Origin of the sequence: Streptomyces sp. NPDC056503 (genome assembly GCF_042794995.1) — a bacterium.
GTDB lineage: Bacteria > Actinomycetota > Actinomycetes > Streptomycetales > Streptomycetaceae > Streptomyces.
The window spans coordinates 1-54,243 of record NZ_JBHTST010000006.1; the positions used below are offsets into that span (position 1 = coordinate 1).

The following is a 54,243-nucleotide window of genomic DNA, read 5'->3' on the forward strand; positions in this document are numbered from 1 at the left end:
GGCCCGCCGCCGCGGGTGCCCCCCAGGGCCTCGGCGCGATCGCCCGTGACGCCTGGTGTGTCCCCGACCGCCGAGGGCCCGCGATGGACTAATGAAGGTGCATGGGAACTTCGGAGGGCAGGCGCCGGCCGGTGAGCCGCCGCGCGTTCACGGCGGGGCTGGCGGGGACGGCGACGGCGGCGCTGGCGGCCACGCTGAGCGGTTGTTCGACGGGGCGGGCGGGTCCCCCGGGGGCGTCCGGAACACCGGGACCCGGCGTGGACGGGACGGAGGCGGTCGAGCGCGCCTACACCTTCCTCGACCGGCGGGTGGACGAGGCCGCCGGCGGAGCCCGGCAGGGGCTGCCGCGCAGCTACACCGGCGGCTGGATGGAGAGCCACCACTCCACCGTCGCCTTCACCTACGACGTCGCGCTCACCGTCATCGCGTACTGCGCCCGCGGCGCCGACGGCGACGTCAGGCGGGCCACCGCCCTCGCCCGCACCCTGCTCGCCCTGCAGGACGGCGACCCCGCCGGAGACGGCCGGATCCGCCAGTCGTACGCCTCCGGAAAGGTCACCGCGGCGGACGGCCTGCCCGCCGTCGCCGCCCAGGACGCGTACACCGGCGCACAGGCGTGGACCGGGCTCGCCCTCCTCCACGTCCACCGCCGTACGGACGGGGCCGAGTTCCGCGCGGGCGCGCAGCGGCTCGCCGAGTGGGTCCAGGACCACACCGCCGGCTCCCGGGGCATCCCCGGCTACACCGGCGGCGTCACCGCGGCCGGCACCGCCCTCACCTGGAAGGCCACCGAGCACAACATCGACGCCGCCGCCCTCTTCCGCGGCCTCGCCGGCGCCACCGGCGACGGCACGTGGTCCGATCGCGCGGGCGTCGCCACCGGGTTCCTCGACGCGATGTGGGACGGGGACCGCGGCGCCTTCTGGACCGGCACCGGCACCGACGGCTCCACCGTCAACCGCACGCCCGTCCCCGAGGACCCCCAGAGCTGGTCCTACCTGGCGACCGGTGACGCCCGGCACGCCGGCGCACTGGACTGGGCGCTGGAGCACCTGGCCGCCGAGGACGGCGGGTTCAGCGGCGTGTCGGTCAGCGACGCCGACACCTCCAAGGTCTGGTTCGAGGGCACCGGACACATGGCGGCGGCCCTGCGCCGCCGCGACGGCGACGGCGACCGGGACCGGGCCGACCGTCTCCTCGCCACCCTCCGCTCGGCCCAGGCGGACGCCCCGAACGCCGACGGCCACGGCATCGTCGCCGCCTCCTCCGACGGGCTCCGCACCGGCGACGGCGACACGCTCTACGCCAGTCTGCACACCGGGACCACGGCGTGGTTCGCGCTCGCCGCCCGGGGCGCCGACCCCTTCCTCACCGGCTGAGGCTCAGTCGAGCCAGAGCGCCCGGGCCGTCAGGGCCGCCGCGACCAGCAGCACGGCCAGCAGCTCCCACCAGAAGAGCCGCCGGTCCCGCCGCCGGTCGTCGGCGGTCAGCTCCGCCACGTGGCGGCGCAGCGCCTCCTCGGAGTCCTCGTCCGCCGTCATCCCGCCGTCACCTTCCCGGTCTTCTCGGTCTTGTCCCATGTGAGCTCCGCCTTACGGCGCTCCTGCACCCAGGCCGCCACCAGACAGGCCGACAGCAGCGAGCCGTACCCGACCAGCGTCAGCAGCACCGGGGCGAGGAACCGCAGCCGCGTGCCGCTCAGCAGCTTCGCGGCCCACGCCAGCGGCAGCGACAGGCCCAGCCAGGCGTAGACGGCGACCATGAGCGGCTGCGGCGAGCCGGCGTCCGTGAGCAGGCCGGCCCGCTCCAGCAGCGGCTGGAACACGCCGGGCAGGGCCGTGAACACCAGGACGCACGTGGAGACCAGGCCCGGATAGATCAGCGCCTCCCGCCAGCAGCGCCGGAAGGTGCCCGGATCGACGGCCGCCGAGAGCAGCAGGATCAGCAGGTAGCAGACGAGGTTGACCACCCACAGCCAGTGGAACAGCTGCCACGAGCGGTCCGCGTCGGTGAAGTAGAGGTAGAGCAGTGCCACCGAGCAGACCGCCATGAGGACCGGGGTCGCGAGGAGCGAGTACCAGACGAGCCCGAAGAGGACCGAGCCCAGCCGGTGTCCCTCCCGCCGCTTCCACGGCCGGAACCACAGCCGCCGGTAGCGGTGGGTCACCTGGAGGTTCCCCCGGGCCCAGCGCAGCCGCTGCTTCCACAGCCCGGTCACGTCGCCGGGCTCCTCGGCGAGCACGGTCGCGTACCCGTCGAAGACGACCCGGCGACCGGCCAGCTGTGTCTCGAAGGTGGTGACGGTGTCCTCGGCGAGGGTGGAGGTGTCGATCCGGCCACCGATCGCCTCCAGGCTCGCCCGGGTGTGCAGCTGCGCCCCGCCGGCCAGGCAGGCGACGGCGCCGAGGACGTTCTGCGCGCGCCGGGCGGCCGCCTGCGCGGTGATGTACTCGAAGGCGATGTAGCGGGTGAGGTAGGTGCCCTGCTTCCCGCTGCCCTCCTTGATGTACGCGGTGACGGCGCCGACCTCGGGGTCGGCGAGGTGCCGGGTCATCCGGAGCAGGGCGTCGCGGTCGAAGACGACGTCGGCGTCCATCACGAGCACGGCCTCCGCCCAGTCGTCGCCGAGGACGTGGGCGAGCCCGTGGTTGAGGGTGTGCGCCTTGCCCTGCCCGCCGTCCTCCCGGCGCAGGTGCGCCACCCGCCCCGGATGCCGGGCCATCAGCTCCCGCATCACCTCGGGCGTCCGGTCGGTGCTGGCGTCGTCGACGACGACGACCCGCAGCCGGTCCGGCGGATAGCGCATGCGGAGCAGTCCCTCCACGGAGGAGGCGAGGACCGGGGCCTCGTTCCAGGCCGGAATGAGGACGGCGGTCCGGGGCATGTGCGGGGGCCGGTCCTCGTACAGGTGCCGGAAGCGCTGGAGGCCGACGAGCAGGAACTGGATCACGGCGACGACCAGCGGCACCGCGCCGAGGAAGACCGCGACGGTGGCCAGGATGTGCGGGATCCGGTTCAGGACGCGCTCCGTTCCTCGGCCGTCGCGTCGGCGAGCGCCGCCGCGACCCACGGGAAGCGGCCGACGTCCTCCGCCCGGTGGGCGTCGCTGCCGGCCGCGAGCCGCACTCCGGCCCGGTGCAGCAGCCGGGCCGTGCGGACGGAGGGGCACCGCCACTTCTCGTTCAGCTCGACCGCGGCGTCCCGCTCCCGGCAGGCCCGCGCCAGGGGTTCCAGGAGCGCCGCGTCCACGCCGTCCTCGTCGAGCCCGGCCTTGGGCAGCACGCTGAACAGGTGCGCCACATGGGCGGTCCGGCCCGCCGGGACCCTCTCCACCGCCCGCGCCGTCGCGAGGACGAGCAGCCGCAGGGCCTCCTCCGGCACCAGCCCGCCGTCGTCGAGCAGGGCCCGTACGGAGTCGGGGTGGGCGGGGCCGTCGGGCAGCGGGAACCTGTGGTCGGCGAGCGCGACGTGCCCGATCCCCGCCAGGTCCTCCGGGAGGTCGATCCGGCCCTCGGTGTCGAGGATCTTCGCCTCCACCCCGCAGACCAGCTCCAGGGGAGCCGTGGCGCGCGCCGCGCGGACGGCCTCGACGTAGGCCGGGAGGTAGGTGGTGTCCGCGCGCACGTGGTCGGTGACCACGAGGGCGTCGAGCCCGGCGGCCGCGGCCGCCGCCACGACGGCGCCGAGGGGATCGTGGCCGTCGGAGAAGTCGGTGTGGGTGTGGAGATCGGCGCGCAGCGGACCGGGTCCCGCCGTCCGCCCGTCCGTCGCCGTCCCGCCGGTCACGCCGCCGCCTCCCGGTCCCCTCCGGCGTCCGGTGCGGCGGCCTCCGTGACGTCGCCCAGGGAGCCGAGTTCACGCGGCGCGAGGACGACGTCCTGCCAGTGGCGGACGACCGCCGTCTCGCGCTGGACGATCCGGTCCGGCAGCTCCACTCCGAGCAGCGAGGCGACCGCCCACTTCGGCATGTCCACCCCGGCGGCCACCGTCAGTGACATCCCGCCCGGGGGACGGGGGTTGACCTCCAGGAGGGCGGCCTTCCCGGCCCGGTCCTCGCGGACCTGGACGTTGAGCACCCCGCGCAGCCCCAGGATGCGGACGGTGTCCTCGGCGATCCCGGAGAGCTCCGGCAGGTCGAGGACCCGGCCGGCCACGACGATCCCGGAGTCCGTCTTGTCCCGGGCGCGGGGCACGGCGGCCACGACCCGCCCCCCGGCGTCGGTCAGCACGTCGACGGAGTACTCGGTCCCCGGCAGGAACTCCTGGAGCAGGTACGAGCCGTCCTGAGGCAGTCCGGCGAGCTCCCGGGCGGAGCGGACGACGACGATGCCCCGGGAGCCGGAGCCGGTGCGCGGCTTGGCGATCGCGGGGAAGCCGCCGTCCGGCTCCGCCGGGCCCGGGGAACCGACGAGCCGTGTGTCCGGCAGCCGTACCGCCCCCTGGCACGCCTCGGCGAGCCGCCACTTGTCCAGGCACGTCTCCAGCGCCCCGGCGGGGGAGAGCAGGACCCGGACCCCCGCGGCGGCGAGGGCGTCGGCCGCGTGGGCGAGCGCCACCAGCTCGGCGTCCACGGTCGGCACCAGGACGTCGATCCCGTGCCGCCGGCACAGGCGCAGCAGGGCCTCGGCGTACCCGGGGGCGGCGCCGGGCGGCACCAGCATCCGGTAGGCGCGCGGGACGAGGTAGAGGCCCGCGCCGTTGGGGTCGAGGTCCGCCGCGTACCGTTCGGCCACGCCGTCCAGGGCGCGCAGGAAGCACACGCCGGAGGGGCCGCCGGCGCCGGTGACGAGGACCCGGGGCGGCCTGCCCAGGGGCAGGGAGAGGTCGGGCACCGGCGTGCGGACGGCGTCAGGCATGGCCGGCCTGGGGGCGGCCGAGGGAGTAGCGCTCATGGACGAGCTCCAGGGGTTCGGCGTAACGGGTCTGGGAGTAGCGGCCCCAGTAGCGGGCGGTGGACCGCAGCAGGTCCTCGTCGAGGTACCAGCGGCTCGACGCCTGCGAGTGGTGGGCCGCGATGGCGGCGAGCTTGGCCCGTACGTCGTCCTCGCTCAGTTCCACGAACCGGTTCGGCCGGTAGGACACGGTGGCGGACGGCGACTGGTAGCAGGCGAGCCGGGCCACCTTGCGGCAGGCCACGAGCGTCGCGCGGTGGACCGCCCGGTGGTCCTGGTGGGTGTCGCTCTCGGAGTGCACGACGACGACGTGCGGGGAGACCTCGGCGACCGCGCGCTCGACGGCCTCCACGGTGGCGCGGTCGTCCACCATGGAACCGTCCGGGAGGTCCTCCATGAGGAGCCGGGCGCCCAGCACCTCGGCGGCGCGGTGCGCCTCCTTCCGGCGCCGCGCGGGATCGCCGCCGCCCCCGCCGCCGGACATGGTCAGCACGGTGACGTCCCAGCCGCTCCGCGTGCGCCGGTGGACGGTGCCGCCCACGCCGATCTCGACGTCGTCCGGATGGGCGCCGACCACCAGCATCCGCAGGGCGCGCTGCCCGGCGCCCTCGACGCCGAGCGGGTCGGCCCGTTCGGTCACCGCCCGGGCCACGGCCGTGGCCACTCCCTCGGGGTCGGAGCGTTCGACCAGGTCGGCGGCGCGGCCGCGCAGCGCCGCGACCGCCAGCCGGGCGCTGGGCGCGTCGTCGGTCACCACGACCGGGACGCCGGGGAGCCGGGCGCGCCACGTTTCGAGCAGCTCGGCGAGCCCGCGGTCGTCCGCGCCGAGCCCGGTGTGCCACACGGCCGCGTCCCAGAGCCGTACGGTCTCCGGCGGATCGGTTCCGGCGCGCAGGAAGTCGGCCGTCGCCTCGACGGTGTGCACCGACGTCGCCCCCCGGGCGCGCAGGGCCCGGGCGGTGCGCGCGGCGGTCTCGGCGTCCCGCTCCCCGAGGAGGACGTGCGCTCCGGTGAGGGGGAGGGCGTCGGCGGCGGGGTGGTGAGCCCCGTCGGGAGAATCGGGCATTTCGGGCATAGGGGAACAGTACAAGGGGTGTGGATCTCGCTCGACCGGGAGGACGTCCCGGCGCGAGGGCCGCGGACCCGCGACCGCGCGTCCGCCCCCACTGCGAGGCGCGGGACGTGACCCTGCTGCCGACCACCGGCCGGCGGCCCGCGCCCCCGGTCTGGATCGGCGGTTTCCGGCCGCGCCGGTCCGCCATGCGCCGCGCGGCCCGGTGGGACGGCGCTGTGCCCCTCTTCGAGACCGCCCGGCACGGCCACGTCCCGGACGCGGCCGAGGTGCGCGAGCTGGTCTCCTCCGTACGGGCGCGGCGGGCGGAGGCCGGAGCGGAGGGGCCGTTCGAGTACGTGCTCGGCGGGGCGACGCCCGCGGACCCCGCCAGGGCGCGGGACGTCGTCGGGCCGCTCCGGGACGCCGGCGCCACCTGGTGGGACGAACGCATGCTCCAGGGCGGCCCCGACCTGGACCGCCTCGCCCCCGTGCTCCGGCGGGCGGAGGCCGGACCGCCGACCCTCCGAGCGACGGCGGTCCCGCGGGGACGCGCCGGCGCGTCTCAGCGCCCGGTCAGTTCGGGCAGCAGGTCCGGGTTGACGATCCGCAGGATCGTCGCGACCCGCGCGGGGTCGGCGGCGGCCCACAGCACCCGCCGCGCCTCCCGGTACTTGGCGGCGAGCCGTTCCCGCTGCTCCGGCGCGAGGCCCGCCGCCCGGTCCGCGCGGCTGTTGTGCGCGTTGTCGGCGATCTTCACCAGGGTGGCGTCGGGGTCCAGGGCGACGCGCCGGATCTTCTCCTCGTACGGGCGGCCGGGTTCGTTGGTGACCGCCAGGACGGCGCGGACGACCCGCTCGGGGACCCCGGCGGCCCGCAGGTCCTCCGCCGTCCACCCGGTGTCCTCGACGACGTCGTGGAGCAGCCCCGCCATGGCCAGTTCGGGGTCGAGCGGCGCGAGCCCCGCGGCGACGGCCCGTACGTGTTCCACGTACGGGACGCCGATCTTGTCGACCTGACCGGCGTGCGCGCGGTCGGCCAGTGCGTCCACCTCGGTGAGCGTCATCATGCCCCCATCATCCCGGCACGCGCGCGTGGTTCCGCCACGCGCTGTTCACACGGCCCGGGAATTACCCCGCGGGACGCGTCCGTTGCCGCCGGTATGACTCTCGGCGTGACGCTCAGTTCGACCAACCGGCAGCTCCCCGTCGACGACACCGTGCGGCTCGCGCGCGACGCCCGCGAGGCCGGTCTGCACTCCGCGTGGTTCGGCCAGTCCTTCGCGTACGACTCGCCGACGCTGGCCGCGATCGTCGGGCGCGAGGTGCCCGGCCTGCACGTGGGGTCGGCCGCCCTCCCGGTCTTCGGCCGCCATCCCCTCCTCGTCTCCAGCCAGGCCCAGACGGCCCAGGCCGCCACCGGCGGCCGCTACCACCTCGGGCTGGCCCTCGGCACCAGGCACCTCACCGAGACCGGCTTCGGCCTCCCGTACGAGCGGCCCATCGGCCTGCTCAGGGAGTTCCTCACCGCCCTGCGGCCCCTCCTGGAGACCGGCGAGGCCGACTTCCACGGCGAGCTGCTGACCGCGACGACGCCGTACCCGGCGGCCGTCCCCGGCGCCCGGCCTCCCGTGCCCGTGCTGGTCGCCGCGATGGGCCCGCAGGCCCTCCGCGTCAGCGGTGCCCTGGCCGACGGCATCCTGCCGTTCCTGGCCGGGCCCCGGGCCCTCGCCGAGCACCTCGTACCCGCCGCCTCTGCCGCGGCGGAGGCGGCGGGCCGCCCCGCGCCCCGGATCGTGGCCCTCGTGCCCGGCGTGGTCACGCACGACCCGGAAGGGCTGCGGGCCCGGGCGGCCGAAGCCCTCGCCCTCTACGAGGAGGTCCCGTCCTACCGGCGCGTCATCGGACTCTCCGGCGCGGCCCGCGCCGCCGACCTGGCCGTCCTCGGGGACGAGGAGGCCGTCGCCGCCGAGGTCCGCCGCTACTTCGACGCCGGCGCCACCGAGGTCGTCTTCACCGCCACGGACCTCGGCGGCGAGGAGGCCCGCAGACGAACCTGGACGCTGCTCGGCGAACTGTCCCGGGAGCGGACCGCCGGACGCCCGACCGTGCGGGCCTCCGCCCGGAGGCCGTGACCGTCCGTATGCCCGGGCTCGTGGTCGTCCTCGACGCGTGACCACGGGCCCGGGAGGGCCGGGCGGCGCCGGACGCGCGAGGACGTGGCCGCCGCGCCGAGGCTCCTCGCGTACGACCGGGAGGGCGAGGCCCTCCCGCACCCCGCCGTCCCGCACCCCGCTGTCCCGCACCCAGCCCTTCCGCGCCCCGCGCTCGCGGAGGCCCGCGAGGTCCTCGGCGCGCACCGCGCCGCCGGGTTAGGGGAGGGGTTCGTCGCCGCCGGGCTCTGCCTCCACCGGGACGGTCGCGACGGTGTCGCCCGGCGCGGCGACCGCGTCGTGACGGGCGGCTCCGGCCGGTGCGCCAGGGGCCACGCGGTGCCGAGGACCGGCCGGGCGGTCGGGTCCCGCATCGGCGTCCGGTTCCGTCCGCGCGGCGTCGACCGCCCTCGCGTGCCCGCCCGGTCGCGAGTCGGAACAGGCCATGGTCGTCAGGCGCGCCCGTGCGTGCGTGCCGGTGGTCCAGGAGCGGCCCCGGCACTTCAGGAGAACACAACTGCCCAGCAAGACGCCAGGGTTACCGTGATCCGGACCTGTCTATTCCGGGGGTTGTGGGCCGGTTCGGGCGGGCAGGTTTGCAGCGTCGCGTGGCGGGAATTGTCGGGCGTCGGAGACAGCGGCAACATACAACGGGTTCCGAGGACTGAAGGAGGTGGAGCGACCATGCCCCTGCATGCCGTCGAAATCCCCGAGTTGTGGATGCCTCATCCCCTCAAGGTCAATCCGCACCTACCGGGCCTGCGCGCGGAGAGCGAGACCTGGGCGCGAGAGATGGGCATGCTGGACAACGGAGACGGACGGGCCGACCGCCGGCCGATCTGGACCCAGACCCAGTTCCGCGCCATGACGGTGGACCTGCTCACCGCCTGGACCCTGCCCGACGCCTCGCCCGCCGCCCTGCGGCTCAACCACCGTTTCAACATCTGGGCGCTCGCCTGGGACGACTACTTCGCCCACTCCTTCAAGCGGACGAGCGACCTCCAGGGCGCCCAGGACTTCACCGCCCGACTCCACGCCTTCCTGCGCCCGGAGGAGGGCGCGCGCCTGCCCGAGCCGGTCAACGCGGTCGAGCGGGGCATCGCCGACCTCCAGGGGCACCTCTTCCCGCCCCGACTCGCCCACTGGCGCCAGGAGTTCAGCCGGGCCCTGGCCCGCTACGTCGACGCGGGCGTCGAGGAGCTGGCCAACAGCCGCACCGGCCGCGTCCCCCACCTCATCGACTACGCCCCCTTCCGCCGCGAGAGCTTCGCCGCCCACACCGCCCCCTACTCCGTCGAACTCTCCACGGGCGCCCGAATACCCGAACGAATCCGGAACCACCGGACCGTCCGCGGGCTCGTCGCCGCGTTCATGGACGTCATGGGGCTGGCGAACGACATCGCCTCGTACGAGCGGGAGGTCCACGAGGAACACGACGTGAACAACCTCGTCGTCGTCCTCGGCACCTCCCTGGGGATCCCCCTCCGCGAGGCCGTCCCGGCCTCCGTCCACCTCGTCAACTCCCGCATGCGCGACTTCGAGCAGCTCCGCGAGGAGGACGTCCCGCCGCTGGCCCGCCGCGCCGGCCTGACCCCCGGGGAACAGGCCGAGCTGGACACCTGGATCGGCGGGGCGTGCAGCTTCCTCTCGGGCCTGCACGCCTGGTACACCGGCGCGCCCCGGTACGTCCCCACCGACCCCGCCTTCCCGGAACAGCGGCTGCCCGCCGCCTCGGGGGAGTGGTACGGAAGGGGGGCCGGCCGGCACGCGGCGACACCCCCTTCCGCCGTCGGGCTCGGTATCGACGTCGAGCCGTGACGGACTACCGCAGCCGCAGCCACCGCGACAGCCGCTCCCACCAGGTCGGCCGCGCCCCGGGCCGCGCGGCCGGCTCGGGGGCGACCGCGGGGGTCGCCCCGGGCGCCGCGGCCGGCCCGGGGATCCCGGCCGCGTGCGGCGGCGGGCCCTCCGGCAGCGGCTCCTCGTCCTGCATGCCCCGCGGGGCCCGCGGGGCGAACGAGACCGGCAGCGCCGTCAGGTGCCGCGCCCAGGTGGTGGAGCGCCAGCCGAGGTCCTCCTCCGGGATCGACAGGGCGATGTCGGGAAGCCGGGTGAGGAGGATGTCGATGCCGGTGTCGGCGATGATGCGCCCGACGTCCTGCCCGGGGCACTCGTGGCTGCCGGCGCTGAAGGAGAGGTGCGCGCGGTTGTGGTGCACGGGCGCCGCGGGATCCGGGCGGACCACCCGGTCCATGTTCCCGGCCGCCAGGCCGAGCAGCAGCATGTCGCCCGCCATGATCCGCTGCCCGCCGAGCGTGGTGTCGCCGTTGGCGTAGCGGGACGGGCACACCATCAGCGGCGGCTCGTCCCACAGGACCTGCTCGACGGCCTCGGGCAGCGTCATCTGACCACCGGCGAGCGAACCGCGGAACCGTGGGTCGGTGACCACCATCCGCAGCACGTTCGACATCAGGTTGGCGGTGGTCTCGTAGCCGGCCAGCAGGATCAGCCGCAGGTGGTGCACGACCTCCTCGTCGGTGAGCCCCGCCGGGTGCGACAGCAGCGCGGAGGCGATGTCCATCCCCGGCCGCAGGTGCTTCTCCTCGACCAGCTGTTCCAGGCTCTCGACCACGAACGCGTTGCTCGCGAGCGAGGTCTCGGTGGCCTTGAAGAGGTCACGCGCGGCCTGCACCAGCTTCGGCGCCGCCTCGTCGGACATGCCGAGCAGATGGATGAGGGTGAGCATCGGCAGGTGCTCGGTGAACCGGTCGACCAGCTCCGCCTCGCCGTCCTCGCAGAAGGTGTCGATCAGCTCGTGGGCGAAGCGGTTGATGCGGCGCCGGATCCCCCGGTGGTCGAACTGGTCGAGCGAGGCGGTGACGGCGCTGCGCAGCCGCTGGTGCTCCTCGCCGTCCGCGCAGACGCAGTCGGGACGCCAGCCGATCATGGGCATCAGCGGGGAGGTGGCGGGGTCGATCTCGCCGCTGCTCCAGCCGTGCCAGACCCGCGGGTCGCGGGAGTACTGGGTGGAACGGGTGGCCACGTCGCGGTTCTCGTTGTAGCCGAGGACCAGCCAGGCGCGGACGTCGCCGTCGAGGAGGACGGGCGCCACCGGACCGTGGACGGCGCGCAGTTCCTCGTACAGGCCCATGGGGTCGGTCTCGGCGGCGGGGCCGTAGAGCCGGGCCGCTCCGCCGGGCCCGGTGGCCGCGTGGGCCGGGCAGCCCGGCGGCGGGACGAGCCCGGGGTCCTGTGCGGCGTGCTCGTGGGCGGGGAGGGTCATACGGTCTCCTGGGCGGCGAGGGTGCACAGGTAGACCATCAGCGAGAGGAGGGCGTCCCGGCAGGACGCCCGGTCGCGGGCGTCGCAGGTGACCAGGGGGACGGACTCGCTGAGGGCCAGCGCCGTGCGCAGTTCTGGCAGCGGGTACTGGGGGGCCTCGGGGAAGGTGTTGACGGCCACGACGAAGGGGACGCGGCGGTCCTCCAGGCGCGTGATGATCTCGAAGCAGACCTCGATCCTGCGGGTGTCGACGAGGACCACGGCGCCGAGCGCGCCCTCGAAGATCCCGTTCCACAGGAACCAGAAGCGCTCCTGCCCCGGGGTGCCGAAGAGGTAGAGGATCAGCTCCTCGTTGATGCTGATGCGGCCGAAGTCCATCGCGACGGTCGTGGTGTTCTTGCCGGCCACGCCGGGGTTGTGGTCGATCCCGACGCCGGCCTGTGTCATGCGCTCCTCGGTGGTCAGCGGCGGGATCTCGCTCACCGCTCCGACCATCGTGGTCTTGCCGACGCCGAAGCCGCCGACGACGACGACCTTGACGCCCCTGGCGCCGTGCGGCAGGAGCAGGTCGGTGTCGCGCGGGCCCGCCCTGAGCGTGTCAGAGTCTCCGTAGTCCATGGATCACCGCCTCCAGAAGGCCCCGGTCGGGGAAGGCCGCGACGGGCACGGGGGCGATCGCCTCGACGCGTTGGTCGTCCACGAGCTGGGACAGCAGCACGGTGACGACGCTGAACGGAAGGCTGAGGTAGGCCGACACCTCGGCCACCGACAGCGGGTACTCGCACATGGTGAGGATGGATGCCTGTTCGGGCTGCATCGAGGGGTCCGGCGTGGACCTCGTCGCGATCAGCGTGACGAGGTCGAAGGCCTTGGCCGAGGAACCATCGCCGCCGGTGATGACGTACAGCGGGACCGGGGTGCCCTCCTCCCAGGGCTTCGGGTTCTCCGAGGTCACATCGCCTGCCGGACGTCTTCACGCGGCGGACTCGTCATGTGCCGCCCGATCCTCGTGACGAGCGTCCGCATGCGGTCGCCGAGGAGCCCCGCGTCCACCTCCGCGTCGGCGAGCACGGCGAGGTAGGCGCCGGGGCCGGCCGCCATCAGGGAGAAGTAGCCGCCGTCGGCCTCGATCCCCACCATGTGGGTCGTGCCGTTCCCGTGCGGGAACATCTGCGCGATCGCCCGGGCGAGGCTCTGGATGCCGGAACAGGCGGCCGCGATCGCGTCGGCGGTGTCGGGCGCCGTGTTGGCCTGGCCGATGCTGAGGCCGTCCGCGGAGAGGACGACCACGTGCCGTACGTGCGGAACGCCGCCCACGAGCTCGGTGAGCATCCAGTCGATGTTGGGCAGTGGCTGCATGTTATTCGACCTCATCAGACGGCTGACGGTGCGGAGTGGGGGATGCGGAACCCGAGCGCTTGTCGCCGTTGAAGGCCTCCCACATCAGCCCGGGCTGGCGGGCGGGGTTGCTGGGGGCGGGGGCGGGCTCGGGGCCGGTGCGGATGACCGGCGTGGGGACGGGCGAGTCGCGGCGGCGGCGGGGCAGACCGTTGAGGGTCGTCCCGTCGATGAACGGCGCCGCGCCCTCGTCGAAGGAGGTGGGGAGCATGGGGGTGGGCGGCGGTACGGGCAGCGGCTCGGGGGCCGGGGGCGGCACCGGGGCGTTGCGGCGCGACGGCAGGGGCCGGAGGGGCCCGGCCGCGCGCTTCCGGGCGGGCTCAGGAGTTCTCACGACGGGCTTCTCCACCGTGGTGATCAGGCGCCGGGGTACGAGGATCACGGCCCGTACGCCTCCGTAGGCGGAGGGGCGCAGGTCGACGTCGCAGCCGTACTCGCGGGCCAGTCGGCTCACCACCGGCAGACCGAGCTGCGTCACCTCGCCCAGACCGGCCAGGAACAGGCCCGAGGTCGAGTCCGTCATCACCCGGTTGATGCGATGGCGGACCTCCTCGGTGAGGCCGACGCCGCGGTCCTCGATCTCGATCGCGATGCCCGAGGGCACCTCGACGGCGCTGACCTCCACCGGGGAGTGCGGGGGCGAGAACGTCGTGGCGTTGTCGAGGAGTTCGGCGAGCAGGTGGATCAGCGGCTCGGCGCCGGGGCCGACGACCGCCGCCTCGGTGACCGACTGGAGCTTCACCCGGGGGTAGTCCACGATGCGTGACATGGCGCCGCGCAGCACGTCGTAGAGGGGGATGGGCTTCGACCACTGGCGTCCCGGGCGGGCGTCGCCGAGGACGGCGATGCTGGCCGCGAGGCGGCCGATCAGGGCGTTGCGGTGGTCGACGTCCTGCAGGCCGCGGGCGAGCACGAGGTCCGTGCCGTGGACCATCTGCATCTCCCGGAGGTCCTTGGCGAGCTGGTGCACGATCGCCTGGACGCGGCGGGCGACGGCCACGAGGGCGCGCTGCGAGGAGTCCCGGGTGTTCTCCTCGGCCTCGACGGCCAGGAGGAGGGTCTCCAGCGCTCCCTTGAGCGCCTCGGTGAAGCCGTCGTCGAGATGCTCGCCGACGCGGACCGATTTCACGATCTCGGAGGTGGAGTCGCCCTTCTGGAGACGGGCGACGGCCGCCGGGAGCAGCTCCTTGGCCATCCACGTGGTGGCCGTCCGCTGGTCGGCGAGGCGCGCGAGCAGCGCGGCCTCGCTCTCCGCGTGGGCCTGCCGCGCGGCCCGGAGCGCCCCCGTGTGCCGGGCCTCCTCGGCCGCCCGGGTCAGGCGCACGGTCAGGGCGGTGCTGCCGAGCGTGAGGGAGACCGCCGCGAAGCCGTACCAGGCCACCGGTGTCCGTATCTGCGCAGGCGCGAAGAGCAGCCCTATGGCGAACAGGGCGGCCAGCACCCCCGGCGGGACGAGCCACACCGGAGCCATCGCACCCGGCCTGGCTCTGGAAGTTGAACCTGCGCGAACCATCAACGGTTTCCCTCGACGTCCGGAAATGGGAAAGGACTGAAGTGGGGCGACGTACCGTCAGGAAAGAAGCGGACATGCGATCGATCACGCACGCGTGCTCGAATATCCCTTCGCGGCCGTGCTCCGTCGGCGCCCGCTCCCAGCGTTCATGACTCGCTGTGAGCGCGGCGCAACACATCTGCGGAGCATAGTCAGTTCGCGATTGGCGTGTGACCTCGATGGAAGGAAGGGTTCTATCAATCAAACTGGCCCTATAAAAGGGCAGGAATACGTATCGAAAATGACAACAAGTGATCAGGCTGTGCAGCTTTCGCCAGTCATTCCGAAAGGTGGCGCGGGCCGGAGTTCCCGCCGCCCGGCCCGCGCCGCGGCCGTCTCAGCGGAAGTCCTCCCGCTCGCCCTCGGCCGTCGCCGTGGTGAGCGCCGCGGCCGGATCCCGGTCCGCCGGACCCACCGGAGTCCACACGTCCCCGACGCGCCGGTACGGCCACCACCGGCCGTCCTCGCCCAGCCGCAGCTGCGCCCCGGCGCCCGTCGGCGTCCAGCGCGCCCCCGAGCGGCTCAGCTCCGGCCGCTCGCCGTCCTCCCAGGCCTCGGCCAGCCGGGCCGACGCCCGCGCCAGAGCGGCCTCGTCCGGCGTCCACGACTCCTCCAGCACGGCGACGGCCGCGGCCCCGCCCCAGCCCCACGCGCGCGTGGCCAGGTCGAGCTCCGCGCGCGAGCGCCCCGTGCCCGAGGCGAGGCGCCCCGCGATCCACGCCGGCGGCCGGCCGGCCGCGAGCCGCACCGCGTCCTCGGCGACCGTCGCACCCGAAGCGGAGACCCCCGGGGACACCGGCCGGCCGGCGAGCAGCTCCGTGAGCAGCCGGTGGGCGCGGGCCGCGGTGTCCGCGGCCAGGAACTCCAGTGCGGCGGGCTCCACTCCGGGCTCCGGATCCGTCTCCGTGTCCAGCGCCGGCGGCTCCCCGGGCGCGGCGCCCGGCACCGGCACGGCGGGCAGCGGCGGCAGGATGTCCCGCAGCGCGTACGCCTCCGCGGCCGACACGCCCCGCGGCTCGCCCCCGGTCCCGTCCCCGTCCGCGGCGTCCGCCGGACCACCGGCCGCCGCGGCGCCGCCCGCGCGGGCGGCGCTGCGGGCCTGGAGCGCGTCCACGACCGCGCGCTGCCCGCGCCCCCGCATGAGCAGCAGCGCGAAGGGGTCCTCGTCCAGTATCCGCGCCATCTGGTGGCAGAGCGCCGCGGTGTGCGGGCAGTGGTCCCACGCCTCGCAGCCGCACTCCGGTTCCAGGTCGCCGATACCCGGCAGCAGGTCGACGCCGACCCCCGCCGCGTCCTCCACCAGGTGCGGCGGCATCTCGTGGTCGAGCAGCGCGGCGATGTGCCCGGCGCTGTCGACGGCGAGGTCCAGCAGCCGGTCCCACTCCTCGTCGGTCAGCGTGCGCACCAGCACGTCGCTGCGGTACGCCGTGCCGTCCCGGTCCTGCACGACGGCGGTGATCCGCCCGGGTCGCACCGACACGGCGCCGACGGCGCCCGCCCGCGCGTCCCTGCGGCCCGCCTTCACCTGCTGGCCGTCGAGCGCCGTGTCCTCCAGCGCCTTGAGCCACGCCCGGCCCCACCACGTGCGGGTGAAGGCCCCGCCGCGCACCGGCGGCGGCGCCGCGAAGGTCAGCTCCTCGGCCCCCTGGCCCGTCCCGTACCCGCTCATCGTCCGTCCTCGTCCGCGACGTCGTCCCCGCGCAGGGAGACCAGCTCCGCCAGTTCCGCGTCGGTCAGTTCGGTCAGCTCCGCCGGAGCGTCCGACGAGCCGCCGAGCACCGCGTCGGCCAGTTCGCGCTTGCGGTCGAGCAGGGCGGCGATCCGGTCCTCGACCGTCCCCTCGGCGATGATCCGGTGCACCTGGACCGGCCGCGTCTGCCCGATCCGGTAGGCCCGGTCGGTGGCCTGCGCCTCCACCGCCGGGTTCCACCAGCGGTCGTAGTGCACCACGTGCTCGGCGCGGGTGAGGTTGAGGCCGGTCCCGGCTGCCTTCAGGGACAGCAGGAAGACCGGCACCTCCCCCTCCTGGAAGCGGGCCACCATCGCCTCCCGCTCCGCCACCGGGGTGCCGCCGTGCAGGAACTGCGTCCGCACCCCGCGCGCCGCCAGGTGCGCCTCCAGGAGCCTGGCCATCCCCACGTACTGGGTGAAGACCAGGGTGCTCGCGCCCTCGGACAGGATCGTGTCGAGCAGTTCGTCCAGGAGCTCCAGCTTCCCCGAGCGGCCGGCGATCCGCGGACGCTCCTCCTTCAGGTACTGGGCGGGGTGGTTGCAGATCTGCTTGAGCGAGGTCAGCAGCTTCACCACCAGGCCGCGCCGTGCCATGCCCTCGGCCGCCGAGATGGCCAGCAGGTTCTCGCGCACCACCGCCTCGTACAGACCGGCCTGTTCCGGCGTCAGGGAGACGGCCCGGTCGGTCTCGGTCTTCGGCGGCAGCTCCGGCGCGATCCCCGGGTCGGACTTGCGCCGGCGCAGCAGGAACGGGCGGACGAGCGCGCCGAGGCGTGCGGCGGCCGCCGGATCGCCGCCGGCCTCGACGGCGGTGGCGTACCGGCGCCGGAACGCCCCGAGCCCGCCCAGCAGGCCCGGGGTCGTCCAGTCGAGGATCGCCCACAGCTCGGAGAGGTCGTTCTCCACCGGCGTGCCGGACAGCGCCACGCGCGCGCGTGCCCCGATCGTCCGCAGCCGGCGGGCCGTCGCGGAGTAGGGGTTCTTCACGTGCTGGGCCTCGTCCGCCACCAGCAGCGCCCACGGGCGGGCGGCGAGCCGTTCGGCGTCGAGCCGCATCGTGCCGTACGTGGTGAGGACGACGTCCCCGGCCCCGAGCCCCTCCAGGTCGCGGGAGGGGCCGTGGAAGCGGCGCACCCGCGTGCCCGGCGCGAAGCGCTCGAACTCCCGCTGCCAGTTGCCCATCAGCGAGGTCGGGCAGACGACCAGGGTGGGGCCGGCGGTGGCCGGCTCGGACTGCCGGTGCAGATGGAGGGCGATGACGGTGATGGTCTTGCCGAGCCCCATGTCGTCGGCGAGACAGCCGCCGAGGCCGAGCGAGGTCATCCGGTGCAGCCAGTTCAGGCCGCGCAGCTGGTAGTCGCGCAGGGTGGCGGCGAGCCCGGCGGGCTGCGGGACCTCGCGGACCCCGCCCTCGGGGTCGGCCAGCCGCTCGCGCAGCCGTTCCAGGGCCCCGGTCGCGGCCACCTCGACCTGCCGTCCGTCGACCTCCGTGGTCCCGGTGAGCAGGGCGGCGAGGGCGTCGACGGGCGTCACCTTGCGGTCCTGCCGCTCCCGGGCGCGCAGCACCTCCGCCGGATCGACCAGCACCCACCGGTCGCGCAGCCGCACCAGCGGACGCCCGGCCTCGGCCAGCCGGTCGAGTTCGGCCCGGGTCAGCTCCTGGTCCCCCAGGGAGAAGCGCCAGTTGAAGGCGAGCAGCGCGTCGGCGGAGAGGAACCCCGGCACGCCGCCACGGGAACCGCCCCCCTCGGCGGCGGCCTCCGGACCGTCGGCTCCGTCCGGGCCCCCGGCTCCGAGCCACGCCCCGGCCCCGGCCCACGACTCGGCCCCGGTGCCGGGCCGAGGCTCCGCCCCGGCTCCGGTCCCCGCCTCCACCGGCCCGATCACCGCGTTCGCCGTCAGGCGGTCCGTCAGTTCGCGCGGCCAGTGGACGCGCATGCCGGTCGCGGCCAGCGCGCGGGAGGCCGGGCCGAGGAGTTCGACGACCTCCTCGTCGGCCAGCTCCATCGAGTCGGGGACGGCGGCCGTCAGCAGCGGCGTGAGCGGAGGCCAGGCGCGCGCGGCCCGCCGGAGTGCCAGCAGGGCGTCCATCCGGGCGCGCGGTCCGAGCGCCGCCGCCACGGGACCGGTACCCGACCAGGCGTCGGCCGCGTCCACGACCACCGTCGGATCGGCGGCGGAGTGCAGCTGGAGCACGGCGCGGAAGTCCGGCGTCCGCGCCGCGTCGACGTCGCCGCCGACGAGCTCCAGGCGGAGCGACAGCCGTACGCCCGCGTCGTGACCGGCCGCCACATCGGCGGCCCAGGCCCGCTGCTCGGGTACGGACTGCGGATCCTCGACGGCGAACGCGCGTCCTCCCGCGGCGAGTTCGGCCGCCGGTGTACGGGGGAGGGTGTCGGCGACCGCGTCCAGGAAGGCCCGCAGCAGCCCCTCCGGCTCCGGCAGCAGCCAGTCCTCGGCCTCGTCCGCTTCCTCCACCGGTCCCACCGGTCCCACCGGCACCGCGTGCGCCGTCGGCGGCATCGACGCGGCGAGGGTCCGCACCCGGTCCAGCTCCTCGGGCCCCAACGGGCCCGCCCGCCAGGCGTCGTGCCCGCCGTCCGTCACGCCGGGCAGCAGCAGCCCGCGCGCCGTGAGGTCCAGGGCGAGCAGGGCCGCGCCGCCCCAGAAGGCGGCCGCGGGGTCGCCCCCGCCCGAGAGCCGGGTGCGGGCGAGGAGCGGCAGGGCGTCCCGTACCGGGAGGAGGAGCGCGGGGACGGACACGGCCTGGAGGTCCGTGCCGTCCACGACGGTGATCTCGCCCTCGACCGCCGCCGGCGCGGCCGGGAGGGCTTCGCCGGCGGGCGACCAGAGGGCGATCCGGCCCGCGCGGGGCGGATCCGAGGGGAGGAAGACGGCGGCGGGGGAGGCGGATCGGGGGAGAGAGGGGGCGGACGCGGGACCGGAGGGTCCGAACGACGAGGTCAACACATTCCTCGCATGTGACTCATTACTCGCATGTGACTACCTGTGAGACGGAGCGGCCGACCCTACCCCAACGCCGCCGCCGAACGCGCCCATCCGGGCGTGACGCCCGACACATGTGCACCGCGCCCCACCGGAGGGTGGGGAACACCCCACCCTCCCGCCCCGGCCCGCCCCCGCCCCCGGCCGGGTGGTGACGCCATGGTTCCGCCCGTCACGGATTCGTACGGTGAAGACCGTCACCGACCACCCGTCGCCAGCCCCCGCCCCTCCGGGACGCGCATCGCGCGGCACCTCCTCGATCGCGGACCGCGGCCGCCCCACCTCACAGAAGCCGGAGCCCTCCCATGCCCCAGGCCACCGCCCTCGCCACCGCCCCGGCGCCGCCCGCCGCACGGACCCGGGGCACGGGCAGCGAGTTCTCGCCGCTCCTGCGCCTGGTGCGGAGCCAGGCACTGCTCGACCACCGCCCCGGCTGGTACGCCCGGGACATCGCCGTCACCCTCCTCGGCTTCGCCGCCGTCGCCGGCGCCCTCCTCCTCACCGGCCCCGCCTGGTGGTCCGTCCTCCTCGCCGTGCCGCTCGCCCTGTTCTCCGCCCGCGCCGCCTTCGTCGCCCATGACGCCGGCCACGCGCAGATCACCGCCGACCGCCGGGCCGGCCGCGCGATCCAGCTCGTCCACGCCAACCTCCTCCTCGGCATGAGCCGCGAGTGGTGGAACGACAAGCACAACCGCCACCACGCCCACCCCAACCACCTCGACAAGGACCCCGACGTCGCGGCCGACATCCTCGTCTTCGCCGAGCACCAGACGGCCGGCCGCACCGGCCTGCGCGGCTTCCTCACCCGCCACCAGGCCCTGCTCTTCTTCCCGCTGACCACGCTGGAGGGCCTCGCGCTCAAGCTGTACGGCGTCCAGGCCCTGCTCGCGAAGGACGGCCCGTACCGCACCCGCCGTGAACGCCTCACCGAAGCCGCCCTGCTCGTCCTCCACTTCACCGGGTACGCGGCGCTGCTCCTCACCGCCCTCACGCCCGCCCAGGCGCTGGTCTTCGCGCTCGTCCACCAGATGCTGTTCGGCCTCCACCTCGGCCTGGCCTTCGCCCCCAACCACAAGGGCATGGAGCGGCCCGACGAGCACGAGGACGGCGACAGCTGGGGCCATCTGCGCCGCCAGGTCCTGACCTCCCGCAACATCCGGGGCGGCGCCCTCACCGACTGGTTCCTCGGCGGCCTCAACTACCAGGTCGAGCACCACCTCTTCCCGTCCATGCCCCGCCCCCACCTGCGCCTCGCCCAGCCCGCCGTCCGCGCCCACTGCCGGGCCCTGGGCATCCCGTACACCGAGACCGGCTTCGTCGACTCCTACCGGCAGGCCCTCGGCCACCTCCACGAGGTGGGCGCCACCCTCCGCGAGGAGCACGCCGGCCGCCCGGAGTAGGGTCGCACGCGGATCCGATCACGACAGCGCACCCGGGGGCCCGCACATGAACGACGGCACCGTCACCACGGTCAGCAGCAACGGCACGTACTCCTTCACCAAGCCCAACCGCGACAGCATCACGCTCCTCGCCGGGCTCGGCGTGGAGGGCGACGTCCACGCCGGCGTCACGGTCAGGCACCGCTCGCGCGTCGCCCAGGACCCGACCCAGCCGAACCTCCGCCAGGTCCACCTCATCCACGGCGAGCTCTTCGACGAGGTCGCCGAGGCGGGCTTCGAGGTGGCCGCCGGCGATCTCGGCGAGAACGTCACCACCCGCGGCATCGACCTGCTGGCCCTGCCCACCGGCGCCCGCCTCCGCCTCGGCGCCGAGGCCGTCGTCGAGATCACCGGGCTGCGCAACCCCTGCGCCCAGATCGACGGCTTCAGCCACGGACTGCTCAAGCAGGTCGTGGGCCGCGACGCCGACGGCGAGCTCGTCCGCAAGGCCGGGATCATGGGCATCGTGCTGACCGGCGGCGAGGTGCGCCCCGGCGACCCGATCGGCGTCGAGCTGCCGGCCGGTCCGCACCGCCCGCTGGAGCGCGTCTGATCCTGACCCGACCCGACCGGCCGCGACCGGCGGCCGTGCTCCCTCCCGCTCCTAGGAAGGGCGTACGGCGATGGCGTCGAGCCCTTCGAGCAGCGACGGGAGCAGCGGGCCACGCGCCACCGGGAGGACCTCGCGGGGGAGCTCGTCGAGGAGGAAGAAGGCCATGTCGTCGGTGCGGGCCACCAGGGACCAGCCGGGGCCGTCGGCGCGGAGCGTCCGCGCGCCCTCGCCGGCGAAGCCGGACCGCACCCGGCCCACCGGCGGCGGCGCCTCCAGGTAGCCGCGCAGCTCGTCCATGGCCCGGCGCACCCGGTCGTACGGATCGGGCGCGCCGTCGCCCGTACCGCCTGTCGCGCCGTCGCCCGTGCCGGCTCCCGTACCGCCGCCGGCGGTCTCGGCCGGCGGGTCCGGGACCGGCTGGGGACCGACCTGCTCGCGCCACTCGTTCCAGTGGAGGGCCACCTCGTCGGCGCCGAGCCGCCGGTGCGCGGGGCCCCATCCGTCCTCGGCGGGCGGGGCCAGCGGGGCGGGGTCGCCCTCCTCGGGCTCGGGATCGTGCGGGTCGGGGATGCCGGGGGCCTGGGTGGCGACGGCGAGCGGCCAGCCGGGCAGCCCGGCGACGACCGACTCCTCGTCGGGCGAGAGGTCGTAGGCCATGCCGCAGTCCCAGGAGGCGATGGCCACCGCGACCAGCGAGACGTCGTCGATGACGACCGTCCAGCGGCCGCCGAGCCCGTCCTGGCCGAAGATCAGCCCGTACCCCTGCTCGTAGGGGTCGAGGCCCAGGGCCGCGCAGGCCGCCGGGTAGTCGTCGCCGAGCACGCTCGGGAAGCGCGCGGGCGTCAGCAGGCACGCGGTCAGCACGTACAGCGAGTCGTCGCCCGCCGCCGGTTCCGTAGCCGCCACAACACCCTCCCCAGCTCGCTCCCCATCGGATCGTCGGCGCACCTTAACCAGTGAGTAACCCGCGCGTCGAGGGTCCTCAGGGTGTGAGACTCAGCGCTCTCTGATTCCGAGCAGCGACCGGGCGACGGTCTCGGGGGTCTGGTTGCGCTCCCGGGCGAGGGTGAGCAGGGCGCGGCAGGCGAGCTCGTTGACGCCGAAGGTGAGCTGGCCGGGCGAGACCCAGGTCGCGGCCTCCTCCAGCCGCTCCTGGTCGTCCTCGGCGCAGGCGGCCACGTACACCGCCGCCGCCTCGAAGAGGTTGTGGCCCTGGCGCCCGGCGCGGGCCGGGGGCGGGGCGGCCTCGCTCCCGGACGCGCGTCGGGCGGAGGGGAGGAGCTTGCGCATGCGTTCCGCTATCCGTGTCACGGCCGGCCGCCTTTCCCCGGGCACGGCTGCCCGGCACTTCCACGGTAGACAGTGAAGTGCCGGGGCAGAAGGGGGCGTTGGGGGCGGGCCGTGCCGCTAACGGCTGGTTCGGGCCTTGGAGTCGGTGCCGGTGCCGGCGTCGGCCTCGGCGTCCGAGTCGGTGTCGGCGCCGTAGCCGGAGCCGGAGGTGTGGCCGGGCTCCGCGTCGGGGTGGCCCGCGGCGCGGGTGAAGAGCGCCGTCAGGGTGTGTCCGGTCTCCTCGAAGGAGACGGCGGTCTCGCCCCTGGCGTCCTCCTCGTCACCGCCGTACGGCTCGCCGTCGAGGAGCCAGTCGGTGAAGACGTATCCGGGCGCGGGTACGGCGGTCGCCGTCACCGTGTCGCCGTCGGAGTACGGACCCGCCTGCGAGAGGTCCACGCTGCCGTGGCCCCGCTGTTCGACCCTCAGCTCGTGGCGCCGCTCCTCGAAGAGGGCGGTGAGCTCCATGTCGTCCTGGCCGACGGAGAGGGCGAGGCTGTCGTCGTCGCCGGCGTGCGAGCCGTCGAGGCGCCAGCCCGCGAAGTCCCAGCCGGGGGCGGGCACGGCCTCGTACAGCAGGTCGGCGCCCTCCCGCTCGGCCCGCTTGGCCGGGGCCTTCGCGACCGTGCCCTGGCCGCTGGTCTTCGTGGTCACCGTGGAGGTGGGGGTGGTGCCCTTCTCGAAGACGGCGACGACGGCGTGGTCGCCGGCCGGGACGCGGAAGCCGGAGGCGCCGCCCGTGGCGGCCTTGCCGTCGAGCTTCCAGCCGCTGAAGACGTACCCCTTCGCGGCCGTGGCCGTGTAGGTGGACTGGGTGCCCTGCGGGTACGGGCCGGGCTGCGCGGCGCTGACGGTGCCGGCGCCCTGGGGGGTGACCGAGGTGGTCACGGCGCAGAGGGCGTCGGAGGTCTTGGCGGCCCGGTAGGCGGCGACGGCCCTGCCGGTGGTGCTCAGCACGTCGGCGGTGTCGGCCGAGTCCGCGGAGCCGATCGGGACGCCGAGGCGCTCGCCGCGGTAGGTCTGCCGGGGGTTGGCGAAGCGGTTGATGCGGGTGCAGACGCCCTTGGTGGCCTTGCGGCAGCTGGACTCGTACGCCATGACGGTCGACCAGTCGCCCTTGGCGGGGAAGTAGCCGGTGGCGCCGTTGTCGGGCTGGACCGGCTGGGTGACGCGGTCGTGGTCGGCGCTCATGTTGTGGCCGATCTCGTGCCCCATGGAGTAGTTGGTGACGGCGGCCCGGCCGACGACGCTGTAGCCCCAGGGCGCGGTGGCGGGGCCCGGGTCCGGCGGGGTGTAGCCGAGGCCGCCGGCGGCGCGGCCGGCGGCGAGGACGGAGACCAGGTCGGCCGCGTACTGGTCCCGCTGCGCGGCCAGGGTGTCCGCGACGCCGTCCGTGGGGAGGGCGACCGCGCTCAGGAGGTTGTTGGTGACGCCATCGAGGGAGGCCGGGACGGAGACCGGGGTGGTGCCGACCAGCCGCAGCCGGACCTTGGTGCCGCTGGCCGAGAAGGCGTCGTTGCCGAGGGCGATGCCCTGGGCGGCGAGCGCCTTGCCCTGGGCGTCGCCGCCGGCCTCGGTACGGGCGCCGGGGGTGTAGCCGACCAGCACGTCGATCAGGGCGTATCCCGCGCCGCCCTTGCAGGCGGCGGCGGCCTTGGTCGCCTTGACCGCCTTGGCCGTCGGGGTGTCCTTCGCGGGGACGGTGGCCGGCGTGCCGTCCGCCCGCGCGGCGGCGAGCGCGGCGGTGAGCCCGGCGGCCGAGGGTCCGGCGGCCGGGGGTCCGGCGACCAGGGGTCCGGTGGCCGGGGGTTCGGCGACCGGGGGTTCGGTGGGCCGGGGCTCGTCCTCGTCGGTCAGCGGGGTGCCCTGGGAGATGAGGACGCGGCCGGGGCCGGCCGACCGGATCGCGTACAGGTCGCCGCCGAGCATGAACTGCCCGCTCAGGATCTCGTTGCCGGGCGTCCTGTCGCAGCCGCCGTCCAGGGTGAGGACGACGTTCTGGTCGACCGCGCCGGCCACCCGGCCGTGCCAGACCAGGGTGGAGCCGACGGTGGCGCGGGTCGCCTCCACCGCCTGGACGACCACGTCGCCGAAGAGCGGGAAGGTCGCCTCCCGGCCGTACCCGGTGCCGCAGACGGGAGCCAGGGCGGCCGGCACGACCCGGGCGATCCGGCCACGGACGAACTCCGCGCCGAAGGCCTCCGCCGCGTCGTCGCCGGCCGGTCCGGTACGGGGCCGGCCGGCCCCCTTGTTCGTCACGCGGGCGCCGTCGTCGAGGCTGAACGCCCCCGCCGCCACGACGGCGCGCTCCGCACGCTCGTGGGCGGTCGCCCCGGACCCGTCGCCCGTGCCCGGCGGGGCGAACCCGGTGACGGTGGTGACGCCCAGAGCCATGGCTCCGAGGGCCGCACCGCCGGTCCATCTGTAGCGGGCCATCTCATCCTCCTGTTTCCCCGGGGCGGCCGCCGCGTGGGCGGCTCGCCGGGTTCACCTGCAGAAACGAGAGGGAGGTTCCTCGATCCGGCGATGTGATCACCGGATCGTACGGAGAATCACCCTGCCTGACGGGGTGTCCGGGACGGGTGTGCTCCGCATGGGCGCGGCGCTCCCGGCGCCGGCGTCAGCCCTCCCGTACCGCCAGGGCGAGATAGCGGGTGTCCTCGTCCACGTACGCGTCGAGCCGCCAGCCGGCCTCGGCCAGCACCGGGCGCAGCCGGGGCTCGGCGCGGAGGTCGTCCGGGGTGATCCGCCGGCCGTGCCGGGCCGCGAGGGCGGCGCGTCCGATGGGGTGGAAGAGCGCGAGGCGGCCCCCCGGCCGGACCGCGCGGGCGAGTTCGCGCAGGTCGGCGACGGGGTCCGCGAGATGGGAGACGAGCCCCGCGCCGAAGACCGCGTCGAGCCCGCCGTCCCGCAGGGGGAGCCGGCCGACGTCGGCGAGGAGCAGCGCGGAGGCGCCTTCCGGGCCGCTCCGCCCGGCCCGCACCACCTCGGCCAGCATCTCCGGGGTGAGGTCCGCGCCGATCACGGTGCCCGACGGGCCGACGGCGGTACGCAGCGGGGGCAGCGCGCGGCCCGTGCCGCAGCCCGCGTCGAGCACGGAGTCGCCGGGGCGCAGGCCCAGTTCGGCCACGGCGGCGGCGTAGGCGGGGCCGTCGTCGGGGAAACGGCTGTCCCAGCCGGCCGCGCGAGTGGCGAAAAATGCTCGGACATCTGTGGGGTCGTCGCTCATGCAGTCATGATCGCCCACTCGGAGGTGTGAACGTTCTGTGTGCACGTTCGAACGTCGCGCGATCGATCTGGAACTTCTCTCCGTCATATTCCAACAGCTTTCGAAATGCGCCCCTGGTGCGCCCTCTTGTGCGCACTAGCGTCCCCGAGTCATGGGACACCTGGACCACGCCACCTTCGGCTGGCTGACACCTCTGCTGTCGTACGCGATGGCCTGCATCGGCGCCGCCCTCGGGCTGCGCTGCACCGTACGGGCGCTCGACGCGACCGGCCGTTCGCGGCGGAACTGGCTGCTCACCGCCGCCTCCGCGATCGGCACCGGGATCTGGACCATGCACTTCGTGGCGATGCTCGGCTTCGGAGTCACCGGCACCGACATCCGCTACGACGTGCCGCTCACCCTCCTCAGCCTCGTCATCGCGATGGGCGTCGTCGGGGTCGGCGTGTTCGCCGTCGGCTATGGACGCGACCGGATGAGATCGCTTCTGATCGGCGGACTGACGACCGGGATCGGCGTCGCCAGCATGCACTACATGGGCATGGCCGCGCTCCGCCTCCACGGCACCGTCCACTACGACCCCGTGCTCGTCGCCCTCTCGGTGGTCATCGCGGTCGTCGCCGCCACCGCGGCCCTGTGGGCGGCGCTCAACATCCACGCCCCGATGGCGGTCGCGCTCGCCTCGCTCGTCATGGGAGCGGCCGTCAGCAGCATGCACTACACGGGCATGTTCGCGGTGGGCGTCGAGGTCGTCCCCTCCTCCGCGGACCTCCCCGGCGCGACGGTCATGCAGTTCATCTTCCCGCTCGCCGTCGGTCTCGGCTCGTACCTCTTCATCACCTCCGCCTTCGTCGCCCTCTCCCCGACGGCCGGGGAGCGGGCCGCGTACGCCTCCGCCGAACGCCTCACCGAACCGGACGAGTACGCGGTCGACGTGGCCCCACCCGGCTTTCGTGCCGGCCGCGACCCGCTGCGGACGCCTGCGCCCTGACCCGCTTCGACGACCTCCCCCCACGCACGCGCGCGTGCACCCGCCCAAGCATCCAGCCGGAAAACGCCGGAACGAGGAGCCCATGCGCACTCCCCGCAAGAACCAGGACGCCGCGGCGCCCGCGCCGCCGGCGACCGCACGCGGGCGGCGCGCGCACGCCGGGCCGCCCGCCGACGAACAGGAAACACGCGCCACCGGCCCGGGACCCGCCACCCCGCCGGGCTCAGCGGCTCCGGGGGCCGGAGAGGGGACGGGGGAGGACGGCGCCGCGCCCGCACCAGCCGTCGCCGCGTCCATGCCCGCCGCGTCCATGCCCGCCGCTTCCGCGGCGGACGGGCCCGTGCCCGGCGCTTCCGCAGCGGACGGGTCCGTGCCCGGCACGCGCGTTCCCGGTGGGTCCGTTCCCGGCGGGTCCGTGCCCGCCCCGTCGCCCCGGGGACGGGGCCTGCGCCCCCGCACCGTACGAGCGAAGATCGTCTCGCTGCTCATGGTCCCGGTCGTCTCGCTCCTCGCCCTCTGGGGATTCGCGACCGTCACCACCGCGCAGGACATGGCCCGGCTCCGTCAGCTCCAGCGCGTCGACGCCGACATCCGGCGGCCCGTGTCGGCCGCCGTCGCCGCGCTCCAGGACGAACGCCGGGCCGCCGTGCGGCAGATCGCCGCCCCCGGCGCCGGCCGGGCCGCCGAGCTCAAGGACCGGATCCGCCGCACCGACGAGGCCGTGGCCCGGCTCCGGCTCGGCGACGGCCACACCGTCGGCGACTCCGGCGACCTGCCCGCCGACGTAGGCGACCGCGTCGACACCTTCGTCGGCGAGGCGCGGGGCCTCGCCCGCCTCCGCGCCGCCGCGGCCGAAGGACGCGGCGACTGGGACCGGGTGTACGACGCGTACACGACCGCCGTCTCGGCCGGCTTCGCCGTCGGCGGCGCCCTCACCGGCATCCAGGACACCGGACAGGGCTCCCACGCGCGCGTGCTGCTCGAACTCGCCCGCGCCGGCGAGATGCTCTCCCGCGAGGACGCCCTCCTGACCTCCGCCCACCTCACCGGCCGGCTGACCGCCGCCCACCGGCTGGCCTTCGCCGGTGCGGCCGAGACCCGGCGGTCCCTCCTCGCCTCGGCCACCGCCGACCTGCCCCCCGCCGGCCGGACCGCCTGGTCACGGCTGGCCGACGGCTCCGACCACGCCCGGCTCACCGGAGCCGAGGACCGCGTCGCCCGCGCCGCCGACGGCCGCCCCGCCGTCCAGGCCGCGCCCTCCGCCGACTGGGACGCTGCCCTCGCCTCCGTACGCACCGGGCTCACCGCCGTCGAGAACGACGCGCGGGCGGCCTCCGCCGAGGACACCGACCCCTTCGCGGGCGGCATCCTCAGCCCCGCGGGCGCGGCCGTCGTCCTCGGCCTGGTCGCCGTCGCCGCCTCCCTCGTCATCTCGGTGCGCATCGGCCGCGGGCTCGTCGTCGAGCTCGTCAGCCTCCGCAACACCGCCCTCGGCATCGCCCGCCGCAAACTCCCCGCCGCCATGGGCCGGCTGCGCGCCGGGGAGGAGATCGACGTCCGGGCCGAGGCCCCGCCGGGGCCCGCGCCCCAGGACGAGATCGGCCAGGTCGGCGAAGCCCTCACCACCGTCCACCGGGCCGCCCTCTCCGCCGCGGTCGAACGCGCCGAACTGGCCAGCGGCATCTCCGGCGTCTTCGTCAACCTCGCCCGCCGCAGCCAGGTGCTCGTCCACCGCCAGCTCAACCTCCTGGACAGCATGGAGCGGCGCGCCGACGACCCCGGCGAACTCGGCGACCTCTTCCGCCTCGACCACCTCACCACCCGGATGCGGCGTCACGCCGAGAGCCTGATCATCCTCTCCGGCGCCGCCCCCGGCCGCGCCTGGCGGATGCCGGTGCCGCTGACCGACGTCGTCCGCGCCGCCGTCTCCGAGATCGAGGACTACGCGCGCGTGGAGGTGCGCCGGCTCCCCGAGACCGCCGTCGCGGGCGGCGCCGTCGCCGACCTCACCCACCTCCTCGCCGAACTCATCGAGAACGCGGCCCAGTTCTCGCCGCCCCACACCAAGGTCCGGGTCAGCGGCGAGCCCGTGGGCAACGGCTACGCCCTGGAGATCGAGGACCGGGGGCTCGGCATGGGCAAGGAGACCCTCACGGAGGCCAACGCCCGCATCGACCGCTCCGATGCCCTCGACCTCTTCGACAGCGACCGCCTCGGCCTCTTCGTCGTCAGCCGCCTCTCCGCCCGGCACGCCGTCAAGGTGCACCTGAGGCCGTCGCCGTACGGCGGCACCACCGCCGTCGTCCTGCTCCCCACCGACCTCCTCCAGGGCGACCTGGCGGCCAGCCACGGCACCGGCGCCGACCCCGTCGACGCCGGGACCTCCCGCCCGGACCCCGCTTCCCGAGGCGACGAGCGCGCCGCCCTGGAACGCGCGGAGGCCCGCCGCGCGGAGGCCCGCCGCTTCGCCCGGCCCCCGGCCGACCGCCGTGCCCCCGGGTCCGGCATGGACGCTCCGACGATCCGCACGGGCACGGGCACGGGGACAGGAGCAGGGGCAGGGGCAGGAGGGGGTACGGGTACAGGGGGTACAGGCGTCGGCGGTCCGGCCGCACCCGAGGCGGCACCGCGCACCCCCGTCACGCCGCCCTCGTCCGGCCCCGAACGGGCCCCCGTCCGGCCTCAGCCCGCGCCCAGGCCCCCACTCCAGCCCCACGCCCAGCCCCGGCCGCGTCCCACGGCCGTTCCCGCGCTCGATCCGGGTCCCGCGTCCGCGCCCGCCCCCATACCGGCCGGTGTCACCACCCTGCGCCCCCGCGGCCAGGAGGCCCTGCCGCGGCAGGCGTCGTCGGGAGCGGGGAAGGACCACGTACCGGTCCCCGGTCCCGACGAGGCGGACGGTGACGGCGGACTGCCCCGCCGGATCCGCCAGGCGAGCCTCGTCCCGCAGCTGCGCGTGGCACCGGCACCCGAGCCGGTGCCCGTCCCCGCCGTCGCCGGTGCCCCGGACCGGACGCCCGAGCAGGTACGCGACCGGATGGCCGCCTACCGCGACGGCTGGCAGCGTGGCGGAGGCCCCGCCCCGGGCGTCCGGCGCCCGCTCGGCGCCGGCGCCTCCTCGACGGGCTCCTCGACGGACTCCGCGCCGGTCGAACTCGCCGCGGACCCCCGCACGGATCCCGGCACGCGCCCGTACGGCGACATCGGGCGGGCGACCGCCACGACGCACGCGGCCCCGCATACGGCCCCGCCGGACCCGGACCCGTCGCATCCGGCCACGCACGCGGCCCCGCCGGACCCGGCCCCGTACGACCCGCGCGGCGACGGACGCGCGCGTACCGATCTCGGCCCCTACTTCGGCGCCCGCTCCAACCCGCCCCAGGACCCCCGATCCGAAGGAGACGACGCATGATCGACCACGCGAGGATCGCCCACCACCGCTCCGGTGAACTCGACTGGCTCCTCGACGATCTGGTCGCCCGGGTCCGCGAGGTCCGGCACACGGTCGTGCTCTCCGGCGACGGCCTCGCGGTCGGCGCGTCCAGCGGACTGAGCCGGGAGGACGCCGAACACCTCGCCGCCATCGCCTCCGGCTTCCACAGCCTCGCCAAGGGCGCCGGACGCCAGTTCCACACCGGGGGAGTCCGGCAGACCATGGTCGAGATGGACGACGGCTTCCTCTTCGTCGCCGCCGCCGGCGACGGCTCCTGTCTGGCGGTCCTCAGCTCCGTCCACGCCGACATCGGCCTCATCGCCTACGAGATGGCCCGGCTCGTCAAACGCGTCGGCGAGCACCTGCACACCCCGCCGCGGCTCACGGCGACCCCGCCGGCCGCCGGCTGACCGGAGACCCACCCATGACCATGGACAGGACCGGCGGGGACGTCGCAGGCCGGGACGTCACCGGCGGGGACAGCACCGGCGGCGACCCGCCCGCGCCGGGCAGCCAGTGGTACGACGCCGACGCCGGACCGCTCGTCAGGCCGTACGCGATGACGGGCGGACGGACCAGACCGGGCCCCAGCAACGTCCGCTTCGACCTCATCGCCCTGGTGGTCGTGGACGACGACCCGCCGGGCCGGGCCGAGGAGGACGTGCTCGGCCCCGAACACCGCGCCCTGCTCTCCCTCTGCCGGGCCGAGACCCAGTCGGTGGCCGAACTCGCCGCCGACGCCGACCTCCCCGTGGGCGTCGTCCGGGTCCTCCTCGGCGACCTCCTCGAATCGGGCTTCGTACGCGTCAGCCGGCCCGTACCGCCCGCGCAGCTCCCCGACGAACGCATCCTGAGAGAAGTGATCGATGGCCTACGAGCGCTCTGACAGCACCGGCGCGGACGGCGGCGACGACACCGCTCTCGCCCTGAAGATCCTCGTCGCCGGCGGCTTCGGCGTCGGCAAGACCACCCTGGTCGGGTCGGTCAGCGAGATCCGCCCCCTGCGCACCGAGGAACGGCTCAGCCGGGCCGGCGAACTCGTCGACGACACCGGGGGAGTGGACCGGAAGACCACCACCACCGTGGCCATGGACTTCGGCCGGATCACGATCCGCGCGGGCCTCTCGCTGTACCTGTTCGGCACCCCGGGACAGGACCGCTTCTGGTTCCTCTGGGACGAGCTCGCGCAGGGCGCCCTGGGGGCGGTCGTCCTCGCCGACACCCGCCGCCTGGAGGACTGCTTCCCGGCGGTCGACTACTTCGAGCACCGGAAGATCCCGTTCGTGGTGGCCGTCAACTGCTTCGAGGGCGCCCGCTCCTACGGTGCGCAGGACGTGTCCCGCGCCCTCGACCTGGACCTGGGGACACCGGTGGTCCTCTGCGACGCGCGCGACCGGGACTCGGGCAAGGAGGTCCTCGTCCGCGTCGTCGAGTACGCCGGGCGGATGCACACCGCCCGGCTCCTCGACACGGTCGGCTGACCGGGCGTCACGGTCGGCCGCGGTGACGGCGGGGCCGGCCGCAGGGGCGCCAGGGCCGACAGGACCGGCAGAACGGGCGTCCGGGAGACGTCAGTCGGAGACGCCACCCGCCGAGACCACCTTCTCGATCGCGACCCGGACCAGGAGTTCGCCCGGCACCCCGTTGCGGGCGCCGAACTCCTCGGCCCGGTCCTCCCCCATGTACCGGCCGCCGATCCGGGTGGCCCAGCGGACCAGCTCCGACGGCTCCTCGCTGAGTTCGGCCCGGCCGCTGAGGGTGACGTAGGAGAACGGCGGGGCGTCGTCGTCCACGCAGAGCGAGACCCGTCCGTCCCGGGCGAGGTTGCGGCCCTTCACCGTCTCCTTCCCGGTGTTGAAGACGAAGGAGTCGCCGTCGAGCACGAACCACACCGGCACGACGTGCGGGCTCCCGTCCGCGCGGACGGTCGCGAGCTTGCCGGTGCGGGCGCCCTCGGAGACGAAGGCCCGCCACTGTTCCTCGGTCATTCTCGTCATGGCCCCATCCTGCGGCATGCGGCGGGCGTACGTCGGCACACCGGACGGATGGGGTGCTTGCCCTGTCCACGACAGTGCGTAAGGCTTGCCGCGACACGCGGTCCGTACGGCGCACGCGGGCACGGGGCCCGGCCGGCGCGACCGCACCGAACAAGGGGGAGTGACCACATGGCGCTGGACAAGGGGCTCGACTGGCTCCTGGACGATCTGACCCGACGGGTCGGACCCATACGGCACGCGCTGGTGCTGTCGAACGACGGTCTGGTGACGGGCGCGAGCAGCGAACTCGCGCGGGAGGACGCGGAGCACCTGGCCGCGGTCTCCTCGGGCCTGCACAGCCTCGCGCGCGGCTCAGGCCGGCACTTCCGGGCAGGCCGGGCCCGGCAGACGATGGTCGAGTTCGACGAGGCGCTGCTGTTCGTCACGGCGGCCGGCGAGGGCAGTTGCCTGTGCGTGCTCAGCGACGCCGAGGCCGACGTCGGCCAGGTGGCGTACGAGATGACGCTCCTGGTCAACCGGGTCGGGGAGCACCTGGGGGTCGCGGCACGTCAGCCGGGCGGACCGATCGTCTGACGGCCGGACCGATCACCAGCGGGGCGGACCGATCGCCAGCCGGGCGGACCGATCGTCTGACGGCCGGACCGACGGCCTGAGGGCCTGAGGGTCTGACCGACGGCCTGAGGGCGGCCGCTCCGTTCTCCGTCCTTTCGTTGTCGCCGACAGGCGGTTGTCCACAGGCGGTTGTCCACAAGAGGTGCACGGATCGTCACTCTCCGTTACGTTCGTGGGTGTCGGGTTCACCGGAACCCGGACCGGCCGGCAGGCCGACGCGAGCGAGCGGGGGAGGCGGCGGACGCCATGACGGTGGACGAGACGACACGGACGGTGGCACCGGCCCGAGCGGCGGAAGAGCTGGAACTGAGGCGTGAGGAGTTCCGGCTCGCCGTCCGGATGGGGCTGATCAGGACGGCCCCGCTCCCGGTCCCGGTCCCCGCCCCGGAATCGCGGGCGGCGCTCCGGGACCGGGCGCCCGAGCGGCGCCCGGTCGAGCGCGCGGAGCTCGACCGGCTCAAGGCGGCGCCGGACTTCCCCGACGGCCTGCGTCGGCGTGTGCGGGTCGTGGGCGCGGGAGAGGCGGCCGGACTCCTCTCCATCACCCACGACCGGTTCGTCCGGCTGGCCCGCACGGGCCACCTGAGCCCGGTCCGCTTCTACCTCAACCGCTACCGGGCGGTGATCTGGCTGTACGTGGCGGCCGAGGTCGCCGCCTTCGGCGAGGAGCACCCCGGACTGCTCTCCGGCCGGCTGCCGGCCGAGGTGCGCCGGCGGGAAGCCGCCGGGGAGGACCTGCGGGCCAGGAACTGGCGCTCCCGTCACCTGGCACTGCTCCTGCGCGCCACCGACGACCCGTGGGCCCGCGCGGCGGCGATCGCCTCGCTCCTCGACCCGGTCCAGGTCGCGGAGGTCGTCGACGACCCCTACGAGCGCGCCTACCTCGACCGGCTGCGCCCGGCGCCGCCACCGGGCCTGCCCGTCGCGGGCGCGGCCCACGAGGTCGCCGCCCGTCTCGTCCGGGCCGACGACCCGGACGAGATCCTGTGGCACCGGGTGAGCCTGGCCCTGGCCCTGGACGAGGCCCGCGCCGCCCGGCAGGCGCCGTACCCGGGCGAGCGCCCACGGCCGGCTCCGGCACCGGTGCCCGAGCCGGAGCCCGAGCCCGAGCCGGTGGGCGTTCCGGTGGCGGGAGCGACGGGGAGAGCGGAAGCCGGGCGGGCGGCGGGCTCCCCGCGCCCGGGACTGCTGGGCCGGATCCGGCGGGCCCTGCCCGGTCGGGCGGCCCTCGGCGGGGGGTGGGGCGAGCGGCGTGACTGGGGCTGACGGGGCCGAGGGACTGCGGGTGCGGTCGTGGGGGTGGGTGGTGACGATGGGGGCATGCTGCTGGCCCGTGTCGCCGAGGTCTCCCGGGAGGTCGCCGCCGCCTCGGCGCGGTCGCGGAAGATCGCGCTGCTCGCCGAACTGTTCGCGGAGGCCACGCCCGAGGAGAGCCCGCTGGTCATCGCGTACCTCTCGGGCCGACTGCCGCAGGGGCGGATCGGCGTCGGCTGGAGCACGCTCGGGCAGGTGGTCCCGCCCGCCGTGCCCCCGGCCGCCGTGCCCGCCCTGACCGTGGCCGGGGTGGACGCCGCGATGGAGGAGCTGGCGGCCGTCGCGGGTCCCGGATCCCAGGCGGAACGGGCCCGTAGGGTGCGGGAGTTGTGTGCGGCGGCGACGGTCGAGGAGCAGGAGCTGCTGGTGCGGCTGCTCTCCGGGGAGGTGCGGCAGGGAGCGCTCGACGCCATCGCGCTGGAAGGCGTCGCGAAGGCCGCCGCCGTGCCCGCCGCCGCACTGCGGCGCGCGGTGATGCTGGAGGGATCGCTGCCGCCGGTGGCCCGGGCGGTCCTCGCGGAAGGGCGCACGGCCCTCGACCGGTTCACCCTGCGCGTCGGCCGGGCCGTGCAGCCGATGCTCGCGCACACGGCCGGATCCGTCGCCGAGGCGGTGGCGGCACTGGGGCCGTGCGTGGTGGAGGAGAAGCTGGACGGCATCAGGATCCAGGTGCACAGGGACGGGGAGGAGGTACGGGTCCACACCCGGTCGCTCGACGACGTCACCGTCCGTCTGCCCGAGGTCGTGGCCGTCGCCCGCGAGGTGCCGTCGGAGTCGTTCGTCCTGGACGGCGAGGTGATCGCCCTCGACCCCGGCACCGGCCGCCCGGCCGCGTTCCAGTCCGTCGCCGGGCGGGTCGGCTCCCGCGTGGACGTCACCGGCGCCCAGGCCGCGCTCCCGCTCACCCCGGTCTTCTTCGACGTCCTCGCCGCCGACGGAGAGGCCCTCGTCGACCGCCCCGGCCGCGAGCGGCACGTGGTCCTCGCCCGCCTGCTGCCCGAGGACCGCCGGGTGCGCCGCTTCGAGGTCACCGACCCCGACGACCCCGCGCGACGGGCGGCGGCCGAGCGGTTCCTCGCCGACACGCTGGCCCGAGGACACGAGGGCGTGCTGGTCAAGGCCCTCGACGCGCCCTACGTGGCCGGCCGGCGCGGTCGCACCTTGCTCAAGGTGAAGCCCGTGCGCACGGTCGACCTCGTGGTCCTCGCCGTCGAGTGGGGCAGCGGGCGGCGCACCGGCTGTCTCTCCAACCTCCACCTCGGCGCCCGCGCGACGGACGGGGGCGGGTTCGTGATGCTGGGAAAGACCTTCAAGGGCCTCACCGACGAGATGCTCCGCTGGCAGACGGCCCGGCTCGGGGAGCTGGCCGTCGAGGACGACGGCCACACCGTGAAGGTCCGGCCAGAACTGGTCGTGGAGATCGCCTACGACGGCCTCCAGCGCTCCCCTCGCTATCCCGCCGGCATCACCCTCCGCTTCGCCCGCGTGCTGCGCCACCGCCCCGACAAGCCCGCGGCCGAGGCCGACACCGTCGACACCCTCCTCGCCGCGGGCTGACGGCGGCAGCGTCAAGGTCGGGGCGGGGAGGGGCGGGGCGGCCGGAGCCGTCGACGTACCCGCGGCGGAGGGGGATGCTGGAAGGGTGGCACGTGGGCCGCGAGGAGATGAGCGACGTGTACGACTTGCACATCGACACAGACGTCAACGTCCAGCTGAGCGACTGCCGCCGGCAGGACGCCCGGGCGGTCTTCGACGTCCTCGACCGCTACTACCGGCTGGAGGACGTGGAGCCCGCGGTCCCGGCGGGCGAGGGTCCGGCCGCCACCGTCTGGATGGCCACCTTCGATACCTCCGGCGGCCGGCGCGAGGAGACGCCTCCTCCTGCGCTCGACGGCAAGGTCGTCGCCCTGCTGACCGGCGGGTACCACGCCGTCGCCGAGGTCGAGAAGGTGCTCGCCGTCGACTTCGACATCGAGTCCCTGCAGTCGGTCTCGGGTGACCAGGAGACCGAGGCGCGGCTGCTTCTCGCCTCACGCTGAGCCCCGCCGAGCCCCGCTGGCCTCCGCCGAGGCGGACCGGCGACGGCGGCACTGACACCCCGGACGGAGCGGACGGGCCCCGTCCGGGGCGAGGTCGTGCCCGCGCGAGGAAGGGGGAGGCCCCCCTTCCGACCCCGGTATACACCGTGTGTAGAGTTCACGGCGGCCATTGATCACCTCCGCCCTGACCAGGCGGGGACGTGGCCGCGTCACACACGAAACCGGGGAAAGCGGGTACCACCATGTTCCGATCCAGGCCGGGCCGTCGCGGTGGGAGGACCGCCGCCGTGCTCACCGTCGCCACCCTCGTGCTCACCCTCGGCGGCTGCGGCGTGGACCCGCTCACCCCGCAGGCCGCGCGGGCCGAGGCGGGCGGCGACGACAAGGCGGGAACGGACTCCCGCCGGGTCGACTGCGCCAAGGTGAAGTGCATCGCGCTCACCTTCGACGCCGGGCCGGGCGAGGACACCCCGCACCTCCTCGACGTCCTCAAGGAGAAGCGGGTCCCCGCCACCTTCTTCCTCCTCGGCCACAAGCACGTCGACCGCTACCCGAAGGTCGTCAAGCGGATCGCGGACGAGGGGCACGAGGTCGCCAACCACACCTGGTCGCACCGCATCCTCACCGACCTCGACGAGAGCGAGGTCCGCGAGGAGCTGTCCCGCACCCAGGACGCCATCGAGAAGATCACCGGCCGCAAGCCCGTCCTGATGCGTCCGCCCCAGGGCCGCACCGACTCCACGGTCGGCGACGTCAGCCGGGAGCTCGGCCTCGCGCAGGTCCTCTGGAGCATCACCGCCAAGGACTACTCCACGACCGACTCCGCCCTGATAAAGGAGCGCGTCCTCGAGCAGGCGCACCGCGACGGCATCATCCTGCTCCACGACATATACGACGGCACCGTCCCCGCCGTCCCCGAGATCATCGACGAGCTCCGGAACCGCGGCTACACCTTCGTCACCGTCCCCGAACTCCTCGCCCCCGGCACGGCGCGGGCCGGCGCCGTCTACCGGCCCGAGAAGGACTGACCGCCCCCGGATCCCGGGTCTCGGACCCCGCCCCCGCCCCCGGACCCGGACCTCGATCCGGCCCTCCCGGGGGTGAGTGAGCCGACTCACACCGTTCGCCCCGGACCGTCCGGAACATTGGGCAAACGTTCACCGTTCTCCCTTATGTGACGGCGAAGGGGCCCGGTCCCCACGGTCCCCCCACCAGAGGCGACCGCCCTTCGCCCGTCACGGCGAACGGCCCCGGCTGGAATCCCCCGTCCAGCCGGGGCCTCGCCATGTCCGGGGCGGCTCGCGCACGGCGCGCCAGGGGCGCGTACGACGGCGCGTTCGACCCGTTCGAGTGAGCTCGCGCATGGACGACGCCGTCACGGGCAGTGATCGTTCGGGCCGGCCGACGATCATCCTCCGGCCCGCCGACCAGGCACCGCGCCATCGCGCCGAGGGGGACCCATGCCGCTCGTCACCACACCGCTCGCCCGCCGGGCCCTGCCTGCCGCCGCCGCCCTCGCACTCCTCACCGGCTGCGCCTCCGTCCACCCCGACCTGCCCGGACCGCCCTCCGTGCCGACCGCGCGCGCCGCGCAGGACGCCCTCCTCAGGGCGGCGGAGCGCCGGCTCGTCGACGGCTGTCTCGCCGACCGCGGCATCCGGGCCACCGCCGAGCCGCGCGCGCCCGCCGACGACCGGGCCCTCCAGGCGGCCCTCTTCGGGACCGGGCCCCGTGAACTCTCCGTGACGCTCGCCACCGGCGCCACCGTCACCGCCCACAGCGACGGCTGCCTCGCTGCCGCCAAGGACCGGCTCTACGGCGACCAGCACCGCTGGTTCCGGGCCCAGGTCGTCGTCGACAACCTCCGCGCGGAGGCCCAGGCCCGCTACCGCGACGACCCCGCCCACCGAGCCGCGCTCGCCCGCTGGACGGAGTGCGTCGCACCACCCGGCCGCCCCCGCCCCGAGCGCCCCGAGCCCGCGCGAGCGGCCCGCTGCTCACGGGAGACCGGCCTCGACGACACCCGCGCCCGACTGGAGCGCGCCGAGCTGACCGAGGTGCGCGCCCTGCACCACGACGAGCTCACCACCTACCGGCAGTTGCGCGACCGTGCGCTGCGGCGGGCGGTCCTGCTGCCCGCGCCCACCCCACCACCGAAAGGCAACGCCACCTCGTGAAGCGCTTCCTGGCCACCGCGGCCGCCACCCTCTTCGTCCTCACCACCGGCCTCGCCGCCGCAGGCCCCGCCACCGCCGCCGAATGTCCTTCCGGGCACTTCTGCGTCTGGCAGGAGTCGAACTTCGGCGGCCAGCGGGCCAACTGGAGCGGTGACGACGGCTGGTGGGAGAGCTGGATCTCCGACACCGACTCCTCGTGGGCCAACCACGGCATCTCCGGACCCGGCATCAAGGACCACGTGCGGGTCTACGAGAGCGCCTGGCAGGGCGGCGGCGTGACCATCTGCCTCGGCCCGGGACAGGAGGTGGGGTACAACGGCGCGGCCAACGACCGCGGCGACTCCCACATCTGGGCCACCGGCTGCTGACCCCGAGCCCGGCGCGCCCCGGTCACGGGGTGCGCCGGGCCCCCGGGTGGCGCAGCGCCGAGGCGAGCATCAGCCCGGCGCCCCGGACGACGCTGGTAGACGGGTCGTTGGCCAGCCGGACCCGCCCGCGCAGCACCTGGGCGAGCCGCGCGGTCACGTCGAGTCGGAGCGCGCCGCCGCCGGTCACCAGGACCCCCCGGCGCAGTGCTCCGCGCACCGCGCCGGTGCCGTCCTCGCGCCACATGTCGCTCACCATGTCGGCGGCGGTGCCCACCACCGCGTCCGGCACCCCACCGTGCGGCGGCAGGTCGTCGACGCCGAGCTCGGCGAGCCGCGCGTCCTGCACCTGTCCGTCGACGACGAGCGTGACCTCGGTCAGCCGGGCGCCGAGGTCGACCACGAGCAGCGGGCCGCCGCCGGGCGGCGCCGCGTAGGCGGCGGCGGCCCGGGCGCTGTCGACGGCGATCACCCGGACCGGGCCGAGCCCGGCGACCACCCGGCGGGCGGCCTCGCGCTCGGCCGGTGCGGAGAGCACCGGATGGGTCAGCATCACCACGGTGTCGTGGCTCTCCGCGCCCGGGGCGGTGGCGGCGAGCCGCTTGAGGAGCCGCAGCTGGGCGGAGTCGTCCGCCACCCGGCCGCGCCGGACCGCCGTGCTCGGCACGTCCGCGAAGACGCCCGCGCCCGGGGTCCAGGCCCGCGTCCGAGAGCTGCCGATGTCGAGGGCGATCCCCCGCACCGGTCGCCGCGCGTCCAGCTGGGTGCCACCCGCTCCGTACGATCCCATCGCTTCCGTCCATTCCCTGTCGGCCCCGCTGATTGCGAGGCCGATCCGCGCCCACACTATGCAGGATCCGCAGCGGGAACGCCATGGAGCTTGGGGATCGAAGGTCAGGCCGCGGTGCCGAGCCAGAGGTCCGGGCCGAAGACCTCGTAGTGCACATCGGCCGCGGCGACACCGGAGGCGACGAGGTCGCCCCGGACCGTGCGGAGGAAGGGGAGCGGTCCGCAGAGATACGCGTGGGTGCCGGCCGGCAGTTCCAGGGCGGTCACGTCGGCGCGGCCCTCGCGCGCGTCGGACGCGCCCGGCTCCTCGTACCAGACGTGCAGGCTGCCCTGCGGCAGCCTGCCGACCAGCTCGCGCAGCTCCTCGGCGTGGGCGTGCGCCTCGGGGGAGCGGTCCGCGTGCACGACGACGACCGGGCGCTCGGCCCCGGTGGCGGCGAGGTGGTCGAGCATGGCGAGCATCGGGGTGCTGCCGATGCCGGCGGAGGCGAGCAGCAGCGGGCCGTCGCCCTCGGGAAGCACGAGGTCGCCGAAGGGCGCGGAGACCTCCAGGACGTCACCGGCGGCCGCGTGGGCGTGGAGCCGGTTGGAGACCTCGCCCGCCGGGTCGCCGTCGACCCGCTTGACCGTGATCCGCCAGGCGGGGCGGCCCGGGGCGCTGGAGAGGCTGTACTGGCGGATCTGGTGGGCGCCGTCCGGGAGGGCGACGCGCACGCTCACGTACTGGCCGGGCCGGAAGGGCGGCAGCGGCGAGCCGTCCGGGTCCGTGAGCACCAGGGAGACGGTGTCCGCGGTCTCCTCGCGCCGCTCGGAGATCCGTACCGGCCGCCAGACGTCGCCGTTCTCGACGCCCGCCTCCTGGTAGAGGCGGCTCTCCAGCGCGATGAGCGCGTTCGCCGTGAGCCAGTAGACCTCGTCCCACGCCTGGGCGACCTCGGGGGTGACGGCCTCGCCGAGCACCTCGACGATCGCGGCGAAGAGGTGCTCGTGCACGATCTTGTACTGGTCGGCCGTGACGCCCAGCGAGGCGTGCTTGTGCGCGATGCGGGAGAGCAGCGTGTCGGGACGGGTGTCCGGGTGCTCCAGGAGCGCGACGGCGAAGGCGGCTATGGAGCCGGCGAGGGCCTTGCGCTGGTCGCCGTTGGCCTGGTTGCCGCGGTTGAAGAGGTCGCGCAGCAGCTCGGGGTGGGCGTCGAAGAGCCGCCCGTAGAAGCGCTCGGTGATCTGGTCGAGCGCTCCGCCGACGGCGGGCAGGGTGGCGCGGACGACGGGTACGGCCTGCTCGGACAGCATCGGAACTCTCAATCTGGTAGATGATCTACGTGTTTTAGCGGAGGTGGAACCCCGTGCGGCACGGGCCGCCCGGGTGGGTGTGCGGGGGATCACGACGGGGGACGCGGGGTGAGGGAGAGCAGGACGGGACCGGTCGGCGACCGCACGAGATCGGCCACCGTGAGCGGGTCGAGCGTGCGGTAGAAGGCGTCCTGGGCCTCCCGCAGGGCACCCCGCAGCCGGCAGGCCGCCCGCAGGGGACACGGCGGATCGGCCTCGCAGCCGACGACCTCCTCCTCGCCCTCCAACGTCCTGGTCAGCCAGCCCACCGAAGAGCGCCGGCCGAACTCCGTGAGGGCGAGCCCGCCCCCGCGCCCGCGCCGGGCCTCCACCACGCCGAGGTGCTGGAGCCGGGTGACCACCTTCGCCATGTGGGCGTGCGGCACCGCCATCTCCTCCGCCACCACGCGCGTGGTGACGGGCTCCTCGTCGTCGGCGACCGCCAGGCGCATCACGGCGCGCAGGGCCAGGTCGGTGAACTTGGTCAACCTCACGGGATGACCGTATCAAAGCGGTATCCCGGACTCGCATTAAGGGTGCGGGTCCGGGATACCGGGGCCCGCGGGGCGGGCGGAGGGAAGGGGAGGGGGTCAGGCGAGGACCTTCGTCTTCGCCTGCTGGAACTCCTCCTCGGAGATCGCGCCCTTCTCCTTCAGGTCGGCGAGCCGTGCCAGTTCGTCCGTGGCGCTCGGCGCGGTCGCGGCGGCCTGGGTGCCCGCCGTCTGCCGGATGTACTCCTGGAAGCGGGCCTCCGACTCCTTCGCCTGCTTGACGTCACGCAGCCCCATGCCCTTGCCGCGGGCGATCACGTAGACCAGTACGCCGAGATAGGGGAGCAGGATGCAGAAGATCAGCCAGCCGGCCTTGCCCCAGCCACCCAGCTCGTGGTCCCGGAAGACGTCCGTGATCACCTTGAAGAGCAGGAAGAGCCACATGATCCAGAGGAAGAACCACAGCATCGTCCAGAAGACGTTCAGGAGGGGATAGTCGTCCATTCCCGCACACTCCGTTCCCTCGACGGCCGGGAGGCCGCGCGTTGGAGTGAGTCTCACCCGTCCGGCCCGAGCCCGCATGTCGGCCCGGCCGTCCCGGCTCCGCGTGCGCGCCGGGGGTTGCCGTGGTCGCATGGAGATCCCGTACGCGGACGGCGGCCCACGGCCGACGAGGAGCGGAGAGCCATGGGACCGGTGGAATGTGTGGTGCTCGCCTTTCCCGGCGAGCGGCTGAAGGTGGCGGCCGTCGCCGCGATCGCCGAGCTCCGCAAGGAGGGGCAGGTCCGGCTGATCGACTCGCTCGTCGTGGTCAAGTCGCCGACCGGCGAGGTCTCCACCTCCGAGCTCGTCGAGTACGACGAGTACGACGAGGCCACGGCGGAGATCGGCCCCGAGGCCAACCTGCTCGGCCCCGAGGACGCGGCCGAGGTGGCCCAGTCGCTCGAACCGGGTTCCTGTGCGCTGATGCTGCTCGTCGAGCACATCTGGGCCGGGCGGGCGGCCGAGGCGATCCGTGAGGCGGGCGGCCGCGTCGCGGCCAGGGTGCCCATCCTCGACGCCCACGTGGAAGAGGCGCGTGCCGCCTACCAGCAGGCGGTCGCCGCGGCCGCGGAAAGGGGCTGAAGCCCGATGTTCATGCGCCGCCGTCCCCTCGCCCGCCCCGTGGTCCGCCCCGCCGGAGCCCCACTGCTGCGCGGCGCCCTCGTCGGCGGAGTCGCGTACGCCGCCGGCCGCAGCGCCGCCAAGGCCTCCCGCCGCGAGCAGGACCAGGAGCAGGCCATCGCCGACCTCCAGTACCAGCAGGCCTCGCAGGCGCCCCCGCGGACGGCCCCCGTCGCACCGCCCCCGCAGGCCCCGGCCGCGCCCCCGTCCGGCGGCCAGGCCGCCGGCGGCCTCACCGAACAGCTGGCCCAGCTCGGCGAACTCGCCCGGCAAGGGGTGCTCACCCCGGAGGAGTTCGCCGTGGCGAAGGCGCGGCTTCTCGGCGGCTGAGCCCCGGGCCGGCGGGCCCGGGACGGCCGGTCAGGCGGTGCGCAGGGCCGCGAGCGCGGCCAGCGCGCGGTCGGCGTGGGCGCTCATCCGCAGCTCGCTGCGGACGACCTCCTTGACCCGCCGGTCCTGCCCGATCACGAAGGTGACCCGCTTCGTCGGGGCGAGCGAGAAGCCGCGCCGCACACCGAAGCGCTCCCGCACGCTTCCCTCGGGGTCGGAGAGCAGCGGGTAGCCGAGCGAGTGGCGCTCGGTGAACTCCCGCTGCCGCTCGACCTCGTCGCCGCTGACGCCCACCGGAAGCGCGCCCGCCGCGCGGAACTCCGCGGCCAGGTCGCGGAAGTGGCAGGCCTCGGCGGTGCAGCCGGGCGTCATCGCCGCCGGGTAGAAGAAGAGGACGACAGGCCCTTCGGCGAGCAGTCCGGAGAGCGAGCGCGAGGCGCCGGTCTCGTCCGGAAGGGTGAAGTCCTCGACGAGATCGCCGACGTTCATGAGGTCCGCCCCTTCGTCGGGCGCCCCGGCCTCCCGGTGTCCGCCCGTTTCGCGCCCGCCGGCCTCCCCGGCGGACTACCCGAGAGTTCTACCGCAGGGTAGGAGTCGGCGTCACCCCGCGTCCGCCCCGGCCCGCGGCGATCCGCGCGTCCAGGACCGCGAGGACGCGCTCGCCCCAGCGGAGGTTCTCCTCCTCCAGCAACCGGCCCCGCATCAGCGTCAGATACGGTCCCACCCGGTCGGCCTCGCGCAGGTACGTCTCCTCGTCCCGGCCGCCGAGCAGCCACTCCCGCAGCCGTTCGTACCGCGCGAGCTTGTCCCGGGAGACCTCCATGTGCCGCGCCACGAAACCCCGCACGGCCCCGGTGTCACCGCCGTCGCACGCCTGCACCTGCACCATCAGCTCGTCGCGCACCGCCGTCGGCCGCGGGGCCACGGAGGTGAAGCCGTCGAGGTCCCGCCGGCCCTCCGGGGTGAGGCTGAACATCCGCTTGTTCGGACGCCGTTCCTGCTCGACCACCCGGGCGGTGATGAGGCCGGCCTCCGAGAGCCGGTCGAGCTCGCGGTAGAGCTGCTGGGGGGTGGCGGCCCAGAAATTGGCGACGGACACGTCGAAGATCTTGGCGAGGTCGTATCCGGATGCCTCGCCCTCCAGGAGAGCTGCGAGGACGGCGTGCTTGAGGGACATCCGGACACGCTAGCAGTCCGTTGAATAGTTTCCTCCGCACCTATTCAACGGCCACGGCGCCCCGACCGCCCCGTCTTGCCTGGCACCCGGCCCGGCGCCTGCCTAGGCTGGATCACCACGACACCACGGGGGAGACGACCGGGGGCCGGAGGAGCGAGCAGCGCCATGGACACCGACGCGTACGTCTACACCAGCTACATCAGGACCACCCCGGACGAGCTCTGGAAGGCCCTCACCGAGCCGGAACTGACCCGGCGCTACTGGGGCGTGGCCTTCGAGGCGGAGTGGACCCCCGGCGCGCCGATGGTCTGGGACGAGGGCGACCGCCGGACCGCCGACCCCGAGCAGGTGGTCGTCGAGGCCGTGCCGGGCCGCCGACTGGCCTACACCTGGCACACCTTCACCCCCGAATGGGCGAAGGCGGTCGGCCTGGACGACGAGGTGTACGGCCGCCTCGCGCGCGAACGCCGGTCCACCGTCGACTTCGCCGTCGAACCCTCCGGCGACATGGTCCGGCTGACGGTCACCCACGGCGGCCTGGAGCCGGACGGCATCATGCGGGGACTCGTCGGGGAGGGCTGGCCCGCGATCGTCTCCAGCCTGAAGTCGCTCCTGGAGACCGGAGAGGAGCTTCCGGAACCGCCCCGCTGACCCATTCGAGTCGTCTCGTGGGCCCATTGCCCGCCACGCCCGCACCCTTGATCATCTTTTTCTCCTCTCATCGGTTCTGATACTCGGGTCGGCGCCCGTCCGCCGAGCCGCCGACCGGTCAGCGACGAAAGGGGAGAGTGTCCGACGTGCCGTCACGCCGATACGTACAGGGGTGGGGGGCGCTCTCCCTCGCCGTCGGGGCCGTACTCGTCACCACCGCGGCCGCGCAGGTCCCCGCCGGCGGCCGCGCGGGCGGCGCGGCCGCCCCGGCGCCCGCCGTCGTCATGGTCGGCGTCTGCTCCTCCTCGGGCGGGCTGTGCCGGGTGCCCCGCACCCTCGTGACCCTCGACGCCCCCACGACCGTCACCCTGCCCGCCGCCGCCACCGGCCCCGTCGACCTCGTCCTGCGCACCCCCGGCCGGCTCGCCGACGTGACCCTCGCCGACCGGCGGGGGCGCCGGATCGCCGGACGGACCGGCGCCGACGGCACCGGCTGGACCAGCGACGTCGCCCTGCCCGCCGGAGGCACGTACACGGCCCGTCTCGTCGTGGAGGAGACAGGCCGGGACGGCCCGCGCCGCCGGACCGTCCGGCTCGCCGTGCGCACCGCGAAGGCCCCGGCGGGGGAGCGGCTCACCGTGGTCTTCGGCCCCGGAGGCGGCGAGCGGGGCCGCGCGTACGGGGTGGGCCAGCCGGTCACGGCGGAGCTCAGCCACCCCGTCCAGGCCGACGCCCCGCTCGCCCGCCGGATCGTCGAGCGCGCCCTGGAGGTACGCAGCGAACCCCGGGTCGAGGGGGCCTGGCACTGGGTGGACGCCGACACCCTGCACTACCGGCCCCGCGTCTACTGGCCCGCCCGCGCCACCGTCCGGGTCCGCTCCGGCCTCGACGGAGCCCGCGTCAGCGGCCGGCTCCACGGCGGCCCCTCACGGTCCCTCACCTTCTCCACCGGCGCCCGGGTCGAGGCCGTCACCGATGTCGCCGCACACGAGATGCGCGTCTACCGCGACGGCCGGCTGCTGCGCGTCATCCCCGTCACCACCGGCAAGCGCGGCTTCCGCACCCGGGTCGGCACCAAGGTCGTCCTCGGCAAGGAGCCCATGGTCCGGATGCGCGGCGACTCCATCGGCATCACCCGCGGCAGTCGTGAGTTCTACGACCTCAAGGTCCGCTGGGCCACCCGGGTGACCTGGAGCGGCGAGTACCTGCACGCCGCCCCCTGGTCCCTGGACGCGCAGGGCAGCGCCGACGTGAGCCACGGCTGCACCGGCATGTCCACCGAGGCCGCCCGCTGGCTCTACCGCACGGTCCGCGAGGGCGACCTCGTCCGGGTCGTCCACGGGTACGGCAAGCCGATGACGCCGTTCGGCAACGGTTACGGCGACTGGAACCTCGGCTGGCCCGAGTGGCTGCGCGGCAGCGCCTTCGGCGCCCGCAAGGCCGGCCCGAGCGCCGCCGCGGGCCCGCTGCGCCCCGACCTCTGAGCCGGTCCTCCGGAACCGGCTCAGCTCTCGGTACCCGAACCCGAACCCGCGCCCACACCCCCACCCGCGCTCGCACCCGCGCCCGGCGCCGGCACGTCGTCGGGCCGGTCGTCGCCCAGGAGGGATTCCGGGGTGCTCGGCGCGGGTTCGCCGAGCATCAGCCGTGGCCGGCGCTGGAGTCCGGCCCCCACGAGCACCCCCAGGGCGATCGCGGCGACCGTGATCACCGTCCCGACCAGACTGTCCAGACCGCCGTCGGTGTCCTTCTCGACGATGATCTCCGAGACGCTGGTGAGCCCGACCGCGCCGGGGACCAGGAGCCAGAAGCAGGGTAGGAAGACCACCTGGTCGGGGGTCCGGGAGCGCTTCTCGATCCAGCTCGCCATCGGCGGCAGGACGGCCCCGGCGGCGAAGGCGCCGAAGGTCGCCCCGGCGAACTCGGACGCGGCCGACTGCACGAGCCGTTCGGCGAGGAGCGCGCCGAGCAGCCAGCCGGTGACCCGGGGCGGGGCGGAGAAGTACAGCAGGAAGCCGAAGCCGAGCAGCAGCACCCCCACCCAGGGCGCCCACGCGCCGAGCGGTTCGGCGGCCTTCCCGCCGGAGGGGTGCGGCCGCTGCAGTTCGGAGCCGACGAGGATGCCGAGCGAGAGCAGCAGCAGGACGGTCAGCGCGCCGGCCAGCCGGGAGAGCCCGGACAGCGCGGCCCCGGTGGCGAGTTCGATGGCGCCGAGCGTGAGCGCCGCACCGGGCAGGAAGGCGATGAGCGGCGGGACGTAGAGGAGAGTGGGGTCCTCGTGGAGCAGGGGCCCCGCCCAGCGCAGCGCGGCGGCGGTGACGAGGATGGCGGTGACCACCGGCAGGGCGGTACGGGCCGCGGGCAGCCGGTCGCCGAACAGGCGGAGCACGCCGACGCCCGCGCCGAGCGCCGCGTACCCCGCGACGGCGGGCACGGTCGCGTGCCGCATGGTGCCGAGCCCGACGGTCAGCAGCACGTAGCCGAGGACCGTGGCGGCGGGGCTGAACCGGTCCGGCCGCTCCCGGTTCTCCCGCAGCGCGCGCCGCACCTCGCCGAATGGCACCTCCTCGGCGCGCATCCGGGTGACCAGTGCCTGGAGCGACTCCACCTGGTCGAGCCGGAGGTCGGGTCCTTCGACCGGGGCGAAGTCGAGCTCGCCGCCGCGCCCGTCGGGCCCGCCGCCGACCCGGACGAAGAGCCCGGTGGGGACGACGAAGCAGCGGGCCCTGGTGCCGTAGCGGGCGGCGACGTCGTGCAGCGCCCGCTCGACCTCCGAGCTGCGCTCGGCGGCCCTCAGCAGGTCGGAGCCCAGCTCGCAGAGGAGCGAGGCGAGGTCCCGGAGCCGTTCCCGGTCGGCGCTGTCGTCCTCCGGCAGGGTGACGGTGCCGGTGCGTCGCCGAGGCCGCAGCGCCGCCGCGCGTCGCGCGATACCACGCACATCGAATCGGGACGAAAGCCGCATTCATGAACGTTAACAGGGGGTGCCCGTGACGGGCGGGGCGCGGGCGACGGGGCGTCAGCCCCCGCTCGCGCCCTCGCCGTCAGTCGTTGACGGCCGTCAGGAGCACCACGCTGTCGTCCACCGCGGTCAGCCCGTGGCGCTCCTTGGGGATCATCCGCAGCGTGCCCGCCGCCAGTTCGTCCCCGCCGCTGTGGGTGGTCAGCCTCACCCGGCCGCTCAGCACCTGGAGGCTGGCCGCCGCGGGAGCGTTGTGCTCGTCCAGTACCGTGCCGGCCGTCATGGCGATCACGGTCTGCCGCAGCACGCCGTCGTGCAGCACCCGATGGGCGCTGCGCCCGTGGGGGGCGGCGCGGGCGGCGGCCAGGTGCTCGTCGGCGAGGGCGGTGAGATCCAGGTTCATACCCCCAGCCTCCCGGCTGTGTACGGGGACGCAAGTCGGGACCGGTGAGCCGCCTGACCCTACGGCAGCAGCGCCCCGGTGAGGTGGTCGTACGCCACGTGCGCGTGGAGGCGGACGCCGGTGACGAGGGTGCCGTCGTCGGCGTAGAAGCGCGGGTTGTGGTTGGTGGCGAGGCCCCGCCCGCCCTCCTCCGGCACCGGCAGTCCGCCCGGGCCCAGGACCGTGTCCTGGACGCCCAGCATCACGTACAGGCCGCCGAACCGTCCGATGAGCTCGGAGACGTCGTCGTACCCGAGGGTGGGGCCGGTCTCGGTGACGCGCTCCGCGCCCACCACCCGCCGGAAGGACGGCAGTCCGGCCGCCACCCACGGTCCGGCGTTGTGCACCGGAGGCACCGGCTGGAGGTAGCGCACCTCGGCCGTGGCCCCGTACGCCGCGGCCGAGTGCTCGGCCAGCCGCCGGAGCCGTTCCCGCACGTCGTCCATGTCGGACTCCTCCGCGCAGCGGATCGTGCCCCAGAGGGTCACCGTCTGGCCGATGATGTTGAACCGGCCGACGTCCTCGACGTGCCCGATGGTGACGGTGACCGGGTCGAAGGCGGAGACCTGCCGGTACAGCTGCCCGATCCCGGTGAGCACCGCTCCGGCCGCGGGCATCGGGTCGACGCCCTGCCACGGCGTGGAGCCGTGCACCTGCTTGCCGGTGATGGTGATCCCGACCATCACCGAGGCCCCGTACTGGTGGCCCACCCGGTAGCCCACGTACCCCTTCGGGTGCGGTGTCACGTGCATCCCGAAGGCCATCGTCGGCACCGGGTCGGTGAACGCGCCCGCGTCGACCATGGCGAGCGCCCCGCCGGTCTCGGTCACCGGCGGCCCCTCCTCGGCGGGCTGGAAGACGAACAGGACCGTGCCGGGCAGCCGGTCGCGCGCGCCCGCGAGGACCGTCGCGGCGCCCATCAGCATCGCCGTGTGACAGTCGTGGCCGCAGGCGTGCGAGACCGGGAACGGGCCGCCCGGATACTCCTGGTCGACCACCGTGGAGGCGAAGTCCACGCCGCACAGGTCCTTCACCGGCAGGGCGTCCGTGTCCGCGCGCAGCGCGACCACCCGGCCGCCACCGCCGCCGGCCGTCCCGCGCAGCACGCCCACCACCCCGTGCCCGGCGATGCCGGTGCGGACCTCGTCGAGCCCCAGGCCGCGCAGGTGGTCGGCGACCAGCCGGGCCGTCCCCGCCTCCCGGTTGGACAGCTCGGGGTGCCGGTGCAGGTGGTGGCGCCAGGCGATCACCCGGGCGGAGGTCTTCTCGGCCAGCCGGTCGAGCTCGCCGTGGACCGGATCGTCGCTCATGGGCGTCCTCTCGTGCTCGCGCGACGGGCGCGCTCGGATCGGCCGACGGAGGGATCGCGGAGCGCGACGCCGGCGGCGGGCGAGGGCCTGTGGAGGGCCGTGACCGGTCTCCTCCCCCCTTTCGCGCGGTGCGACGCGCCCCTTTCGCGCGGTGCGAGGCGACGGGCGCGACCGGAACGCCGAGGAGGGGCCGCCGTCCGGGGTACGACTCCGGGGCCGTACCCACGCGTGTGCGGGTACGGCCCCGGAGGACGGGCGGTCGGGGTGCGTCAGCCGGTGAACACCTCGACGAGGGACCAGATCGCGAGGCCCGCCATGCAGACACCGCCGACGCGCTGGACGGTCTTGAGCGGCACCCGCTTGGCGATGAACCGGCCGGCGACGAGGGCCAGGGCGGAGACCGAGGTCAGCGCCAGGAAGGAGCCGATCGCGGTCGACGCGGTGCCGTTGGTGGCGGCGAGGTTGGCGGTGGTGATCTGGGTCAGGTCGCCCCACTCGCTGATGAAGACGGCCATGAAGGCGGTGGAGAACACCGGCCAGAAGCCGGTGACGGTCTTGCCGCCGGCGTCGTCCTCCTCGTCGTCGCCCCCGGCCCGCAGCAGGACGAAGGCGCCGAAGCCGAACATCAGCGCGGAGACGAGTTTGACGGTCCAGCCGGGGAGCAGCCCGAGGAGGCTGCCGGCGCCGACCGCGATGGCGACGTGCACCGCGAAGGCCGCGGAGGTGCCGAACCACACGTAGAGGGGACGCATGCGCGTGCCCATGGCGAGCGACGCGAACATCGTCTTGTCGGGAAGCTCGGCGAGGAAGATGAGCCCGAAGGCGGTGACGATCGCCAAGGGGTCGAGGTGCATACCGGCGCTCTCTGATCGGTCCGGGCCCGTGACTCCGCACGGCACCTCGGTGGGCGACGGGAGGACCACTCGGCCCGGCATGACGGACCACGCCCACAGGGATTGCGGACGTGGTGATGCCTGGCCGAAGGTCTCGCCCGTCCGCGTCACACGCGGACCCGGTCACCGGGAACCCGGGGGCTCCAGTGTGTCGACGACCGGTTCGCAGGGCTACTCCCCTTCGCTGCCCACCAGTGTATCCGATGGATCAACGGGCGAGTAGACACTGTCTACGTCGCGTGGTAGACAGTGTCCATGTCCCACTCCGTACCCCAGGACCAGCCCCACGGCCGGCCGGCCGACCGGCCTGACGCTCCGGCCGACGACGAGCACGGCCGCGGCGGGCTGCGGCAGCGGCTGGTCAGGACCGGGGTCGCCCTCGTCGACGCCGAGGGCGTCCAGGCCCTCACGCTCCGCGAGATCGCCCGCCGCGCGGGCGTCTCCCACGGCGCGCCCCGCCGCTGGTTCCCCACCCACCTCGACCTGCTCTCGGCCATCGCCCACGAAGGCTTCGCCGAACTGGCCGCCCGCGTCGCCGAGGCGGACCGGGAGGCCGGTGCCGCGGACGCCGGGCCCCGGGAGCGGGCCGAGACCCTCGCCCGCGTCTACCTCGCCTACGCCGCCGAGCGCCGCGGCATGTACGAGCTGATGTTCCGCCACGACCTGCTGGAGAGCGGCCGGCTGGGGCTGCGGGAGACGAGCCTGCCGCTCTTCGCCCGGCTCACCGCCCTCGTCGCCGAACTCCGCCCCGGCAGCGTCACCGGCGTCGACCCCGTCACCGCCGCCGGCGCGCTCTGGGCGAACCTGCACGGCCTCGCCCAGCTCGGTCACTGGGGCAGCCTCGCCCTCGCCACCGGCTCGGACGACCCCGCGCCCCTCGTCCGCGCCGTCCTCGACGCCCACCTCGGCCCGGCGGGGCCCACTCCATGAGCCCCGCCCCGGACGCCCCCGCGGCCCGCGCCCGCACCCTCGCCTGCAGCGTGACCGGGGCCGCCGTCGTCGCGCTCGACGGCACCGTCCTGACGCTCGCCCAACCCGCCCTCCAGCGGGACCTGCACACCGGTGTCGCCCAGGTCCAGTGGACCAGCACCGGCTATCTCGTGGCCGTCGCGAGCCTCCTCGTCCTCGCCGGGCGGCTCGGCGACCGCCACGGCCACCACCGGGTCTTCGCCCTCGGCGCCCTCGGCTTCGCGGCGGTCTCCGCCGGGATCGCGCTCGCCCCCGGCATCGGCACCGTCGTGCTGCTCCGCGTCCTCCAGGGGGTCTGCGGGGCGTTGCTCCAGCCCGCCACCCTCGGCATGCTCCGCACCGCCTACCCGCCGGACCGGCTCACCGGCCCCATCGCGCTGCGCACCGGCGCGATCGGGCTCGCCGCCGCGGCCGGCCCCCTCCTCGGCGGCGCCCTGGTCTCCGCGTACGGCTGGCGCGCGGTCTTCCTCCTCGGCGTGCCCCCGACGCTCGCCGTCGGCCTCCTCGCCCTCACCGTCCGCGAGCCGGGCCGCACGCCTCCCGCACGCACGCGTGCCGCGGCCGGGTCCCCCACGCGCGCGCGTGCCGGCGGCGATCCCCTCGGCGCCCTGCTGCTTGCCGCGGCGCTCGGCCTCCTCGTGTACGGGCTCGTGACGCTCCCGCACCCCGGCGCCGGCGGGCGGGCCGCCGTCCCCCTCGCCGCCTCGGCGGCCGCCGCGCTCACCCTCGTACGCCACGGACGGCGGGCCCCGGACCCGCTGCTGCCGCCCGCGCTGCTGCGGAGCCGGCCCGTGGCCGCCGGGCTCGGCGCGCTGCTGGCCGCCTCCGCCGCGCTCTCCGGCACCCTCTTCGTGACCACGTACTTCCTCCAGGAGGTGCAGGGCCTCGACCCGCTCGCCGCCGGACTGCGGTTCCTCCCGCTCGCCGTCCTGATGGTGCTCGGCGCCGCGTGCTGCCCGCCGCTCCAGCGGCGGCTCGGGCCCCGGGGCGCCGCCCTGACCGGTGGCGTCCTGCTCACCTCCGGGGTCCTGGTCCTCGCCCGTCTCGACGGCGGCGCGGGAGCCGTGGCGACCGGGACCGGCGCGGCCCTTCTCGGCGCCGGTTTCGTCACCCTGATGGTCACCGCGACGGCGGCGATCGTCCGCCACGCGCCCGAGGCGCACGCCGGGGTCGCCGGCGGGCTCCAGCAGACCGCCATGAACACCGGCCCCGCCCTCGGCGTCGCCACCGCCGCCCTCCTGCTCGCCCTCGTCCCCGGCGGCGGCTTCGTCCCCGCGCACGGCGCCGCGCTCCCCGTCCTGGCGCTCCTCGCGGCCCTCACCCTGCCCGCCTCCCTCGCCCTCCCGGGGGCCGGGGGAGGCGGGGGCGGCGGGACACGCCAGGCCGTGGCGCGCCGGTCCCGCCGCCCGTTCTGCGTACGCTCGTGAGATGCACGCAGCTGGTCCCCGGCCCCGGCCCCGGCTCGCCACGGCGACGCGGACCCAGGTCACCCTCGGCCGGGCCCTGCCCGTCCTCGTCATGGTCCTGGTCGTCGTCGCGGACCTCGTCACGCCGGACTCCGAGCGCCTCGACCGGCTCCTCATCACCGTCCCCGCGCTCGCCGCCGCCACCTGGAGCGTGTACGGCACCATCGGCTTGGGGCTCGCCGCCATGGCCCTGAGGGCCGTGCTCGTCATCGTCCGGGGCGAGCCCGTCGCGGCCGAACTCCTCGCGAGCGAGAGCCTCATCCTCGGCATCACCGCCGCCTCCGCCTGGGTCAGCGCGGTCCGCACCCGCCGCGAGCGGGACCTCGCCGAGGTCACCGCCGTCGCCGACGTCGTCCAGCGGGTCGTGCTCCGCCCGCCCCCGCCCCGTCTCGGCCCCGTCGAACTCCACCTGCTGTACGTCGCCGCCGCGGCCAAGGCCCGTATCGGCGGCGACTTCTACGAGGCCGTCCAGATCCCCGGGGCCGTCCGCATCATGCTCGGCGACGTCCAGGGCAAGGGCCTCGGCGCCGTCGAGACGGCCTCCGTCCTCCTGGGCGCCTTCCGTTCCACCGCCTACGACGCCCCCGACCTGCCCGCGCTCGCCGACCGGCTCGACGAGGGACTGGCCCGCTACGCGGCCTGGGACCCCGACTCCGACGCCGCCGAACGCTTCGCCACCGTCGTCCTCGTCGAGCTCCCCGACGGCCGGGACACCGCCCGCCTCCTCAACTGCGGCCACCCCGCCCCGCTCCTCCAGCACGGTACGGAGGTGACCCCCGTGGAGGTCGCCGACCCCTCGCTGCCGCTCAACCTCGCCGGCCTCGCCGACTCCCACCACCGCGTGGAGGAGTTCCCCTTCGGGCCGGGGGACCGGCTGCTGCTCTACACCGACGGCGTCAGCGAGACCCGTGACCGGGCCGGGGTCTTCTACCCGCTGGAGGAGCGCGCCCGCCAGTGGGCCGCTGCCCCCTCCGACCGGATCCCCGAGCTCCTCCACCGCGATCTCGCCGCCTACGGCGACGGAGACCTCGACGACGACGTCGCCGCGCTCCTCGTCGTCCGCGCCGAAGGGCCGGTCGCGGGGGAGAGCCCCCGCTGACCGTCGCCGGAGAGCGGGCGTCCGTCCCGGGGCCTCGCCGGGCGGTCGGCGGATCGGTTCCGTCCGTCCCCAAACGTCGAGTTCGGGGCGGCCTGGGGCGTTCCCGACCCCTTACCGGATCCATGCGCCCTTCGTGCGCTCTGGCCGCTCCCTTCCCGATACGTGAGGCTTGCGTGCGTCCGCATGACGGACAGTCGCACTCCAGTCGAGAGGAACGGGTGCACGTGCCCCAGTCCAGCCCCCTCACCGACGGCCCGTCCGAGGAGTTCCCGGGATTCCCCGGGATCGGCACCGCCCTGACCGAGGCCGACACGGACCGCCTGGCCGCCGACGGCCTGTGGGCCTCCGGCGGCACCGTCCACCCCGAGGCCGTCCGCTTCGGCCAGACCGTCGTCACCGCCCTCCTCGCCGACGGGGCGCTCCCGGAAGGCACGCTCCCCGCCGCCCTCGCCGAGCGGGTCGCCCGGGTGCGGGGCCTGGCCCTGCCCGGCTACCACCGCATCGAGACCACCGACGGCCACCGCCTCTCCGCCTTCAGCCTGCGGCGGCTCGCCCCGGGCCCGCACCCCCTCGTCGTCCTCCCGTCCGGCTGGACCCCCTTCGGCTGGGGCCTCTTCCCCGGCGCGTACATC

Annotated in this window: 53 protein-coding genes and 1 pseudogene (1 of these 54 only partly in view); 26 read left to right on the forward strand and 28 right to left on the reverse strand. The window is 75.1% G+C overall.

Features of this window, described 5'->3' with window-relative positions; translation table 11 throughout:
* Positions 1 to 101 precede the first annotated feature (101 nt).
* Complete coding sequence (locus ACFQ8C_RS02840; protein ID WP_383451610.1) at positions 102 to 1,379, forward strand: hypothetical protein; 1,278 nt, start codon at positions 102 to 104, stop codon at positions 1,377 to 1,379.
* Between the two features lie 3 nt (positions 1,380 to 1,382).
* Here ACFQ8C_RS02840 and ACFQ8C_RS02845 read toward each other — a convergent pair whose 3' ends face one another.
* Genes ACFQ8C_RS02845 through ACFQ8C_RS02865 form a run of 5 tightly spaced genes read right to left on the reverse strand, consistent with a single transcriptional unit; the run spans position 1,383 to position 5,967 of the window.
* The gene (locus ACFQ8C_RS02845; protein WP_383451612.1) at positions 1,383 to 1,541 is read right to left on the reverse strand and encodes a hypothetical protein; all 159 of its coding nucleotides are present in this window, start codon (positions 1,539 to 1,541) and stop codon (positions 1,383 to 1,385) included.
* Positions 1,538 to 3,070 carry a glycosyltransferase gene (locus ACFQ8C_RS02850; RefSeq protein ID WP_383451614.1) on the reverse strand — a complete coding sequence of 511 codons (1,533 nt, stop codon included), beginning with the start codon at positions 3,068 to 3,070 and terminating at the stop codon, positions 1,538 to 1,540. The genes ACFQ8C_RS02845 and ACFQ8C_RS02850 overlap by 4 nt, the downstream gene beginning before the upstream one ends.
* A complete protein-coding gene (locus ACFQ8C_RS02855; RefSeq protein ID WP_383451616.1) occupies positions 3,016 to 3,786 on the reverse strand; it encodes a PHP domain-containing protein in 771 nt (256 codons plus the stop codon). The genes ACFQ8C_RS02850 and ACFQ8C_RS02855 overlap by 55 nt, the downstream gene beginning before the upstream one ends.
* The gene (locus ACFQ8C_RS02860) at positions 3,783 to 4,892 is read right to left on the reverse strand and encodes an ATP-grasp domain-containing protein (protein WP_383451618.1); all 1,110 of its coding nucleotides are present in this window, start codon (positions 4,890 to 4,892) and stop codon (positions 3,783 to 3,785) included. The genes ACFQ8C_RS02855 and ACFQ8C_RS02860 overlap by 4 nt, the downstream gene beginning before the upstream one ends.
* Complete coding sequence (locus ACFQ8C_RS02865) at positions 4,849 to 5,967, reverse strand: PIG-L deacetylase family protein (RefSeq protein WP_383451620.1); 1,119 nt, start codon at positions 5,965 to 5,967, stop codon at positions 4,849 to 4,851. Before ACFQ8C_RS02865 ends, ACFQ8C_RS02860 begins: the two co-directional genes overlap by 44 nt.
* An 89-nt stretch (positions 5,968 to 6,056) precedes the next feature.
* Between ACFQ8C_RS02865 and ACFQ8C_RS02870 the strand changes: the two are divergent.
* A pseudogene (locus tag ACFQ8C_RS02870) lies at positions 6,057 to 6,470 on the forward strand (LLM class flavin-dependent oxidoreductase); the annotation flags it as partial.
* Positions 6,471 to 6,508: 38 nt separating this feature from the next.
* On the opposite strand, the gene ACFQ8C_RS02875 reads toward ACFQ8C_RS02870, so the two are convergent.
* Positions 6,509 to 7,012: an HD domain-containing protein gene (locus tag ACFQ8C_RS02875; RefSeq protein WP_383451622.1), complete on the reverse strand. Its 504-nt coding sequence runs from the start codon at positions 7,010 to 7,012 to the stop codon at positions 6,509 to 6,511.
* A gap of 93 nt (positions 7,013 to 7,105) precedes the next feature.
* On the opposite strand from ACFQ8C_RS02875, the gene ACFQ8C_RS02880 reads away from it, so the two are divergent.
* Together ACFQ8C_RS02880 and ACFQ8C_RS02885 are read left to right on the forward strand one after the other, a co-directional pair.
* Positions 7,106 to 8,077 carry a TIGR03564 family F420-dependent LLM class oxidoreductase gene (locus tag ACFQ8C_RS02880; protein WP_383451624.1) on the forward strand — a complete coding sequence of 324 codons (972 nt, stop codon included), beginning with the start codon at positions 7,106 to 7,108 and terminating at the stop codon, positions 8,075 to 8,077.
* Between the two features lie 702 nt (positions 8,078 to 8,779).
* On the forward strand, positions 8,780 to 9,913 hold the full coding sequence (locus ACFQ8C_RS02885; RefSeq protein WP_383451626.1) for a hypothetical protein: 1,134 nt from the start codon (positions 8,780 to 8,782) through the stop codon (positions 9,911 to 9,913).
* A gap of 4 nt (positions 9,914 to 9,917) precedes the next feature.
* Here ACFQ8C_RS02885 and ACFQ8C_RS02890 read toward each other — a convergent pair whose 3' ends face one another.
* From ACFQ8C_RS02890 to ACFQ8C_RS02920, 7 genes are all read right to left on the reverse strand, one after another.
* Positions 9,918 to 11,378, reverse strand: a complete 1,461-nt coding sequence (locus ACFQ8C_RS02890; RefSeq protein ID WP_383451628.1) for a cytochrome P450 — start codon at positions 11,376 to 11,378, stop codon at positions 9,918 to 9,920.
* Positions 11,375 to 11,995 (reverse strand): ATP/GTP-binding protein, encoded by a 621-nt coding sequence (locus tag ACFQ8C_RS02895; RefSeq protein WP_383451630.1) that lies wholly within the window; start codon positions 11,993 to 11,995, stop codon positions 11,375 to 11,377. Before ACFQ8C_RS02895 ends, ACFQ8C_RS02890 begins: the two co-directional genes overlap by 4 nt.
* Positions 11,976 to 12,332 (reverse strand): DUF742 domain-containing protein, encoded by a 357-nt coding sequence (locus ACFQ8C_RS02900; RefSeq protein ID WP_383451632.1) that lies wholly within the window; start codon positions 12,330 to 12,332, stop codon positions 11,976 to 11,978. The genes ACFQ8C_RS02895 and ACFQ8C_RS02900 overlap by 20 nt, the downstream gene beginning before the upstream one ends.
* Positions 12,329 to 12,736, reverse strand: coding sequence for a roadblock/LC7 domain-containing protein (locus ACFQ8C_RS02905; protein WP_169092294.1), 408 nt, complete (start codon positions 12,734 to 12,736; stop codon positions 12,329 to 12,331). The genes ACFQ8C_RS02900 and ACFQ8C_RS02905 overlap by 4 nt, the downstream gene beginning before the upstream one ends.
* A gap of 1 nt (position 12,737) precedes the next feature.
* Positions 12,738 to 14,246 (reverse strand): sensor histidine kinase, encoded by a 1,509-nt coding sequence (locus tag ACFQ8C_RS02910; RefSeq protein ID WP_383451634.1) that lies wholly within the window; start codon positions 14,244 to 14,246, stop codon positions 12,738 to 12,740.
* A gap of 418 nt (positions 14,247 to 14,664) precedes the next feature.
* Positions 14,665 to 15,996 (reverse strand): SWF or SNF family helicase, encoded by a 1,332-nt coding sequence (locus ACFQ8C_RS02915; protein WP_383451636.1) that lies wholly within the window; start codon positions 15,994 to 15,996, stop codon positions 14,665 to 14,667.
* Positions 15,993 to 19,025 carry a DEAD/DEAH box helicase gene (locus ACFQ8C_RS02920; protein WP_383451638.1) on the reverse strand — a complete coding sequence of 1,011 codons (3,033 nt, stop codon included), beginning with the start codon at positions 19,023 to 19,025 and terminating at the stop codon, positions 15,993 to 15,995. Before ACFQ8C_RS02920 ends, ACFQ8C_RS02915 begins: the two co-directional genes overlap by 4 nt.
* Positions 19,026 to 19,369: 344 nt before the next feature.
* Between ACFQ8C_RS02920 and ACFQ8C_RS02925 the strand changes: the two genes are divergently transcribed.
* Positions 19,370 to 20,464, forward strand: coding sequence for a fatty acid desaturase family protein (locus ACFQ8C_RS02925; protein WP_383451640.1), 1,095 nt, complete (start codon positions 19,370 to 19,372; stop codon positions 20,462 to 20,464).
* A 46-nt stretch (positions 20,465 to 20,510) separates the two neighbouring features.
* Positions 20,511 to 21,056, forward strand: coding sequence for an MOSC domain-containing protein (locus ACFQ8C_RS02930; RefSeq protein ID WP_383451642.1), 546 nt, complete (start codon positions 20,511 to 20,513; stop codon positions 21,054 to 21,056).
* Between the two features lie 51 nt (positions 21,057 to 21,107).
* On the opposite strand, the gene ACFQ8C_RS02935 is transcribed toward ACFQ8C_RS02930, so the two are convergent.
* From ACFQ8C_RS02935 to ACFQ8C_RS02950, 4 genes are all read right to left on the reverse strand, one after another.
* Positions 21,108 to 21,962 carry a hypothetical protein gene (locus tag ACFQ8C_RS02935; protein ID WP_383451643.1) on the reverse strand — a complete coding sequence of 285 codons (855 nt, stop codon included), beginning with the start codon at positions 21,960 to 21,962 and terminating at the stop codon, positions 21,108 to 21,110.
* Positions 21,963 to 22,052: 90 nt separating this feature from the next.
* Positions 22,053 to 22,346: a hypothetical protein gene (locus ACFQ8C_RS02940; protein WP_383451644.1), complete on the reverse strand. Its 294-nt coding sequence runs from the start codon at positions 22,344 to 22,346 to the stop codon at positions 22,053 to 22,055.
* A 117-nt stretch (positions 22,347 to 22,463) separates the two neighbouring features.
* Positions 22,464 to 24,821, reverse strand: coding sequence for a reprolysin-like metallopeptidase (locus tag ACFQ8C_RS02945; RefSeq protein WP_383451645.1), 2,358 nt, complete (start codon positions 24,819 to 24,821; stop codon positions 22,464 to 22,466).
* A gap of 184 nt (positions 24,822 to 25,005) precedes the next feature.
* Positions 25,006 to 25,614: a class I SAM-dependent methyltransferase gene (locus ACFQ8C_RS02950; protein ID WP_383451647.1), complete on the reverse strand. Its 609-nt coding sequence runs from the start codon at positions 25,612 to 25,614 to the stop codon at positions 25,006 to 25,008.
* Positions 25,615 to 25,765: 151 nt separating this feature from the next.
* Here ACFQ8C_RS02950 and ACFQ8C_RS02955 point away from each other — a divergent pair, with 151 nt between their 5' ends.
* The 5 genes from ACFQ8C_RS02955 (at position 25,766) to ACFQ8C_RS02975 (ending at position 31,516) form a co-directional block, all read left to right on the forward strand.
* A complete protein-coding gene (locus ACFQ8C_RS02955) occupies positions 25,766 to 26,602 on the forward strand; it encodes an MHYT domain-containing protein (protein WP_383451649.1) in 837 nt (278 codons plus the stop codon).
* 82 nt (positions 26,603 to 26,684) lie between these two features.
* Positions 26,685 to 30,014, forward strand: a complete 3,330-nt coding sequence (locus ACFQ8C_RS02960; protein WP_383451651.1) for a nitrate- and nitrite sensing domain-containing protein — start codon at positions 26,685 to 26,687, stop codon at positions 30,012 to 30,014.
* Complete coding sequence (locus ACFQ8C_RS02965; protein ID WP_383451653.1) at positions 30,011 to 30,445, forward strand: roadblock/LC7 domain-containing protein; 435 nt, start codon at positions 30,011 to 30,013, stop codon at positions 30,443 to 30,445. The genes ACFQ8C_RS02960 and ACFQ8C_RS02965 overlap by 4 nt, the downstream gene beginning before the upstream one ends.
* A 20-nt stretch (positions 30,446 to 30,465) precedes the next feature.
* Positions 30,466 to 30,921 carry a DUF742 domain-containing protein gene (locus ACFQ8C_RS02970; protein ID WP_383451818.1) on the forward strand — a complete coding sequence of 152 codons (456 nt, stop codon included), beginning with the start codon at positions 30,466 to 30,468 and terminating at the stop codon, positions 30,919 to 30,921.
* Positions 30,902 to 31,516 (forward strand): ATP/GTP-binding protein, encoded by a 615-nt coding sequence (locus ACFQ8C_RS02975; RefSeq protein ID WP_383451655.1) that lies wholly within the window; start codon positions 30,902 to 30,904, stop codon positions 31,514 to 31,516. The genes ACFQ8C_RS02970 and ACFQ8C_RS02975 overlap by 20 nt, the downstream gene beginning before the upstream one ends.
* Before the next feature lie 90 nt (positions 31,517 to 31,606).
* On the opposite strand, the gene ACFQ8C_RS02980 is transcribed toward ACFQ8C_RS02975, so the two are convergent.
* Positions 31,607 to 32,032, reverse strand: coding sequence for a PPOX class F420-dependent oxidoreductase (locus tag ACFQ8C_RS02980; RefSeq protein ID WP_383451656.1), 426 nt, complete (start codon positions 32,030 to 32,032; stop codon positions 31,607 to 31,609).
* A gap of 168 nt (positions 32,033 to 32,200) precedes the next feature.
* On the opposite strand from ACFQ8C_RS02980, the gene ACFQ8C_RS02985 reads away from it, so the two are divergent.
* From ACFQ8C_RS02985 to ACFQ8C_RS03015, 7 genes are all read left to right on the forward strand, one after another.
* The gene (locus tag ACFQ8C_RS02985; RefSeq protein ID WP_383451658.1) at positions 32,201 to 32,605 is read left to right on the forward strand and encodes a roadblock/LC7 domain-containing protein; all 405 of its coding nucleotides are present in this window, start codon (positions 32,201 to 32,203) and stop codon (positions 32,603 to 32,605) included.
* Positions 32,606 to 32,890: 285 nt separating this feature from the next.
* Positions 32,891 to 33,910, forward strand: coding sequence for a DUF6397 family protein (locus tag ACFQ8C_RS02990; RefSeq protein WP_383451659.1), 1,020 nt, complete (start codon positions 32,891 to 32,893; stop codon positions 33,908 to 33,910).
* Positions 33,911 to 33,964: 54 nt separating this feature from the next.
* A complete protein-coding gene (locus tag ACFQ8C_RS02995) occupies positions 33,965 to 35,515 on the forward strand; it encodes an ATP-dependent DNA ligase (protein ID WP_383451661.1) in 1,551 nt (516 codons plus the stop codon).
* 107 nt (positions 35,516 to 35,622) lie between these two features.
* Positions 35,623 to 35,997: a hypothetical protein gene (locus ACFQ8C_RS03000; RefSeq protein WP_383451820.1), complete on the forward strand. Its 375-nt coding sequence runs from the start codon at positions 35,623 to 35,625 to the stop codon at positions 35,995 to 35,997.
* Between the two features lie 242 nt (positions 35,998 to 36,239).
* On the forward strand, positions 36,240 to 37,025 hold the full coding sequence (locus tag ACFQ8C_RS03005) for a polysaccharide deacetylase family protein (RefSeq protein ID WP_383451663.1): 786 nt from the start codon (positions 36,240 to 36,242) through the stop codon (positions 37,023 to 37,025).
* 432 nt (positions 37,026 to 37,457) lie between these two features.
* Complete coding sequence (locus ACFQ8C_RS03010; RefSeq protein ID WP_383451665.1) at positions 37,458 to 38,174, forward strand: hypothetical protein; 717 nt, start codon at positions 37,458 to 37,460, stop codon at positions 38,172 to 38,174.
* Positions 38,171 to 38,542: a peptidase inhibitor family I36 protein gene (locus ACFQ8C_RS03015; protein ID WP_383451667.1), complete on the forward strand. Its 372-nt coding sequence runs from the start codon at positions 38,171 to 38,173 to the stop codon at positions 38,540 to 38,542. Before ACFQ8C_RS03010 ends, ACFQ8C_RS03015 begins: the two co-directional genes overlap by 4 nt.
* 22 nt (positions 38,543 to 38,564) lie before the next feature.
* On the opposite strand, the gene ACFQ8C_RS03020 is transcribed toward ACFQ8C_RS03015, so the two are convergent.
* From ACFQ8C_RS03020 to ACFQ8C_RS03035, 4 genes are all read right to left on the reverse strand, one after another.
* Entirely contained in the window at positions 38,565 to 39,329 is a 765-nt protein-coding gene (locus tag ACFQ8C_RS03020) for a rod shape-determining protein MreC (RefSeq protein ID WP_383451669.1), read from the reverse strand.
* Between the two features lie 104 nt (positions 39,330 to 39,433).
* The gene (locus ACFQ8C_RS03025) at positions 39,434 to 40,621 is read right to left on the reverse strand and encodes a globin domain-containing protein (RefSeq protein WP_383451671.1); all 1,188 of its coding nucleotides are present in this window, start codon (positions 40,619 to 40,621) and stop codon (positions 39,434 to 39,436) included.
* An 89-nt stretch (positions 40,622 to 40,710) separates the two neighbouring features.
* A complete protein-coding gene (locus ACFQ8C_RS03030) occupies positions 40,711 to 41,154 on the reverse strand; it encodes an RrF2 family transcriptional regulator (RefSeq protein WP_383451673.1) in 444 nt (147 codons plus the stop codon).
* Positions 41,155 to 41,250: 96 nt separating this feature from the next.
* On the reverse strand, positions 41,251 to 41,655 hold the full coding sequence (locus ACFQ8C_RS03035; RefSeq protein ID WP_383451675.1) for an SHOCT domain-containing protein: 405 nt from the start codon (positions 41,653 to 41,655) through the stop codon (positions 41,251 to 41,253).
* 183 nt (positions 41,656 to 41,838) lie between these two features.
* On the opposite strand from ACFQ8C_RS03035, the gene ACFQ8C_RS03040 reads away from it, so the two are divergent.
* Positions 41,839 to 42,276 carry a DUF6325 family protein gene (locus ACFQ8C_RS03040; protein WP_383451677.1) on the forward strand — a complete coding sequence of 146 codons (438 nt, stop codon included), beginning with the start codon at positions 41,839 to 41,841 and terminating at the stop codon, positions 42,274 to 42,276.
* 12 nt (positions 42,277 to 42,288) lie between these two features.
* A complete protein-coding gene (locus ACFQ8C_RS03045; RefSeq protein WP_383451679.1) occupies positions 42,289 to 42,645 on the forward strand; it encodes an SHOCT domain-containing protein in 357 nt (118 codons plus the stop codon).
* A gap of 30 nt (positions 42,646 to 42,675) precedes the next feature.
* Here ACFQ8C_RS03045 and ACFQ8C_RS03050 read toward each other — a convergent pair whose 3' ends face one another.
* A complete protein-coding gene (locus tag ACFQ8C_RS03050) occupies positions 42,676 to 43,134 on the reverse strand; it encodes a peroxiredoxin (protein WP_383451681.1) in 459 nt (152 codons plus the stop codon).
* An 88-nt stretch (positions 43,135 to 43,222) separates the two neighbouring features.
* Positions 43,223 to 43,822 carry a PadR family transcriptional regulator gene (locus ACFQ8C_RS03055; RefSeq protein ID WP_383451683.1) on the reverse strand — a complete coding sequence of 200 codons (600 nt, stop codon included), beginning with the start codon at positions 43,820 to 43,822 and terminating at the stop codon, positions 43,223 to 43,225.
* Positions 43,823 to 43,987: 165 nt separating this feature from the next.
* Here ACFQ8C_RS03055 and ACFQ8C_RS03060 point away from each other — a divergent pair, with 165 nt between their 5' ends.
* Together ACFQ8C_RS03060 and ACFQ8C_RS03065 are read left to right on the forward strand one after the other, a co-directional pair.
* Positions 43,988 to 44,473, forward strand: a complete 486-nt coding sequence (locus ACFQ8C_RS03060) for an SRPBCC family protein (RefSeq protein WP_383451685.1) — start codon at positions 43,988 to 43,990, stop codon at positions 44,471 to 44,473.
* Positions 44,474 to 44,619: 146 nt separating this feature from the next.
* Positions 44,620 to 45,957, forward strand: a complete 1,338-nt coding sequence (locus tag ACFQ8C_RS03065; RefSeq protein ID WP_383451687.1) for an Ig-like domain-containing protein — start codon at positions 44,620 to 44,622, stop codon at positions 45,955 to 45,957.
* Positions 45,958 to 45,977: 20 nt separating this feature from the next.
* Here the strand turns inward: ACFQ8C_RS03065 and ACFQ8C_RS03070 are convergent, their stop codons facing one another.
* The 4 genes from ACFQ8C_RS03070 to ACFQ8C_RS03085 all read right to left on the reverse strand — a co-directional run bounded on the left by ACFQ8C_RS03070 (position 45,978) and on the right by ACFQ8C_RS03085 (position 50,038).
* Positions 45,978 to 47,411 carry a threonine/serine exporter family protein gene (locus ACFQ8C_RS03070; RefSeq protein ID WP_383451689.1) on the reverse strand — a complete coding sequence of 478 codons (1,434 nt, stop codon included), beginning with the start codon at positions 47,409 to 47,411 and terminating at the stop codon, positions 45,978 to 45,980.
* A gap of 103 nt (positions 47,412 to 47,514) precedes the next feature.
* Positions 47,515 to 47,835, reverse strand: coding sequence for a cupin (locus ACFQ8C_RS03075; protein WP_383451691.1), 321 nt, complete (start codon positions 47,833 to 47,835; stop codon positions 47,515 to 47,517).
* 59 nt (positions 47,836 to 47,894) lie between these two features.
* Positions 47,895 to 49,184 (reverse strand): M20 family metallopeptidase, encoded by a 1,290-nt coding sequence (locus ACFQ8C_RS03080; protein WP_383451693.1) that lies wholly within the window; start codon positions 49,182 to 49,184, stop codon positions 47,895 to 47,897.
* Between the two features lie 269 nt (positions 49,185 to 49,453).
* Complete coding sequence (locus ACFQ8C_RS03085) at positions 49,454 to 50,038, reverse strand: TMEM165/GDT1 family protein (RefSeq protein WP_383451695.1); 585 nt, start codon at positions 50,036 to 50,038, stop codon at positions 49,454 to 49,456.
* A 294-nt stretch (positions 50,039 to 50,332) separates the two neighbouring features.
* Here ACFQ8C_RS03085 and ACFQ8C_RS03090 point away from each other — a divergent pair, with 294 nt between their 5' ends.
* The 4 genes from ACFQ8C_RS03090 to ACFQ8C_RS03105 form a co-directional block, all read left to right on the forward strand.
* Complete coding sequence (locus ACFQ8C_RS03090; protein WP_383451697.1) at positions 50,333 to 51,007, forward strand: TetR/AcrR family transcriptional regulator; 675 nt, start codon at positions 50,333 to 50,335, stop codon at positions 51,005 to 51,007.
* Positions 51,004 to 52,473 carry an MFS transporter gene (locus ACFQ8C_RS03095; RefSeq protein ID WP_383451701.1) on the forward strand — a complete coding sequence of 490 codons (1,470 nt, stop codon included), beginning with the start codon at positions 51,004 to 51,006 and terminating at the stop codon, positions 52,471 to 52,473. The genes ACFQ8C_RS03090 and ACFQ8C_RS03095 overlap by 4 nt, the downstream gene beginning before the upstream one ends.
* A 1-nt stretch (position 52,474) precedes the next feature.
* Positions 52,475 to 53,611: a PP2C family protein-serine/threonine phosphatase gene (locus ACFQ8C_RS03100; RefSeq protein WP_383451702.1), complete on the forward strand. Its 1,137-nt coding sequence runs from the start codon at positions 52,475 to 52,477 to the stop codon at positions 53,609 to 53,611.
* 224 nt (positions 53,612 to 53,835) lie between these two features.
* Positions 53,836 to 54,243, forward strand: the 5' portion of a protein-coding gene (locus tag ACFQ8C_RS03105; RefSeq protein WP_383451704.1) for a CocE/NonD family hydrolase C-terminal non-catalytic domain-containing protein. It continues 1,482 nt past the right edge of the window; 408 of the gene's 1,890 nt are visible here — the first part of the coding sequence; it begins with the start codon at positions 53,836 to 53,838; its stop codon lies beyond the right edge, outside the window.

Bases quoted from the DNA above. Each gene is read 5' to 3' on its own strand.
- ACFQ8C_RS02840 (WP_383451610.1), top strand. From the start codon at position 102: ATGGGAACTTCGGAGGGCAGGCGCCGGCCGGTGAGCCGCCGCGCGTTC.
- ACFQ8C_RS02845 (WP_383451612.1), bottom strand. From the start codon at position 1,541: ATGACGGCGGACGAGGACTCCGAGGAGGCGCTGCGCCGCCACGTGGCG.
- ACFQ8C_RS02860 (WP_383451618.1), bottom strand. From the start codon at position 4,892: ATGAGCGCTACTCCCTCGGCCGCCCCCAGGCCGGCCATGCCTGACGCC.
- ACFQ8C_RS02865 (WP_383451620.1), bottom strand. From the start codon at position 5,967: ATGCCCGAAATGCCCGATTCTCCCGACGGGGCTCACCACCCCGCCGCC.
- ACFQ8C_RS02875 (WP_383451622.1), bottom strand. From the start codon at position 7,012: ATGATGACGCTCACCGAGGTGGACGCACTGGCCGACCGCGCGCACGCC.
- ACFQ8C_RS02880 (WP_383451624.1), top strand. From the start codon at position 7,106: ATGACTCTCGGCGTGACGCTCAGTTCGACCAACCGGCAGCTCCCCGTC.
- ACFQ8C_RS02885 (WP_383451626.1), top strand. From the start codon at position 8,780: ATGCCCCTGCATGCCGTCGAAATCCCCGAGTTGTGGATGCCTCATCCC.
- ACFQ8C_RS02890 (WP_383451628.1), bottom strand. From the start codon at position 11,378: ATGACCCTCCCCGCCCACGAGCACGCCGCACAGGACCCCGGGCTCGTC.
- ACFQ8C_RS02895 (WP_383451630.1), bottom strand. From the start codon at position 11,995: ATGGACTACGGAGACTCTGACACGCTCAGGGCGGGCCCGCGCGACACC.
- ACFQ8C_RS02905 (WP_169092294.1), bottom strand. From the start codon at position 12,736: ATGCAGCCACTGCCCAACATCGACTGGATGCTCACCGAGCTCGTGGGC.
- ACFQ8C_RS02910 (WP_383451634.1), bottom strand. From the start codon at position 14,246: ATGGCTCCGGTGTGGCTCGTCCCGCCGGGGGTGCTGGCCGCCCTGTTC.
- ACFQ8C_RS02915 (WP_383451636.1), bottom strand. From the start codon at position 15,996: ATGAGCGGGTACGGGACGGGCCAGGGGGCCGAGGAGCTGACCTTCGCG.
- ACFQ8C_RS02925 (WP_383451640.1), top strand. From the start codon at position 19,370: ATGCCCCAGGCCACCGCCCTCGCCACCGCCCCGGCGCCGCCCGCCGCA.
- ACFQ8C_RS02930 (WP_383451642.1), top strand. From the start codon at position 20,511: ATGAACGACGGCACCGTCACCACGGTCAGCAGCAACGGCACGTACTCC.
- ACFQ8C_RS02940 (WP_383451644.1), bottom strand. From the start codon at position 22,346: ATGCGCAAGCTCCTCCCCTCCGCCCGACGCGCGTCCGGGAGCGAGGCC.
- ACFQ8C_RS02945 (WP_383451645.1), bottom strand. From the start codon at position 24,821: ATGGCCCGCTACAGATGGACCGGCGGTGCGGCCCTCGGAGCCATGGCT.
- ACFQ8C_RS02950 (WP_383451647.1), bottom strand. From the start codon at position 25,614: ATGAGCGACGACCCCACAGATGTCCGAGCATTTTTCGCCACTCGCGCG.
- ACFQ8C_RS02955 (WP_383451649.1), top strand. From the start codon at position 25,766: ATGGGACACCTGGACCACGCCACCTTCGGCTGGCTGACACCTCTGCTG.
- ACFQ8C_RS02960 (WP_383451651.1), top strand. From the start codon at position 26,685: ATGCGCACTCCCCGCAAGAACCAGGACGCCGCGGCGCCCGCGCCGCCG.
- ACFQ8C_RS02965 (WP_383451653.1), top strand. From the start codon at position 30,011: ATGATCGACCACGCGAGGATCGCCCACCACCGCTCCGGTGAACTCGAC.
- ACFQ8C_RS02970 (WP_383451818.1), top strand. From the start codon at position 30,466: ATGGACAGGACCGGCGGGGACGTCGCAGGCCGGGACGTCACCGGCGGG.
- ACFQ8C_RS02975 (WP_383451655.1), top strand. From the start codon at position 30,902: ATGGCCTACGAGCGCTCTGACAGCACCGGCGCGGACGGCGGCGACGAC.
- ACFQ8C_RS02980 (WP_383451656.1), bottom strand. From the start codon at position 32,032: ATGACGAGAATGACCGAGGAACAGTGGCGGGCCTTCGTCTCCGAGGGC.
- ACFQ8C_RS02985 (WP_383451658.1), top strand. From the start codon at position 32,201: ATGGCGCTGGACAAGGGGCTCGACTGGCTCCTGGACGATCTGACCCGA.
- ACFQ8C_RS02990 (WP_383451659.1), top strand. From the start codon at position 32,891: ATGACGGTGGACGAGACGACACGGACGGTGGCACCGGCCCGAGCGGCG.
- ACFQ8C_RS02995 (WP_383451661.1), top strand. From the start codon at position 33,965: ATGCTGCTGGCCCGTGTCGCCGAGGTCTCCCGGGAGGTCGCCGCCGCC.
- ACFQ8C_RS03000 (WP_383451820.1), top strand. From the start codon at position 35,623: ATGAGCGACGTGTACGACTTGCACATCGACACAGACGTCAACGTCCAG.
- ACFQ8C_RS03005 (WP_383451663.1), top strand. From the start codon at position 36,240: ATGTTCCGATCCAGGCCGGGCCGTCGCGGTGGGAGGACCGCCGCCGTG.
- ACFQ8C_RS03010 (WP_383451665.1), top strand. From the start codon at position 37,458: ATGCCGCTCGTCACCACACCGCTCGCCCGCCGGGCCCTGCCTGCCGCC.
- ACFQ8C_RS03020 (WP_383451669.1), bottom strand. From the start codon at position 39,329: ATGGGATCGTACGGAGCGGGTGGCACCCAGCTGGACGCGCGGCGACCG.
- ACFQ8C_RS03025 (WP_383451671.1), bottom strand. From the start codon at position 40,621: ATGCTGTCCGAGCAGGCCGTACCCGTCGTCCGCGCCACCCTGCCCGCC.
- ACFQ8C_RS03035 (WP_383451675.1), bottom strand. From the start codon at position 41,655: ATGGACGACTATCCCCTCCTGAACGTCTTCTGGACGATGCTGTGGTTC.
- ACFQ8C_RS03040 (WP_383451677.1), top strand. From the start codon at position 41,839: ATGGGACCGGTGGAATGTGTGGTGCTCGCCTTTCCCGGCGAGCGGCTG.
- ACFQ8C_RS03045 (WP_383451679.1), top strand. From the start codon at position 42,289: ATGCGCCGCCGTCCCCTCGCCCGCCCCGTGGTCCGCCCCGCCGGAGCC.
- ACFQ8C_RS03050 (WP_383451681.1), bottom strand. From the start codon at position 43,134: ATGAACGTCGGCGATCTCGTCGAGGACTTCACCCTTCCGGACGAGACC.
- ACFQ8C_RS03055 (WP_383451683.1), bottom strand. From the start codon at position 43,822: ATGTCCCTCAAGCACGCCGTCCTCGCAGCTCTCCTGGAGGGCGAGGCA.
- ACFQ8C_RS03060 (WP_383451685.1), top strand. From the start codon at position 43,988: ATGGACACCGACGCGTACGTCTACACCAGCTACATCAGGACCACCCCG.
- ACFQ8C_RS03075 (WP_383451691.1), bottom strand. From the start codon at position 47,835: ATGAACCTGGATCTCACCGCCCTCGCCGACGAGCACCTGGCCGCCGCC.
- ACFQ8C_RS03080 (WP_383451693.1), bottom strand. From the start codon at position 49,184: ATGAGCGACGATCCGGTCCACGGCGAGCTCGACCGGCTGGCCGAGAAG.
- ACFQ8C_RS03085 (WP_383451695.1), bottom strand. From the start codon at position 50,038: ATGCACCTCGACCCCTTGGCGATCGTCACCGCCTTCGGGCTCATCTTC.
- ACFQ8C_RS03090 (WP_383451697.1), top strand. From the start codon at position 50,333: ATGTCCCACTCCGTACCCCAGGACCAGCCCCACGGCCGGCCGGCCGAC.
- ACFQ8C_RS03095 (WP_383451701.1), top strand. From the start codon at position 51,004: ATGAGCCCCGCCCCGGACGCCCCCGCGGCCCGCGCCCGCACCCTCGCC.
- ACFQ8C_RS03100 (WP_383451702.1), top strand. From the start codon at position 52,475: ATGCACGCAGCTGGTCCCCGGCCCCGGCCCCGGCTCGCCACGGCGACG.